61 protein-coding genes (1 of these 61 cut by a window edge) are annotated in these 55,048 nt (G+C 64.1%); 27 read left to right on the top strand and 34 right to left on the bottom strand.

Features of this window, described 5'->3' with window-relative positions:
- Positions 1–30: 30 nt before the first annotated feature.
- From ACZLIB_RS14260 to ppsR, 3 genes are all read right to left on the bottom strand, one after another.
- A complete protein-coding gene (locus ACZLIB_RS14260) occupies positions 31–519 on the bottom strand; it encodes an NUDIX hydrolase (protein ID WP_049462146.1) in 489 nt (162 codons plus the stop codon).
- Positions 520–561: 42 nt separating this feature from the next.
- A complete protein-coding gene (locus ACZLIB_RS14265; RefSeq protein ID WP_032130357.1) occupies positions 562–1,071 on the bottom strand; it encodes a DUF1249 domain-containing protein in 510 nt (169 codons plus the stop codon).
- Positions 1,072–1,219: 148 nt separating this feature from the next.
- Positions 1,220–2,041, bottom strand: a complete 822-nt coding sequence (gene ppsR / locus ACZLIB_RS14270; RefSeq protein WP_006452040.1) for a posphoenolpyruvate synthetase regulatory kinase/phosphorylase PpsR — start codon at positions 2,039–2,041, stop codon at positions 1,220–1,222.
- 145 nt (positions 2,042–2,186) lie between these two features.
- On the opposite strand from ppsR, the gene ppsA reads away from it, so the two are divergent.
- On the top strand, positions 2,187–4,565 hold the full coding sequence (gene ppsA, locus ACZLIB_RS14275; RefSeq protein ID WP_134950668.1) for a phosphoenolpyruvate synthase: 2,379 nt from the start codon (positions 2,187–2,189) through the stop codon (positions 4,563–4,565).
- A 136-nt stretch (positions 4,566–4,701) separates the two neighbouring features.
- Complete coding sequence (locus ACZLIB_RS14280) at positions 4,702–5,595, top strand: mechanosensitive ion channel family protein (protein WP_050509854.1); 894 nt, start codon at positions 4,702–4,704, stop codon at positions 5,593–5,595.
- 132 nt (positions 5,596–5,727) lie between these two features.
- Here the strand turns inward: ACZLIB_RS14280 and ACZLIB_RS14285 are convergent, their stop codons facing one another.
- From ACZLIB_RS14285 to ACZLIB_RS14305, 5 genes are all read right to left on the bottom strand, one after another.
- Positions 5,728–6,843 (bottom strand): alkene reductase, encoded by a 1,116-nt coding sequence (locus tag ACZLIB_RS14285; protein WP_478467965.1) that lies wholly within the window; start codon positions 6,841–6,843, stop codon positions 5,728–5,730.
- A 139-nt stretch (positions 6,844–6,982) separates the two neighbouring features.
- Positions 6,983–7,858, bottom strand: coding sequence for an EcsC family protein (locus ACZLIB_RS14290; RefSeq protein WP_478467966.1), 876 nt, complete (start codon positions 7,856–7,858; stop codon positions 6,983–6,985).
- Between the two features lie 159 nt (positions 7,859–8,017).
- Entirely contained in the window at positions 8,018–8,590 is a 573-nt protein-coding gene (gene orn, locus ACZLIB_RS14295; RefSeq protein WP_121503572.1) for an oligoribonuclease, read from the bottom strand.
- 74 nt (positions 8,591–8,664) lie between these two features.
- On the bottom strand, positions 8,665–9,189 hold the full coding sequence (gene tadA / locus ACZLIB_RS14300) for a tRNA adenosine(34) deaminase TadA (RefSeq protein WP_032129512.1): 525 nt from the start codon (positions 9,187–9,189) through the stop codon (positions 8,665–8,667).
- Between the two features lie 75 nt (positions 9,190–9,264).
- Positions 9,265–9,624, bottom strand: coding sequence for a winged helix-turn-helix transcriptional regulator (locus tag ACZLIB_RS14305; protein WP_032129513.1), 360 nt, complete (start codon positions 9,622–9,624; stop codon positions 9,265–9,267).
- 78 nt (positions 9,625–9,702) lie between these two features.
- On the opposite strand from ACZLIB_RS14305, the gene ACZLIB_RS14310 reads away from it, so the two are divergent.
- The 3 genes from ACZLIB_RS14310 to ACZLIB_RS14320 all read left to right on the top strand — a co-directional run bounded on the left by ACZLIB_RS14310 (position 9,703) and on the right by ACZLIB_RS14320 (position 11,240).
- Positions 9,703–10,470, top strand: coding sequence for an NAD(P)H-dependent oxidoreductase (locus tag ACZLIB_RS14310; RefSeq protein ID WP_154263896.1), 768 nt, complete (start codon positions 9,703–9,705; stop codon positions 10,468–10,470).
- Between the two features lie 67 nt (positions 10,471–10,537).
- Positions 10,538–10,975: an acetyltransferase gene (locus tag ACZLIB_RS14315; protein ID WP_154263898.1), complete on the top strand. Its 438-nt coding sequence runs from the start codon at positions 10,538–10,540 to the stop codon at positions 10,973–10,975.
- Positions 10,976–11,033: 58 nt separating this feature from the next.
- Positions 11,034–11,240, top strand: a complete 207-nt coding sequence (locus tag ACZLIB_RS14320; protein ID WP_154264969.1) for a hypothetical protein — start codon at positions 11,034–11,036, stop codon at positions 11,238–11,240.
- A gap of 18 nt (positions 11,241–11,258) precedes the next feature.
- Here ACZLIB_RS14320 and ACZLIB_RS14325 read toward each other — a convergent pair whose 3' ends face one another.
- On the bottom strand, positions 11,259–11,765 hold the full coding sequence (locus ACZLIB_RS14325; RefSeq protein ID WP_478467968.1) for a GNAT family N-acetyltransferase: 507 nt from the start codon (positions 11,763–11,765) through the stop codon (positions 11,259–11,261).
- Between the two features lie 243 nt (positions 11,766–12,008).
- Between ACZLIB_RS14325 and ACZLIB_RS14330 the strand changes: the two genes are divergently transcribed.
- Genes ACZLIB_RS14330 through ACZLIB_RS14340 form a run of 3 tightly spaced genes read left to right on the top strand, consistent with a single transcriptional unit; the run spans position 12,009 to position 14,699 of the window.
- Complete coding sequence (locus tag ACZLIB_RS14330) at positions 12,009–12,680, top strand: hypothetical protein (RefSeq protein ID WP_478467970.1); 672 nt, start codon at positions 12,009–12,011, stop codon at positions 12,678–12,680.
- A 40-nt stretch (positions 12,681–12,720) separates the two neighbouring features.
- The gene (locus tag ACZLIB_RS14335) at positions 12,721–13,374 is read left to right on the top strand and encodes a hypothetical protein (protein ID WP_182266329.1); all 654 of its coding nucleotides are present in this window, start codon (positions 12,721–12,723) and stop codon (positions 13,372–13,374) included.
- The gene (locus tag ACZLIB_RS14340) at positions 13,371–14,699 is read left to right on the top strand and encodes an XVIPCD domain-containing protein (RefSeq protein ID WP_478467972.1); all 1,329 of its coding nucleotides are present in this window, start codon (positions 13,371–13,373) and stop codon (positions 14,697–14,699) included. Before ACZLIB_RS14335 ends, ACZLIB_RS14340 begins: the two co-directional genes overlap by 4 nt.
- A 54-nt stretch (positions 14,700–14,753) precedes the next feature.
- Here ACZLIB_RS14340 and ACZLIB_RS14345 read toward each other — a convergent pair whose 3' ends face one another.
- The 20 genes from ACZLIB_RS14345 to ACZLIB_RS14440 all read right to left on the bottom strand — a co-directional run bounded on the left by ACZLIB_RS14345 (position 14,754) and on the right by ACZLIB_RS14440 (position 34,335).
- Positions 14,754–15,608, bottom strand: a complete 855-nt coding sequence (locus ACZLIB_RS14345) for a hypothetical protein (protein ID WP_478467973.1) — start codon at positions 15,606–15,608, stop codon at positions 14,754–14,756.
- Between the two features lie 441 nt (positions 15,609–16,049).
- The gene (locus ACZLIB_RS14350; RefSeq protein ID WP_478467974.1) at positions 16,050–17,054 is read right to left on the bottom strand and encodes an XVIPCD domain-containing protein; all 1,005 of its coding nucleotides are present in this window, start codon (positions 17,052–17,054) and stop codon (positions 16,050–16,052) included.
- A 57-nt stretch (positions 17,055–17,111) separates the two neighbouring features.
- A complete protein-coding gene (locus tag ACZLIB_RS14355; RefSeq protein ID WP_478467975.1) occupies positions 17,112–17,648 on the bottom strand; it encodes a hypothetical protein in 537 nt (178 codons plus the stop codon).
- Between the two features lie 607 nt (positions 17,649–18,255).
- On the bottom strand, positions 18,256–18,930 hold the full coding sequence (locus ACZLIB_RS14360; protein WP_478467977.1) for a DUF4189 domain-containing protein: 675 nt from the start codon (positions 18,928–18,930) through the stop codon (positions 18,256–18,258).
- Between the two features lie 318 nt (positions 18,931–19,248).
- Positions 19,249–19,410, bottom strand: coding sequence for a hypothetical protein (locus ACZLIB_RS14365; protein WP_010484874.1), 162 nt, complete (start codon positions 19,408–19,410; stop codon positions 19,249–19,251).
- Positions 19,411–19,452: 42 nt separating this feature from the next.
- Complete coding sequence (locus ACZLIB_RS14370) at positions 19,453–20,001, bottom strand: DUF4189 domain-containing protein (RefSeq protein WP_478467979.1); 549 nt, start codon at positions 19,999–20,001, stop codon at positions 19,453–19,455.
- Between the two features lie 322 nt (positions 20,002–20,323).
- Positions 20,324–20,863 (bottom strand): DUF4189 domain-containing protein, encoded by a 540-nt coding sequence (locus tag ACZLIB_RS14375; RefSeq protein ID WP_080356581.1) that lies wholly within the window; start codon positions 20,861–20,863, stop codon positions 20,324–20,326.
- Between the two features lie 39 nt (positions 20,864–20,902).
- Entirely contained in the window at positions 20,903–22,048 is a 1,146-nt protein-coding gene (locus ACZLIB_RS14380; RefSeq protein WP_010484868.1) for a TrbL/VirB6 family protein, read from the bottom strand.
- A gap of 61 nt (positions 22,049–22,109) precedes the next feature.
- Complete coding sequence (locus ACZLIB_RS14385) at positions 22,110–22,961, bottom strand: hypothetical protein (protein ID WP_248853659.1); 852 nt, start codon at positions 22,959–22,961, stop codon at positions 22,110–22,112.
- Positions 22,958–25,405: a VirB4 family type IV secretion/conjugal transfer ATPase gene (locus tag ACZLIB_RS14390; protein ID WP_478467980.1), complete on the bottom strand. Its 2,448-nt coding sequence runs from the start codon at positions 25,403–25,405 to the stop codon at positions 22,958–22,960. Before ACZLIB_RS14390 ends, ACZLIB_RS14385 begins: the two co-directional genes overlap by 4 nt.
- A gap of 81 nt (positions 25,406–25,486) precedes the next feature.
- Entirely contained in the window at positions 25,487–25,795 is a 309-nt protein-coding gene (locus tag ACZLIB_RS14395) for a VirB3 family type IV secretion system protein (protein ID WP_080347493.1), read from the bottom strand.
- The gene (locus tag ACZLIB_RS14400; protein ID WP_010484857.1) at positions 25,788–26,198 is read right to left on the bottom strand and encodes a TrbC/VirB2 family protein; all 411 of its coding nucleotides are present in this window, start codon (positions 26,196–26,198) and stop codon (positions 25,788–25,790) included. The genes ACZLIB_RS14395 and ACZLIB_RS14400 overlap by 8 nt, the downstream gene beginning before the upstream one ends.
- Positions 26,199–26,271: 73 nt before the next feature.
- Positions 26,272–27,255: a lytic transglycosylase domain-containing protein gene (locus tag ACZLIB_RS14405; RefSeq protein ID WP_049463037.1), complete on the bottom strand. Its 984-nt coding sequence runs from the start codon at positions 27,253–27,255 to the stop codon at positions 26,272–26,274.
- Positions 27,256–27,258: 3 nt separating this feature from the next.
- Positions 27,259–28,302, bottom strand: coding sequence for a P-type DNA transfer ATPase VirB11 (gene virB11 / locus ACZLIB_RS14410; RefSeq protein ID WP_032976212.1), 1,044 nt, complete (start codon positions 28,300–28,302; stop codon positions 27,259–27,261).
- Between the two features lie 14 nt (positions 28,303–28,316).
- The gene (locus ACZLIB_RS14415) at positions 28,317–29,570 is read right to left on the bottom strand and encodes a TrbI/VirB10 family protein (RefSeq protein WP_049463035.1); all 1,254 of its coding nucleotides are present in this window, start codon (positions 29,568–29,570) and stop codon (positions 28,317–28,319) included.
- Entirely contained in the window at positions 29,567–30,346 is a 780-nt protein-coding gene (locus ACZLIB_RS14420; protein WP_014037652.1) for a TrbG/VirB9 family P-type conjugative transfer protein, read from the bottom strand. Before ACZLIB_RS14420 ends, ACZLIB_RS14415 begins: the two co-directional genes overlap by 4 nt.
- Complete coding sequence (locus ACZLIB_RS14425) at positions 30,343–31,398, bottom strand: type IV secretion system protein (RefSeq protein WP_121503588.1); 1,056 nt, start codon at positions 31,396–31,398, stop codon at positions 30,343–30,345. Before ACZLIB_RS14425 ends, ACZLIB_RS14420 begins: the two co-directional genes overlap by 4 nt.
- 89 nt (positions 31,399–31,487) lie before the next feature.
- Positions 31,488–31,934 carry a hypothetical protein gene (locus tag ACZLIB_RS14430; RefSeq protein ID WP_478469935.1) on the bottom strand — a complete coding sequence of 149 codons (447 nt, stop codon included), beginning with the start codon at positions 31,932–31,934 and terminating at the stop codon, positions 31,488–31,490.
- 427 nt (positions 31,935–32,361) lie between these two features.
- The gene (locus ACZLIB_RS14435; RefSeq protein ID WP_369352822.1) at positions 32,362–34,041 is read right to left on the bottom strand and encodes a type IV secretory system conjugative DNA transfer family protein; all 1,680 of its coding nucleotides are present in this window, start codon (positions 34,039–34,041) and stop codon (positions 32,362–32,364) included.
- A 36-nt stretch (positions 34,042–34,077) separates the two neighbouring features.
- Entirely contained in the window at positions 34,078–34,335 is a 258-nt protein-coding gene (locus ACZLIB_RS14440; protein WP_478068510.1) for a hypothetical protein, read from the bottom strand.
- 122 nt (positions 34,336–34,457) lie between these two features.
- Here ACZLIB_RS14440 and ACZLIB_RS14445 point away from each other — a divergent pair, with 122 nt between their 5' ends.
- Positions 34,458–35,291, top strand: coding sequence for a hypothetical protein (locus tag ACZLIB_RS14445; RefSeq protein ID WP_478467981.1), 834 nt, complete (start codon positions 34,458–34,460; stop codon positions 35,289–35,291).
- 107 nt (positions 35,292–35,398) lie between these two features.
- Positions 35,399–36,610 carry an MFS transporter gene (locus ACZLIB_RS14450; protein WP_478467982.1) on the top strand — a complete coding sequence of 404 codons (1,212 nt, stop codon included), beginning with the start codon at positions 35,399–35,401 and terminating at the stop codon, positions 36,608–36,610.
- A 16-nt stretch (positions 36,611–36,626) separates the two neighbouring features.
- On the opposite strand, the gene ACZLIB_RS14455 is transcribed toward ACZLIB_RS14450, so the two are convergent.
- Complete coding sequence (locus tag ACZLIB_RS14455; protein ID WP_478467983.1) at positions 36,627–37,106, bottom strand: MerR family transcriptional regulator; 480 nt, start codon at positions 37,104–37,106, stop codon at positions 36,627–36,629.
- 89 nt (positions 37,107–37,195) lie between these two features.
- Here ACZLIB_RS14455 and ACZLIB_RS14460 point away from each other — a divergent pair, with 89 nt between their 5' ends.
- The 4 genes from ACZLIB_RS14460 (at position 37,196) to ACZLIB_RS14475 (ending at position 39,748) form a co-directional block, all read left to right on the top strand.
- Positions 37,196–38,434, top strand: coding sequence for an NADH:flavin oxidoreductase/NADH oxidase family protein (locus tag ACZLIB_RS14460; RefSeq protein ID WP_032128599.1), 1,239 nt, complete (start codon positions 37,196–37,198; stop codon positions 38,432–38,434).
- Positions 38,435–38,527: 93 nt separating this feature from the next.
- Positions 38,528–39,004, top strand: a complete 477-nt coding sequence (locus ACZLIB_RS14465; RefSeq protein WP_049398236.1) for a hypothetical protein — start codon at positions 38,528–38,530, stop codon at positions 39,002–39,004.
- A 103-nt stretch (positions 39,005–39,107) separates the two neighbouring features.
- The gene (locus ACZLIB_RS14470) at positions 39,108–39,377 is read left to right on the top strand and encodes a hypothetical protein (RefSeq protein ID WP_032128601.1); all 270 of its coding nucleotides are present in this window, start codon (positions 39,108–39,110) and stop codon (positions 39,375–39,377) included.
- A gap of 125 nt (positions 39,378–39,502) precedes the next feature.
- The gene (locus ACZLIB_RS14475) at positions 39,503–39,748 is read left to right on the top strand and encodes a hypothetical protein (protein ID WP_336683864.1); all 246 of its coding nucleotides are present in this window, start codon (positions 39,503–39,505) and stop codon (positions 39,746–39,748) included.
- A gap of 45 nt (positions 39,749–39,793) precedes the next feature.
- Here the strand turns inward: ACZLIB_RS14475 and ACZLIB_RS14480 are convergent, their stop codons facing one another.
- On the bottom strand, positions 39,794–41,323 hold the full coding sequence (locus ACZLIB_RS14480; RefSeq protein WP_478467985.1) for an FAD-dependent monooxygenase: 1,530 nt from the start codon (positions 41,321–41,323) through the stop codon (positions 39,794–39,796).
- Between the two features lie 82 nt (positions 41,324–41,405).
- Between ACZLIB_RS14480 and ACZLIB_RS14485 the strand changes: the two genes are divergently transcribed.
- Positions 41,406–42,050, top strand: a complete 645-nt coding sequence (locus tag ACZLIB_RS14485) for a TetR/AcrR family transcriptional regulator (RefSeq protein WP_478467986.1) — start codon at positions 41,406–41,408, stop codon at positions 42,048–42,050.
- Between the two features lie 73 nt (positions 42,051–42,123).
- Positions 42,124–44,265: a TonB-dependent siderophore receptor gene (locus ACZLIB_RS14490; RefSeq protein ID WP_478467987.1), complete on the top strand. Its 2,142-nt coding sequence runs from the start codon at positions 42,124–42,126 to the stop codon at positions 44,263–44,265.
- A 56-nt stretch (positions 44,266–44,321) separates the two neighbouring features.
- Here ACZLIB_RS14490 and ACZLIB_RS14495 read toward each other — a convergent pair whose 3' ends face one another.
- Positions 44,322–44,603, bottom strand: a complete 282-nt coding sequence (locus tag ACZLIB_RS14495) for a hypothetical protein (RefSeq protein ID WP_012511452.1) — start codon at positions 44,601–44,603, stop codon at positions 44,322–44,324.
- Between the two features lie 209 nt (positions 44,604–44,812).
- Here ACZLIB_RS14495 and ACZLIB_RS14500 point away from each other — a divergent pair, with 209 nt between their 5' ends.
- The 8 genes from ACZLIB_RS14500 (at position 44,813) to ACZLIB_RS14535 (ending at position 52,066) form a co-directional block, all read left to right on the top strand.
- Positions 44,813–45,487: a response regulator transcription factor gene (locus tag ACZLIB_RS14500; protein WP_032128606.1), complete on the top strand. Its 675-nt coding sequence runs from the start codon at positions 44,813–44,815 to the stop codon at positions 45,485–45,487.
- Entirely contained in the window at positions 45,487–46,836 is a 1,350-nt protein-coding gene (locus ACZLIB_RS14505) for a sensor histidine kinase (RefSeq protein WP_032128607.1), read from the top strand. The genes ACZLIB_RS14500 and ACZLIB_RS14505 overlap by 1 nt, the downstream gene beginning before the upstream one ends.
- A 323-nt stretch (positions 46,837–47,159) precedes the next feature.
- Positions 47,160–47,576 carry a hypothetical protein gene (locus tag ACZLIB_RS14510; protein ID WP_049398289.1) on the top strand — a complete coding sequence of 139 codons (417 nt, stop codon included), beginning with the start codon at positions 47,160–47,162 and terminating at the stop codon, positions 47,574–47,576.
- 135 nt (positions 47,577–47,711) lie between these two features.
- Positions 47,712–48,902, top strand: a complete 1,191-nt coding sequence (locus tag ACZLIB_RS14515) for an efflux RND transporter periplasmic adaptor subunit (protein WP_049398242.1) — start codon at positions 47,712–47,714, stop codon at positions 48,900–48,902.
- Positions 48,899–50,863, top strand: a complete 1,965-nt coding sequence (locus ACZLIB_RS14520) for a MacB family efflux pump subunit (RefSeq protein ID WP_478467988.1) — start codon at positions 48,899–48,901, stop codon at positions 50,861–50,863. The genes ACZLIB_RS14515 and ACZLIB_RS14520 overlap by 4 nt, the downstream gene beginning before the upstream one ends.
- Before the next feature lie 90 nt (positions 50,864–50,953).
- Positions 50,954–51,349 carry a hypothetical protein gene (locus tag ACZLIB_RS14525; protein ID WP_049398244.1) on the top strand — a complete coding sequence of 132 codons (396 nt, stop codon included), beginning with the start codon at positions 50,954–50,956 and terminating at the stop codon, positions 51,347–51,349.
- Between the two features lie 26 nt (positions 51,350–51,375).
- The gene (locus tag ACZLIB_RS14530) at positions 51,376–51,753 is read left to right on the top strand and encodes an EF-hand domain-containing protein (protein ID WP_049463021.1); all 378 of its coding nucleotides are present in this window, start codon (positions 51,376–51,378) and stop codon (positions 51,751–51,753) included.
- A gap of 115 nt (positions 51,754–51,868) precedes the next feature.
- Positions 51,869–52,066 (top strand): hypothetical protein, encoded by a 198-nt coding sequence (locus ACZLIB_RS14535; protein ID WP_032128612.1) that lies wholly within the window; start codon positions 51,869–51,871, stop codon positions 52,064–52,066.
- A gap of 298 nt (positions 52,067–52,364) precedes the next feature.
- Here the strand turns inward: ACZLIB_RS14535 and ACZLIB_RS14540 are convergent, their stop codons facing one another.
- Positions 52,365–52,712 (bottom strand): winged helix-turn-helix transcriptional regulator, encoded by a 348-nt coding sequence (locus tag ACZLIB_RS14540; RefSeq protein WP_107431662.1) that lies wholly within the window; start codon positions 52,710–52,712, stop codon positions 52,365–52,367.
- A gap of 101 nt (positions 52,713–52,813) precedes the next feature.
- Here ACZLIB_RS14540 and acuI point away from each other — a divergent pair, with 101 nt between their 5' ends.
- Together acuI and ACZLIB_RS14550 are read left to right on the top strand one after the other, a co-directional pair.
- Positions 52,814–53,803, top strand: coding sequence for an acrylyl-CoA reductase (NADPH) (gene acuI, locus ACZLIB_RS14545; RefSeq protein WP_107431663.1), 990 nt, complete (start codon positions 52,814–52,816; stop codon positions 53,801–53,803).
- 128 nt (positions 53,804–53,931) lie between these two features.
- Complete coding sequence (locus tag ACZLIB_RS14550) at positions 53,932–54,252, top strand: hypothetical protein (RefSeq protein ID WP_049463018.1); 321 nt, start codon at positions 53,932–53,934, stop codon at positions 54,250–54,252.
- Between the two features lie 69 nt (positions 54,253–54,321).
- Here ACZLIB_RS14550 and ACZLIB_RS14555 read toward each other — a convergent pair whose 3' ends face one another.
- The gene (locus ACZLIB_RS14555; protein ID WP_049463017.1) at positions 54,322–54,546 is read right to left on the bottom strand and encodes a hypothetical protein; all 225 of its coding nucleotides are present in this window, start codon (positions 54,544–54,546) and stop codon (positions 54,322–54,324) included.
- Between the two features lie 163 nt (positions 54,547–54,709).
- On the opposite strand from ACZLIB_RS14555, the gene ACZLIB_RS14560 reads away from it, so the two are divergent.
- Positions 54,710–55,048: the 5' end (the start) of a UvrD-helicase domain-containing protein gene (locus tag ACZLIB_RS14560; protein WP_478467990.1), read on the top strand. The gene runs 2,415 nt beyond the window's last position; the window shows 339 of its 2,754 coding nt (coding positions 1–339); its start codon is at positions 54,710–54,712; the stop codon falls past the right edge of the window.

Here is a 55,048-nt window from a genome sequence, read left to right on the forward strand (position 1 = left end):
CAAAGATTGGCAGCTACCCGATTTCCCGGCTCACAGGCGGCTGAAGGACCAGCTCACCATGCGCCCGTCCTTGTACGGCATCACGCCGTGGAACGGGCGCGGGTCGGCGTCGAACACCAGCGGCAGGAAGTTGCGGTCGCCCTCCCACATCGGCAGGGTGTCCAGCTTGTCCAGGTCCACCCACTCCAGCGTGCCTTCGTGGTTGCCGCCGTGCGGGGTGCCCTCGAATCCATCGATGACGAACACGAAGCCCAGCCAATCCTCGCCGTGCTTGCCGAAGCCTGGCCAGCTGATGGTGCCGCGCAGGCGCATGCCGGTGCAGTCGATGCCGGCTTCCTCGGCGATCTCGCGGCGCATGCTGGCCGCCACATCCTCGTCCGCTTCGATCTTGCCGCCCAGGCCGTTGTACTTGCCCAGGTGGTGGTCACCGGGACGGGTATTGCGATGGATCATCAGCACCTGGCGACGATCCGGCGACAGCACATAGCCCAGGGTGGCGACGATCGGGGTGTACGGCATGGGGCAGCATCCAGCGGCAGGTCAGCCGTGGATTATGGCCGATCAGCGCACCAGCGACAGGCGACGCTCGGCAGGCGCACTGGCGCCGTCGGGATCGCGGCGCAGGGTGGCGACACCGTGGCCACGCTCGGCCAGGTATTCCAGCCACTTGCCGAGGAAGGTGTTCATCCGCATGCGGTGGCTGATCAGCTCCGCCGGCGGCGGGTACAGGCCCATCGTGTCCTGCCAGCGACGGCCGACGTAGCAGTGGGTGGTCTCGGCCTGGCGCGCGTCACGGTACAGACGCACATAAGCCGACGGATCCGGCTCACCGGTAACCGGGTCGGCCAGGTCGTAGGTCAGGCGCAGTTCCACCGTGTAGCGGTGGCACTCGATCACGTCCAGGCGCACGTCCAGGCCGTCGCCGATCGAGGAAATGTAGCTGCCCGCCACCAGTCCGGCCGGTTCGAACAGACGCACCAGATGGCGGTAGTTTTCCGCGTACAGGCCCATGAGCCAGCTCAGCCGGCTCAGGCGGGGAATGCGTTCGGTGCGGGGCAAGGCTCGGGCCATGGGTCGATCCTACACGTTGGTGCTTCAACGTGGGGGCGCGCACGTGCAAGCCAACCCCTGGGTAGTGCCGGCCGCTGGCCGGCAGCCCTGCATCGCGGCCGAGGGTTCATCCACCAGCCGGCCAGCGGCCGGCTCTACCAGATGAGGATCAATACAGCTCGCGCTGCAGCCCCAGCGTGGCCAGCACCTTGCTGGAAATCTCCTCGATCGAGGTATGGGTGGTGCTCAGCGTCGGGATCCGCTCCATCTGGAACATCACCTCAGCCGCAGCCACCTCGCGCTTGCAGGTGTCCAGGTTTGCGTAGCGCGAGTTCGGGCGGCGCTCCTGGCGGATCTGCTGCAGCCGGTCCGGGTCGATGGTCAGGCCGAACAGCTTGCGCCGGTAGTTGCGCAGGCGCGGCGGCAGGCGGTCGCTTTCCAGGTCTTCGTCGGTCAGCGGGTAATTGGCCGCGCGCACCCCGTAATGCAGGGCCAGGTAGATGCAGGTGGGCGTCTTGCCGGCGCGTGACACCGCCACCAGGATCACGTCGGCATCGTCGTAGTTCACCGCGATGCCGTCGTCATGGGTCAGGGCGAAGTTCATCGCGTTGATGCGGCGGTGGTAGGTGTCGAAATCGACCATGCCGTGGGCCTGGCCGACCCGGGCCAGGCGCGGACTGGCCAGTTCACGCTCCAGCGGCTCGATGAACGGCGCGAACACATCCAGCATCAGCGCGCCGCTGTCGGCCAGGATCAGGCTCAGGCTCTGGTCCACGCAGGAGTTCACCACGATCGGCCGGACCTGGTACCGCTCCCCTGCCGCCTGGATCCGGGCGCAGGCTTCACGCGCTTTTTCGGGGTCGTCGACAAACGACATGCGATCGGTAATGAAGCTGAACCCGGAGAACTGGGTGAGCAGGCTATGCCCAATGGTTTCAGCGGTGATACCGGTTCCATCGGAAACGTAGAACACCGGACGGATGGTCGACATGCGCGCTTTTACCCCCTACGAAGCCTAAAAAGGCCGCCAGCACAAGCTTGTGCCGACGGTACTCTGCCCGGCATCATATCGGCTTCTTCCTACGGACGCGGCCATTCCAGCCCGCCTCGGGCGATGGCCAAACGGAGCATCGCGCTTGAACGAGAACATCCTGTGGTTGCACGAACTGCGTCTGGCCGACTTGGCCCGCGTAGGCGGCAAGAATTCGTCGCTGGGCGAGATGATCGGCAACCTGGCCGGTCTGGGCGTTTCGGTGCCGGGCGGTTATGCCACCACCGCTGAAGCCTTCAAGGACTTCATCGCGCACAACGATCTGTCCAAGCGCATCTTCGACAAGCTGGCCACGCTGGACGTCGAGGACGTCAACGCGCTGACCGCAGCGGGCAAGGAAATCCGCACCTGGGTGATCGACGCCCCGCTGCAGCCGCAGCTGGACCAGGACATCCGCACCGCCTACGCCCAGCTGAGCGCCGACAACGGCGGCGGCGACGTGGCCGTGGCCGTGCGTTCGTCGGCCACCGCCGAGGATCTGCCGGATGCCTCCTTCGCCGGCCAGCAGGAAACCTTCCTCAACGTCACCGGTGCCGACGATGTCGTGCGCAAGGTCAAGGAAGTGTTCGCCTCGCTGTACAACGACCGTGCCATCGCCTACCGCGTGCACCACGGCTTCAAGCATGAAGACGTGTTCCTGTCGGCGGGCGTGCAGCTGATGGTGCGTTCGGGCGTCGGTTCCTCCGGCGTGCTGTTCACACTGGACACCGAGTCCGGCTTCCGCGATGTGGTGTTCGTCACTTCGTCCTTCGGCCTCGGCGAAATGGTCGTGCAGGGCGCGGTCAACCCGGACGAGTACTACGTCTACAAGCCCACCCTGCAGGCCGGCAAGCCGGCGATCCTGCGCCGCTCGCTCGGCAGCAAGGCCATCCGCATGGTGTATTCGGATGTTCCGGGTGAGCGCGTCAGGATCGAGGACACCCCGGTCGAACTGCGCAACACCTTCTCGATCAGCGACGAGGACGTGCAGGAACTGTCCAAGCAGGCGCTGGTCATCGAAAAGCACTACGGCCGCCCGATGGACATCGAGTGGGCCAAGGACGGTGTCAGCGGCAAGCTGTTCATCGTGCAGGCGCGCCCGGAAACGGTGAAGTCGCGCAGCCATGCCACCCAGATCGAGCGCTTCGCGCTGACTGAAAAGGGCGGCAACGTGCTGGCCGAGGGCCGCGCCGTCGGTGCCAAGATCGGTTCGGGCGTGGCCCGCGTGGTGAAGACGCTGGACGACATGAACCGCGTGCAGCCGGGCGACGTGCTGATCGCCGACATGACCGATCCCGATTGGGAACCGGTGATGAAGCGCGCTTCGGCCATCGTCACCAACCGGGGTGGCCGTACCTGCCACGCCGCGATCATCGCGCGCGAACTGGGCGTGCCGGCCGTGGTCGGTTCGGGCAACGCCACCAAGGTCATCGAAGATGGCCAGCTGGTCACCGTCAGCTGCGCTGAAGGCGATACCGGTTTCATCTACGAAGGCAAGCTGGGCTTCGAGCGCACCACCACCGATCTGGGCAACATGCCGCCGGCACCGTTGAAGATCATGATGAACGTGGCCAACCCGGAACGTGCCTTCGACTTCGGCCAGCTGCCGAACGCCGGCATTGGCCTGGCCCGTCTGGAAATGATCATCGCCAGCCACATCGGCATCCACCCGAACGCGCTGCTGGAATACGACCGCCAGGATGCGGCAACCAAGAAGAAGATCGACGAGAAGATCGCCGGTTACGGTGATCCGGTCAGCTTCTACGTGGATCGCCTGGCCGAAGGCATCGCCACCCTCACCGCCTCGGTCGCACCGAACGCCGTGATCGTGCGCCTGTCGGACTTCAAGTCCAACGAGTACGCCAACCTGATCGGCGGCAGCAACTACGAGCCGCACGAAGAGAACCCGATGATCGGCTTCCGCGGCGCCAGCCGTTACGTCGATCCGAGCTTCTCGGCCGCCTTCGCGCTGGAGTGCAAGGCCGTGCTGCGCGTGCGCAACGAAATGGGCCTGGACAACCTGTGGGTCATGATTCCGTTCGTGCGCACCCTGGAAGAAGGCCGCAAGGTCATCGAGGTGCTGGAACAGAACGGCCTGAAGCAGGGCGAGAACGGCCTGAAGATCATCATGATGTGCGAAGTGCCGTCCAACGCGCTGCTCGCCGATGAGTTCCTGGAGATCTTCGACGGCTTCTCGATCGGCTCCAACGACCTGACCCAGCTCAGCCTGGGCCTGGACCGCGACTCGTCGATCGTCGCGCACCTGTTCGACGAACGTAACCCGGCAGTGAAGAAGCTGCTGTCGATGGCGATCAAGTCGGCGCGTGCCAAGGGCAAGTACGTCGGCATCTGCGGCCAGGGCCCGTCCGATCATCCGGATCTGGCCGAATGGCTGATGCAGGAAGGCATCGAGTCGGTGTCGCTGAACCCGGACACCGTGGTCGATACCTGGCTGCGCCTGGCCAAGCTGAAGGCCAACGGCTGAGACCGTGATTGCTGAGGGCTGACGTCGCTTTCATCGGCGCCGGCCCATACTTCAGCTGCATGCAAGCCCCGCCTCTGCGGGGCTTGTTGTTTCTGGCGTCTGCGCGCGCCACCTCCCCCGCTGCAAAGGAGCCCGCATGCTCGCCACTGCCCCACCCGCCCCCGCCGCAACACCCTGGTTCCACTCGCTCGATTGGGAACGCCTGCTGGAGACCTACGGCGTGCCATTGCTGGCCGCGATCGTGGTGCTGCTGGTCGGCATGTGGGTGGCGCGACGCCTGTCCAACGCGATGCCACGCGCCACCGCGCGCATGGGCGTGGACCCGATGCTGGGCAACTTCCTGCGCAACGTGGTGTACGCCGCGTCGCTGGTGATCGTGGTGGTGCTGGCGATCGGCACGCTGGGCGTGCAGATCACCCCGCTGCTGGCCGTGCTTGGCACCGCCGGCCTGGCGGTAGGCCTGGCGCTGAAGGATTCGCTGTCCAACATCGCCTCGGGCGTGATGCTGGTGACGCTGCGCCCGTTCCGCGTCGGTGATGTAGTGACGGTGGCCGGACAGACCGGCACGGTGCGCGAAGTGCGCATCTTCCAGACCGTCATCACCGGTGCCGACAATCAGCACACCACCATTCCGAACACGCTGATCACCGCTGCGCCGATCATCAACCTGACCGCCGAGCCGACCCGCCGCGTCGAACTGGTGGTGGGCATCGGCTATGAAGACAACATCCAGCTGGCGCGCGACACCGCGCTGGCGCTGATGAAGGCCGACCCGCGCGTGTTGCAGACGCCGGCACCGGACGTGGTGGTGTACGAACTGGGCGCGCACGCGATCAATCTTGGCATCCGCTGCTACGTGAAGTCGGCCGACTGGTTCGGTACCAAGGTCACGCTGCTGGAACAGCTCAAGCTGGGCTTCGACAAGGCCGGCATCAACATCCCGTATCCGCAGCAGGACATGCACCTGTACCTGCATGGCAAGGATGGCGGCGTGGTCGAGGCCGACGCACTGGTGCGCGACAAGCCTTGATCCGACACAGAAATGCCGGCCAGCGGCCGGCACTACCCTGCCCCGCACATCCTGGTAGTGCCGGCCGCTGGCCGGCACCCACCCCATCTCCATACATCGGTAGTGCCGGCCGCTGGCCGGCAACCTCCAGGATCAGGCGGCGACGCTTTCTTCCAGCGTCGCGTAATCGGTGAACCCGACCGCACCACCGCCGAAGAACGTTGCGCGATCCGGCGGGTTCAGCTCCGCCCCCAGACGCAGGCGCTCGGGCAGGTCCGGGTTGGCGATGAACGGGCGACCGAAGCCGATCAGGTCGGCCCAGCCTTCCGCCAGTGCCTGCTCGGCGCGCTCGGCGGTGTACTTGCCGGCGTAGATCAGGGTGCCCGGGTAGATCAAGCGCAGCGCCTGCTTGAACGCCACCGGCATCAGCGGTGCATCGTCCCAGTCGGCTTCGGCGATGTGCAGGTAGCCCACGCCCAGCGCACCCAGCAGGTGCGCCGCGGCCAGGTAGGTAGCCTGCGGCGTATCGTCCACCGCGCCCTGCAGCGTCGTCAGCGGCGCCAGACGAACACCGACGCGGTCACCACCGGCTACTGCAGTCACCGCCTGCACGACCTCGCGCAGGAAACGCAGCCGGTTCTGCAGCGAGCCGCCATAACCGTCGCTGCGCTGGTTGGCCTGCGAGTCGATGAACTGGTTGATCAGGTAGCCATTGGCTCCGTGCAGCTCAACGCCATCGAAGCCGGCGGCCAGCGCATTGCGGGTGGCCTGCGCGTAGTCGGCGATGATGCCCGGAATCTCGGCCTCGGCCAGCGCGCGCGGCATCGAGTGCTGGATCATCTCGCCCACGCCCGCTTCCGGGCCGGCGCCGGTGGGGTCGACAAACACCTTCACGCCCTCGGCCAGCAGCGCCGACGACGACACTGGCGCGGCACCGCCGGGCTGCAGGGCCACGTGCGAGACCCGACCCACGTGCCACAGCTGGGCGTAGATGCGGCCACCAGCGGCGTGCACGGCGTCGGTCACCTGGCGCCAGCCCTGCACCTGCTCGCCACTGTGGATGCCCGGGGTCCAGGCGTAACCCTGGCCCTGCGGGCTGATCTGGGTACCTTCGCTGACGATCAGGCCCGCGCTGGCCCGCTGCGCGTAGTAGGCGGCCATTTCCGCGGTGGCAACGTTGCCGTCGGCAGCGCGCGAGCGGGTCATCGGCGGCATGACGATTCGGTTGGGCAGGGTCAAGGCGCCCAGGCGGTGGGAGGTGAACAACATGGCGGACATCTCTTGCGGGGGGAGTGCCAGCAAGAATGGGGACCGCCTGCGAAGGGCAACAGGCGTGTTGTGGCAAAACAGTTGTGCCCGGCAGGCAAGGATGGCCATGCATGAAGGCTCATCCATGCATGGCGTGGATCTACTCCAGGCGGGGTTCTATCCTGATCGTGCCATGCGCCACGCGGTCATAGCAGGTGCGCACCACGTCTTCGCCGTACTTGAGCTCCAACCGGCGCACGATGAAGTGGCCGCGCGCCATGTCCTGGTAGTAATCGGTGAACATCGTATTGAGCGTCGCACCGGCAGCGGCACCCACGATCGGCACCGCCTGTGCGGCGAATTTCTCGGTAACCACCACGCCGAAGCGCGCGGCCACCTTCTCCACCATCTTCGCCAGCAGCTTGCCAGCCTCCTTCGGTGCTACGCCCAGGGTCAAGTCGCGGCCGGTCACCACGCGTCCGGCCAGCTCGGCCGACAGATGGCGCATCACATCGGTGGTGAAGCCCCGGGCTAGGTAATAACCAGTTTCGCTGGCGTCATCGCGCGGCGAGTTGCCGCCCAGCGCGAACACCTCCAGGCAGGCCTGGCGGGTACTGAACTCGGACAGGTCGAAGCCCTCGCTGCGGGCCACGTCGGCCACCGCGCGCATCATGATGGTGGTCGACACCGGCAGCTCGATGAACAGCGCGGCAAAGCCAAAGGCGCCGCCCACCGCACCGGAGGTCGCTGCGGCCAGCTTGTGCCAGCGGGTGGACGCCCCCTTGCCGGGGGTGTTGTCCATGCTCCACAGCGCCGCCTGCGCCGACTTGGTCAGCGCCGCCTGCACGGCGCCATGGATGCGGTTGGAGACCGAGTTGGGCAGCGCCTTCACCGCGAACTCCAGCGGCGTGCCGACCAGATTGGCCATGCGCGCGGTCAGGGTCGGCGCTTCCAGCAGGGCCACCGCCCGCTGCAGGTCAGACCAGTCGCGGGCGTCGTGGGCAATGTCGCGGGGAAGCAGGATGGGCTCGTTCATGGCGCTGATCTTAGCGCCAGGGAGTTGAACGGAGGGTGGTGCCGGCCGCTGGCCGGCAACCTGATACACGTCACGAAGGCCGCTGAATTGCCGGCCAGCGGCCGGCACTACCAGTTCGCGTGTCACCCGGTAGCGCCGGGCCATGCCCGGCGTCGTTGTTCAGGCAACCGGCAGCCCCGACAGCGCGCCCATGAACTGGCGGTAGTGACGCAGCTCGGCGATGGAGTCATGCACATCGCTCAGCGCGGTGTGGTTGCTGTTCTTGCCGACGCCAGCGGCCACGGTCGGCGCCCAGCGCTTGGCCAGTTCCTTCACCGTGGACACGTCCAGGTTGCGGTAGTGGAAGTACTTCTCCAGGCGCGGCATCTGGCGGTGCAGGAAGCGGCGGTCCTGGCAGATGGAGTTGCCGCACATCGGCGACAGGCCAGCCGGAATCCACTGCGCCAGGAAGTTCACGGTCTGCGCCTCGGCCTGGGCCAGAGTGGTGGTGCTGTCCACCACGCGCTGCCACAGGCCCGAACGGCGGTGCTGGTTGCGGTTCCACTCGTCCATCGCTTCCAGCGTTTCCAGCGGATGGTGGATGGCGAATTCCGGACCTTCGGCCAGCACGTTGAGCTGGGCGTCAGTGACTACGGTGGCGATCTCGATGATCGAATCGTTGTCGGTATCCAACCCGGTCATTTCCAGGTCGATCCAGATCAGTCGTTCGTTGGCCGCGCCGTTGTCCGCCATGTGTCGCCTCGTTGCTGGGCAGGCGCGCGGCCTACCGGTGATGGAAAGAGGCGCCCATCATACCCGTTCGCCCCTCAGCCCTCGCTGGCGTGGTCTTCCAGCAACAGCGGCGGCTTGCCACGCTTGGCGCGGAAGTAGTTGGTCAGGCGCATGCTGGCTTCCTTGGCCAGTACCCCACCGTGGATCTCCACCCGGTGGTTGTGGCGGGCATCGCCAATGAGGTCGAACACGCTGCCGCAGGCACCGGTCTTGGGGTCGCTGGCACCGTAGACCAACCGTGCAACGCGCGCGTGCACGATCGCCATTGCGCACATCGCACACGGCTCCAGGGTCACATACAGCGTGCTGCCAAGCAGGCGATGGTTCGCCAGCAGTTTTCCGCCCGCCCGCATGGCCACGATCTCGGCGTGTGCGCTGGGGTCATGCGAGGCGATGTTGAGGTTCCAGCCCTCGCCCAGCAGTTGGCCGTCGGCACCGACCAGCACTGCACCCACCGGGATCTCGTCGAACTCGCGTTGTGCGCGCTCAGCCAGCGCCAGCGCGTGGCGCATCCAGTGTTCGTCGGTGTCGTGCACCGGCACACCCAGGGCGTCGGTCATGGCGGTTCTCGCGTGTCTGCAGGGCCAGGATGGCCGCCGGGGCCGCATTGTACGCCCGCAGCCGTGCAGGCGCCGCTAGCGCGCGTCGAAGCGCTCGCGGGCAGCGTCCAGGGCCGGGAAATTGTGCTCGGCCCAACGGTCCAACGCGGTCAGGGTGTCTACCAGACTGCGCGCAACCTCGGTCAACCGGTACTCCACGTGCAGTGGCTTGCCGCCCAGATCGCAGCGCTCGATCAGGCCGTTGCGCTCCAGCTGTCGCAGGGTCTGGGTCAGCACCTTCTGCGAGATGCCTTCGATCTTCCGCAGCAGCGCACCATTGCGTTGCGGGCCCTCGGCCAATGCCGGCAGCAGCAGCATCACCCACTTGCCGGAGATCAGTGCCAGAGCATCGCGCGCCGAGCAGTCGGCGGCATAGACATCACCGGGAAAGGCCATGGTTACCTCAAAGTGCGTAATTGCCGGGGCATGCCGGCATCGCGAGGATGGTCGCACATCCCAATACGCCCCTCCCTCATGCGCGCCCTGATCCTGCTGGCCCATCCCGAACCCCGTTCCTTCAATGCCCACCTGGCCGTGCAGGCGGCCGAGCAGCTGCGGCACGACCACCTGCAGGTGGAGGTGGTCGACCTGTATGCAGAAGGCTTCGATCCGCTGGAAGCGGCCTGGCACCATCCACGGCGCCTGCAGCCCGAGCGCTTCGATGCCCAGCGCGAACAACGCTACAGCGCCGAACACGACCAGTTGCCCGCCGATGTGCGGCATCACCTGCAGCTGCTGCAGGCCGCGGACCTGGTGATCCTGCAGTTCCCACTGTGGTGGTTTGCGGCGCCGGCCATCCTCAAGGGCTGGCTGGACCGCGTGCTGGTCTACGGGCCGATGTACAACAGCCGGCAACGCCACGAGCGCGGCGTGATGCAGGGCAAGCGTGCGTTGCTGAGCGTCACCACCGGCTCTTCGGCGCGGGCGTGCGCGGTCGATGGCCGCGAAGGCGATACCCGGCTGTTGCTGTGGCCGTTGATGTACAGCCTGCGCTACGTCGGCTTCGAGGTGATGGAGCCGTATATGGTGCACGGCGTGCGTTCAGGGCTTGCAGCGGAACGCATTCAGGCCCACGACGAAGCATTGGTTGCAGCCACCCTTTCCTACCGCGAGCGACTGTCGCGATGGCGGCAGTGGCCGACCGTGCCCTTCAACAACAGTGAGGACTTCGAGGATGGTGTGGCGCTGTGCGCGGAAGCGACTGCCTACAGTCCCTTCATCCGCCATCGCGATGCCGGATGAATCCGTACCTGCAGGCACAACCGGAAAGCTTCATACTTCGCATTCCTGCAAGCACCTTGGTGAACATATGACCACCCTCCGTCCCTCTCGCGCTGACGATGGCGCCGCCCTTGTCGACCTCTGGCGCCGCGCCGTCGACGCCACCCACGACTTCCTCAGTACCGAAGACCGCCAGGCCATCGACGCCGAAGTGGCCGCTTTCCTGCCGCAGGCGCCGATGACCGTCGCCGTCGATGCACAGGACCAGCCGCAGGGATTCATGCTGATCGATGGCACCCACATGGAAGCGCTGTTCATCGATCCGGGCGTGCGCGGTACCGGTATCGGCCGTCAACTGCTGCAGCACGCACTGGCCCAGCATCCGCAGCTGACCACCGACGTCAACGCACAGAACGCGCAGGCCGTAGGTTTCTACCTGCGCATGGGCTTTGTCGAAACCGGTCGTTCGCCGCTGGATTCGCAGGGCCGCCCGTATCCGCTGATCCACCTTCGGCATAAGGCCTGACATCCGTTGGCAGCAGCTGCGTGCTAGCGTGGCTGCTTTCGATCAAGGAATGCCGTACATGGATGGTGCAAAAGCCCTGTTGACCCTGTTTGCGCTGGGCATCAGCCTGGTCTGGATCCTGGTGCCGTTCGCCATCTTCGCCGTGCGCAACCTGCTACGTGAGGTACTGCTCGAGCAGCGCCGTACCAATGAACTTCTCGAGCATATCGGCGGCTACCGCATTCCGAAGCCGCAACCCGAACCGACCGTCTGGCGCGCGCCCTGAACGGGCGCCCGCCGTGGCTCAGGCTGTCGCCTCGAAGGCCGGTGAGTACTGCACCTCGCCCTGAGCCAGCGGAGGCTGCAGGCAAAGCACCTGGAAGTACTCCGCCGGCACGCCCGGCAGCGCCAGGCCCGGCTCGGCACGGAAGCCGAAGCGCCCGTAATAGGCCGGCTCGCCCAGCAATACACAGCCATGTGCACCCTGCTGACGCAGTGCTTCAAGTGCGGCGCGCATCAGGGCCGCACCGATGCCCTGCCCCTGCCACGCGGGCACTACCGAGATCGGGCCCAGACCAAACCAGCCCGTGCTGCCATCGCTGACCGTCACCGGCGACAGGGCAATGTGGCCGACCACCTGGCCCTGAGTTTCGGCGACCAGCGAAATGCTCAACTCCCCGCGGGCGCGCAGGGCGTCGACGATGAACTGCTCGGTGTGGCTGCTGTGCGGGGCTTCGCGGAAGGCGGCCTCGGTGAGTGCATGGATGGCGGCGTGGTCGGCCGTGGTTTCGGTGCGGATCATGCAGTTCAAGAGAACGCCTTTGATAACGTGATGAATGCGTGAATTATTGATTTACGTCGCAGATTCAACCGCGAACAGGCCCTGCCAGCAAGGCCAACGCGACACCCGAATCCCCTGTGCTGCAGTCGATTCGCCGGAATACACCGCATCGGGCGCGTCAAAAAGCCGTCGCGACGGTAGCACATCGTTCCCGACACGCTCCATAATCGAGAAACCTGTCACCCAGGAAGGATATATGGACATGGACGCACGATGCAGGATCAGGCCATGGGAGTAGCGCTCCCTGAAAGGAAAAGGCAGCCGCTGCTGGCGTTGCTCGCCCTTATCCCACTGGCCGCATGCTCACCCTATGCTGATGCCGAGCGCGACGTCCCTGCTGGTGGACGCGGCTTGGCCAAACTCAACCCTGCACCAAAGCAGGGCTACGAGCTGGTACTGACACTTAAGGATGCCCCTGGTCCCTTCGCGGTGGTCGAGGGCGTTGCCCAGTACGACGTCAGCAACCACAAGGACTGCGGCCGGGTCCTGAGGGCGACCGGTACCGCCAGCCGTATTACCAGCCAGGAGCTCGTCACGCTGCGCAAGGTCGGTGAGAACGAGTACCGCGGTACGTTCTACCTCGACCGCATGCAGGACCAAGACTATTACGATCGCGGCGTCTGTCATTGGACACTGACCGGAGTCGGTGCGATGTTGCGCGCCACGACCGGCGAGGCGGATACGCGATTCCTGACGTTCATCGACAAGGAGCGCATGGACGCGGGGAGCCGGGTGACGCGGCACTACCCACGCGCCGACTACCCCCGAATCGAAGAGATCACCGGATACGGAGCGAGCGGCGAGGAAGATCCTTCCAGCTATCGTGCCGATCTGCGCGACGCGCTGTTCTCGACCACCACCACTGTGCAGAAACTCGCGCCATGAGCTGCCAGTTCAACCATTCCTACCCCCAAGGAGGCCGACATTGCGCCACAAGATGATCCCGTGCCTTGCTCTGCTTCTGTTGACCGCCTGCAACCCGGAGACCGCCATGAACCAGGAACGTGCCGCTGCTGAAGCCGATGTCGCCCAGGGTGGGCGTGGCCTCGCCAAGCTCAACCCCAGCCCGCGCAAGGCCTATGAACTGGTACTGCGCCTGAAGGATGCACCCGGCGATTTCGCACTGGTCAAGGGCGTAGCGCAGTACGACGTCACCAACGAAGACCAGTGCGGCCACATCGAGCCGGCCACCGGCACAGCTGCACGTATCACCAGCCAGGAACCGGTGGAGCTGCGCAAGGTCGCTGAGGGCGAGTACCGCGGCATGCTGTATGTGGACCGCATGCTGGATGAGGACTACTACGGTCGTGGCGTCTGCAAGTGGGAGTTCACCGGTGCCGGGGCAATGCTGAAGGCGACGGGTGCCGAAGAAGAGACCCGCTTCCTCACTTTCGTCGACGCCAAGCCGCTGACCGAAGGTGGCGCCCATACGCTCTACTATCCGGATCTGGTCTATCCGAAGGCAGATCGCGTTCCCAACTTCCCAGCCAGTGGCGAGCCCGATCGCAGCAACTACGCCCCTGATCTGCAGGACAAGCTGTTTACGATCACCCTCTCCGCAAGTGAGGTGGCGCCGTGACCATCACCTCTCAGGACTACGCCGCGTTATCCAATGACGCCTACAAGGATCGGGCCGTCGGCCGACGTGAACCCGGCCAAGAAGAAAAAGTCACGTTAAACGGCCATGAGTACAAGATACTTGAGCATGTCAACAATCGTCTCAACGGCTATCAGGGCACCGTCTATCAGCGCGTAGACACCAAAGAGATCGTCATTGCGCATCGTGGCACCGAGCAGATCGCTCGCGATGCGATTCTGACCGACGGCGGCATGGTGGTTGCGCGCACCAACGTGCAGGCGCCTGACGCGATTGCTTTGACACAGAGGACGCTCGAAGGCGCCGCGCTTCAATCCCGCTTGAACGGTGTGCCCGCGCCCCAGGTCACCGTCACAGGCCACTCCCTCGGCGGCGCCCTGGCCCAGATCACCTCGCACCACTTCAACGTCAAGGGCGAGACCTTCAATGCCTACGGCGCGGTCAGCCTCAGCTACCGCATTCCGGAAGGCGGCAACACCATGATCAACCACGTCATGGCTTCCGATCCGGTCAGCGCCGCCTCGCCGCACTTCGGCCAAGTCCGCATCTACGCCAAGCCCGATGAGATCAAGACGCTCGCGGCAAATGGCTTCAGCAATCACGCCCTGCGTGATCTGATTCCAGACCGTCCGATCATCGCGGCCACCAGTTCATTCGGCGCGCACAAACTGGGCAACTTCCTCAACGAAGGCTCGGTGCTGAAGCACCCGGAAACGCAGAAACTGGCGAAAGACAACGCCAAGATGATCGAGGAGTACCGCGACGACGTCGAATCACTGCGCCGCGGTGTTACCCGTGCAGCACGCGGCATCCCGGGCGGCGCCATCGATCTGTACGACCACATCCGTGGCCCCCTGCAACCCGGTGAGCCGGCCCGTCGCGAGGCGGAGAAGAACGGCCATCACACCAGCATGCTGCGCATGGACGATGCCAATCACCTGGGCAACCCGCTGTTCAACGACGCGATCCGTGGCGTGCATGCGCAGGACGTTCGTGTCGGCCGCGTGCCGGATGTGATGAGTACGCAGTTGGCCGGCAGCCTGGCGGCGGAGATGCACGCTGCAGGCGGCAAGCGCATCGACGAAGTGGTGATGAGTGCCGATGCCTCGCGCAGCTTCGCGGTGCAGGGCCTGGGCGGCGACCCGGCGCATCTGCGCGTGTCGGTGGACACGGCCGTGGCGATGAACACCCCGCTGGAGCAGAGCAGCCAGCGCATTGATCAGCAAGCTGCGGGACAGCGCCTGGCACAGGACCGCGATCAACAACTGGAACAACAGCAGAACCAGACCCGCAGCATGCAGGCCTGATGAACAGCGCGGGAGCCGGTCAATCCGGCTCCCGCGTCACTTCGGCCCTCTGCCTCAGGGGCTGGAGGCCGCGACCGGCGCGGACGCACTGGCGATCACGAACAGATCCGGCCCGGAATCCGGGAAGCCACCACAGGCGCGATCGCCCGGTGCTACCGGATCACAGGGCCACTGCGCCCGCGCGACCTTCTCACGCAGCTCGAAGCGATCACCAGTCCAGACCACGAAGGCCAGGTGCTCGCGGTTCCAGTCACTGTAGGCACGCGGACCGCCCTTCTGCGCCGTCTCCGGGTACTGCACGAACCAGCGCATGGCCGGGCCATACTGCAACTTGCTGTGGTCCAGGCTGATCCGGCCCTCGCGCGACAGCTGCCGCGCACGATCGGCCTCCGTCACCTGGGGCATGGCCGGCATGGCATCGGCGGTCACATCCCTCGGCGCGGCGTCCCCGCGAACCTGGTACACACGCTGGGCCACATAGGCCTCGCGGCAGTCACCCGCTGGCACACGTACCGGCTCCGCGCCGTACTCATCGCGGTTGGCGACCCGGTCGCTGCAGGTGAACGGTGCCGACACCAGGTAGAACGTGCTGTCGGCGTCGCGTCCCTCCAGCGAGCGCACCCAGATGTCGCCCATCCGCGCGATGAAGTCCGGGCGCTGGCCGTAGCCCGGCACCGCCTTGAACCAAACCTTCTGTTGCACCTCACGCTCGCGCCAGCTGCGCGGCAGGTGGATGTCCTGCTGGGGCAGCGCGACCAGCAGCGCGGCCAGATGCGCCGGCATCGTGCCCTGGCAGGCGCCGATCAGCAGCTCGCCCTGGGCCGCCAGCCGCCCAGCCAGATCCACCGGGCAGCGGGCGCCAAGCGCACGCTCGGTCGCCTGCTCGGGCGGCAACGGCGCGATGACCAAGGCGGGTGGCGCGGGAGCTACCGCCGGGACGGCTGGCTCGACGACAGCAGGCGGTGCAACGACAGGCGCCGCCGCGGGTGCAACGGGCACAGGCGTCGGGTCTGCAACCGGCGCCGCGGCAACGGCTTCAGACGGCATGGGTGCTGCAACAGACGCCGTCCCTGCAGGCACGTCAACGGTCGGCTCGGCAGCCGGGGGCGTCTCCACGACGGGTGCCGCGGCCTCCTGAGCCTGTGCCGACGCTACGGCAAGTCCAAGTGACAGCAGCCAGAGCGGCGGCAGGCGGCGCACGGATGCATTGCAGCGGGCAGCGGCGTGCCGGGCATTCGAGGGAACGATTCGCATGTGGTGTCCTTCCGAGTGGGTTTCCATGTCGGCGCCACAGGGCGCCACGCGTCGTACGTAAAGCGCCGGCGGGTCCCCTGCCGCCGGCATCAGGTGTTACAGGGATCGAGAACGCTGCTCCTGCTCGCGCGCGAGCGTGGCCGCCGGGTCCTGCTGGGCGCCGCTGGCAGCCAACTGCTGGCTGCTCTGCGCCAGCGGCTGCTGCGCCGCCTGTTCGCGATCGACCGATGCGCGCAGCATGGCTGGATCGCCCAGCGCACCCTGTACCGCAAACAGCGTGCGACCGTCGTTGCCGGCCAGGAGATGATCGATGCGCGACAGGCCGGCCTTATGCGCCCCCAGCGCCAATGAGCCAGCGGCATTGTCGAGCTCCTGTACGCTGCGCAGTCCACTCTGTGCTCCCATCTGCTGCAGGTGCCGGCGTGCATCCTCGAACAACGCGTTGCCGGGCTCACCGGTCTGCGACATGTCTCGGGCAACACTCTGCGCTGGCGCACCGACTTCGCCTCGATCCAGTCGCGCCATCACGTCCGGCGTCAACTTATGTTGCCAGACCTCGAAGCGTTGCCGGCGTGCCTCGATGCCATTGAGCGCGCCATTGAGCGCATGCGTTGCTTCGCGCACATCCTCGCGCGCCGCCTCCGGCACTCGCGTCTGCCACTGCCAGACGGCAATACGGCCTGCGTGCTCGGGCTGCGCGGCCAGCTCCGGCTGATTCACCAGGTCCAGATCCAGCGCCTTGCCGGCACGCTCATAGTTTTCCTTGCCGACCAGCGGCAGATAGCCGCGGCCGTGGTACTTCAATGCGTCGCCGGGCGCATCGTTGCCCATGCGCCCGCCGTACATCAGCTCGGCAAGATTCTCCGGGCTGCCACGCAGCGCTTCCTGGCGGGCGCTCTCCAGCGCAGCGTTGCCATTGCGCCACGCAGCTTCCACCGGGATCTGCGAGATTCCCCGGGTGAAGTTGAAACTTTCATTGAGCCGGCTCAAGCCGCGCGACTCGTGCCCTGCCTGGGCCATGAAATTGGCCAGTTCAAGCGGGGAGTCGATGCCGGCTTTGGTCGCCTGCCGCAACAGCTGCGACTCTCTATCGGTCGACACAGTGCAACTCCTGAATCTTCATCAGCGCGGATTCCCTTCCGCCGGTTGGAGCTTGGCTCATGGAAGCGACACCTCGGCGACACTGGACGGATCGAAGTCCTCGAACCGCACCCTGCCCAGCTCCGCCACCGAGTAATCCCGGATGTTGGTCGCTTCGGTCTCGATATCCACGACCTTGCGTCTCACCCCGTCCACCCAGCAGGCCTTGTCCGCGGGCGCATAGCGGAACCGGTAGGTGCTGCTCCAGCGCTCGCGGCTACCGCCGTTGGTGATCACGCTGAAGGTGCCCTCCTCGACCATTGCATACGCAAAAGGGTCGCCGGCCAAGCCACCTCGGGTGGAACACGGCACCAGCTTGTCGTTGCGCGCGGCCAGCTGCCAGCGCCCGCGCCCGTCACCGCGCAGCAACAGCAGCACCCGGTTTGGTCCGTGCTGTCCGGGCACCAGCCCTTCCGGTGTCGGCTGGTCGATGACCAGCAGCTGATACTCGATGCCATCGCCGTTGGGCTCGCCCCTGACGGCTTCCAGCAGGTTCGCACCGGACGGAACAAATGCCAGGGCATCGTCCATGTGTGCGCCAACCCTGTCTTCCATCCCCTCCCACTCCTTCAATATCGTCCCGCCGATGCTCGCGTCGTAGGCGGGCGTAGTGGCGTTGCCCAGTCGCGCCAGTCACCCTGCAGGTGCGGATGATAGCTCCGGGAGCACCATGGCAGCGTCGGTGGCATGCGTCACCCGTTGAGCGGAGGGACAGGGTCCTCATGGACGGGAAGGCTCCTGCAATCGGTAGCGCCGAAGCGCCATTTTTCCGGCGCCAGGAGAGCTTAGCGCGAGGAGGTCGCTTGCGTCGAAGAGCGAAAGCTTGAAATGGCGCTACCAGTCACAGAATCGGGGACCGCATCCACGAAGCAAGACGGGCGCAGGCGGCGCAACACCCCCAAATCGCCTGTAGCTTCACATGCAGTTGTTGAATGCCAGAGGACAGGCTTTCGCATCGGCGTCGATACATTCTCCCACTGCCTTTTCCTCCGCCTCGGGCAGCGTCCGGCCGCGTACGCCTGATATCTCTTGAAAAGTGGAATAGCACACGCGACGTAGACGGATCTGCATTGTGCTCCCGCCGCAGCTCTGCAGTCCCGCAAGGCAGTCTAAGTTGCCCAGCTTACCGTACTAGCATTAACGTATTTCGTCCCAGTGAACATCAGCGCAGTAGAAGAGACTGATGAGACACATTCAGCCGGAAGTAGGCGCGCAGCATTTTATGCAGCGGCTCTCCAACGACAACACTCTTCGAGAATATACCAGCGTGCCCGCCGACACATTTACATGAAAATTCTTCAAAAATAGGTTTGGTACAGTTTTCATACAGCACCGCGCACTTCCCGCTCACATCATTCTTGCACTTGGAGTGCGCCATTATCAGCGCCATTTCCGGCGTAGCACCACGCCCCAGCGCCGACATTCCACGACCCGTCTTCCCACTTGGAATGACCCAAGCCACACACTGATTTCGATACGCCAAACTGACGGAGCAATCGGCGGCACCCGTTGAACTGCACTTCCGCAACGCCTCTTGCTCTGCCGCTAGCTGTGATCGAAGGCCGGTCGATGCTCCTGCGTCCTGAGTAGACCGGGACTCGGCGATTGCCCCCCAAGTCTTTATCCACCGCCCAGTCGGAGAGTTTGCGGGCAATTCGGAAATCCCGCCACTCGATGTGCTACTCGGTGCGCCACTTGGAATGGGGGCACAACCTCGGGCGCCCTGACCTCCAATCGGGTAGTACCCTGGCGGACAATTGCCTTCAGCAAAGGATTGATGCGCCACGCCCAAGATCAAAGTACTGGCGAGAATCGCTTGCGATACAAGAATTTTCATCGCCCGCCACCTCCACCTTTATCGTGCATATCGAACTCGCTATGCAACGCTGCCATTCGCATTTCCTCTAACCCCAGACGATGGTGGCGGAGAGTCAAGGCACCCTGCAATCTCGGAGTGACTGCAGAACCTACACCCATCGGTTGAGATTCGTGAGTCGCCGGTGCGTTCGGCTTGTATTGCCCCCCCGCCCGTCGAACCCGGCGGCTGACCATTCGGGCCCGGCGATGCCGGTACTGCACTACCGCCAATCTGCGAATATGCCATGAAGCTGCCCAATGTTCCCTGGAAGAACATCGCCGCCATCGGGCGGCGCAGTCAGAGAATCAGCATGGTCAGGATCAGGCCCATGCCGCCTTGCTGCAGTGCCATGCTCGACATACCTTCGCTGAAATTCTCACCCATCAGCGTACCCGTCAACGTGCTTCCCCAAAAGGCGAACGCAACCTTGGACACCATCTTCATCGCGATGCCGGTCACATCAATGGACCGGAATATCAGGGCGCGACATAAGCCTGCAACTTAGAACTCATCAAATATCGGTTTACTGCAGTCCGAATAGATCTCTTCGCAATATCCCGGCTGATCATTCTTGCACATGGCTTGCGAGTTGAATTTTGCCCTTTCGGGCGTGGGACCAGATCCAATCCCGGCACGACCTGCGCCAGAACGCCCCCTTGGAATGACCCACGAGACACACTGATTTTGATACGTGAAGCTAACCGAACAATCAGCGGCACCAGCTGATCCGCATTTTGAAATTGCCTCACGAGAAGCCTCCTCCTTGGATCGCTTACCGACAGAGGTGCCCGCGTCCTGAGTCGTTTTCGATTCAGCAATCGCCCCCCATGTCTTGGTCCATCGCCCAGTAGGAGAGTTTGCGGGCAATTCGGAAATCCCGCCACTCGATGTGCTACTCGGTGCGCCACTTGGAATGGGGGCGCAACCTCGGGCGCCCTGACCTCCAATTGGATAATACCCTGGCGGACAATTGCCTTCAGCGAACGCAACTTCGGTCAATGAGACGAGAAGAAAGAAGAAAAGAATCACCCATTGCTTTGCTCCATTCATGAAACTGTCCTCACCCCCTTCTCATTGGACCAGCTAGACGGCACCGCGATTGACATTTCCTTCGTCTCATAGATCGACTCAGAACAAGCGGAACAGGCCGCTTTACATTGCACTCCATCAGAGCACATACCGCGCGAAGCCGGCAGCTCCAGTCGCTCGATGAAACACACACGGCGCTGCCGCTTGAGTCGTAACGCGGTACAGCACCACACGTGGCGCCCCTCACGCCCTATCGCTCGTAGAAGGCGAATCGCCAATAGCGCCCACCAGCGGCTATTTGGCATGGCAATTTCCGAGGCCATCAATTAACTATTTAAGAGAACTAGAACTCCTCAAAAATCGGTTTCGTGCAGTTGGCATAGAACTCCACACATTTTCCTGGCTGATCATTCCTGCACATTAACTGGGCCACAAATAGCGCTCGCTCCGGCGTGGGCCCACCACCCACTCCCGACTGCCCGCCCCCAGAACGCCCACTTGGAACGACCCAAGAAGCGCACTGATTAAAGTAGGCCAAATCGACCTTGCAGTCACGCGCTCCTCCCGATGCACACTTGGAAAGAGCCTCTTGCTCTGCCAGCTCTTTGGCTCTCTTTCCCGTCGACACTCCTGCGTCTTGAGTGTTCTTGGAAGACGCTATCGCCCCCCAGGTTCGCACCCACTTGCCAGTAGGACTGGCAAGCTGAATCTCCGCTGTGGTACCACCTCCACTAGCGGCCCCGGGTATAGGCGCACACCCCCGTGCCCCTTGCCCCCCAATCGGGTAGTAACCAGGAGGGCAATTACCTTCGGCAAAGGATTGATATGCCACGCCCAAGATCAAAGAACTGGCGAGAATCGCTTGCGATACAAGAATTTTCATCGCCCGCCAACTCCACCTTTATCATGCATATCGAACTCGCTATGCAACGCTGCCATTCGCATTTCCTCTAAGCCCAGACGATGGTGGCGGAGAGTCAAAGGCACCCTGCAATCTCGGAGTGACTGCAGAGCCTACACCCATCGGTTGAGATTCGTGAGTCGCCGGTGCGTTCGGCTTGTATTGTCCGCCTCCCGTCGAACCCGGCGGCTGACCATTCGGGCCCGGCGATGCCGGTACTGCACTACCGCCTATCTGCGAATATGCCATGAAGCTGCCCAATGTTCCCTGGAAGAACATCGCCGCCATTGGGGGCGCAGTCAGAATCAGCGTGGTCAGGATCAGGCCCATGCCGCCTTGCTGCAGCGCCATGCTCGACATACCTTCACTGAAATTCTGACCCATCAGCGTGCCCGTCAACGTGCTTCCCCAGAAGGCGAACGCAACCTTGGACACCATCTTCATCGCGATGCCGGTCATCGCTGCCAGAACCGCCATGGAGAACATCGTGCCTATGCCGTAGAGCAGCCACTTCTGGAACAGCTGCTTGGTCTGGTCAAACAGCAAGCACAGGATGAACAATGGCCCCAGGCCGATGAACAACGCCAGCGCGACCTCATACAGCAAAAGCATTGAGCCAGCTGTGACTGCCGGACCACCAGTGCCCATACCAATGAACCACATGGCACGGGTCTTCGCGTTGTCCAGCGTCACGTCGCTCATCACGTCCAGCGCGTCAACGCTGGATAGCGCCAGCTGCATGTAGCCCAGGTTCTCATCGATCAGATCCTCCGGTGAGTCCTTCTTCCCGGTCACGACGTAAGTGATCTCGTTCTTCACGTCATTGATGAGAAAGCCATGCATCTCGCGACCGAACATACCCATGGTCGTGGCAACCGACACGATCAGCGCGGCCTTGGCCATGTTGGTCACGAGCACCATCATCGAATCGCGGCTGCGACCGGTGGCGATCCGGAAACCCTGAATCAGCACCCAGAGCGTCATGAGAGTCAGTGCAATGCCACCGACCCACGCCATCATGCGTCCAAGCAGCTTGACGCCGTACTCCGCGATTTCCTTATGCAGGTAATCGAGGATCAGCCGGAAGAACACAAAGTCACCAATTGAGGATGACGCGTGCAGATTCTGCAGCATGTGCAGGGGGCCTTGCCCCAACATGCCATCCATCAGCCCAAGATCCATAACTTCACCTAGAATGTGATTGCAGCTCGACCGGAGCAGCGTCTAATCAGTTGGAGAGCGCTGCCTTCAGTGCCGCGGCCTTCACTACGGTACCGAGAGGTGACTGACCGGTACCCTTCAATGCGCGCTGCGCAAGAATCTGCTGCATCTTGGTCAGCGCCTGAATCTGCTTGTCATACCCTTCAGTCTTCTTTTCCCAGGTCGCAAAATCCGCCTGCATATAGGCGTCAGAAACGACTGCATTCGCGGAGGCCTCTGCCATCGCACCCTCGCCGCTCCACAGATCGCGGATATCCTTGATCCTGTCCAGCACCTTGCGCATGTCGGGCATCGTCTTCTGCACAACTTCCACGGTCTCGTTGTACTTCTGATTCTCCATGACCTGGATTGCAGCGCAGATGTTGCGCTGCTGGGCGATGATGTCCCCACCCGGGCTCAAGTCCAACGCAGTGAGGATACCGCTCAGGCTCATGATATTGCCGGCGCCGCAGCGCTCGGCGACATTCCACTCAAGCGGAACCGGCTCCAGCTTCACGCCTTGAGGCATCAGTGGCGAGGCGATGATCTGATTGAACTTCGCCAGCTTCTGCGCCCAGTTCTGAGTTGTTTCCAGAAACCGTTGCGCCTGGGTACTGTACTCGAGCAAGGCTTCCCCCTGAGCGGCAAGCGTATGGACCTCAGTCAGCGTGCTGTTGAAGGTATTCAAGCCAACCTCAACCACCGGGATGGTGTATCCCTTCACGGGGAAGCTGAGCAATGCGGCGACGGAAATCGCCATGGCGGTGGAACGGAGCCGGGAGACTGCACTCGGCGTCTTGGCAGTACGGGCAGTGGTTTCCATGTTCTTCTCCATCGAATTCAAGGGGCTTGCTGCGTTCACGTCCATTGCGACAGTCATGCTGCAACCTCCTTACTGTTGGATGCGGGCTTTCCGGAGCCCTTGCGGTTCTTGTAGAAATCTTCCAGCCACTGTTCCGGCGTCAGCTCATCCACCGTCACGCGTGCACGCACGGCGGCGGTCTGCAGGACGCGATGCATGATGTCGATGTTATCGGTCGACGCCGAGATCACCGACAGGATGTCGTCCATGCCGCGCAGGTTGAGCTGGCAGACACTGGACGCATGACCCTGCTTGACCAGGAAGCAACGCGAGCGCTCGTCCAAGGCGGTAACCACATTGAACTCGGCCTCGGTCAACTTCAGGCCATCCATGTAGTCGCTCTTGCTGGCATTCGGGTTCGGCAGCAGGATCAGGGTAGCGGTCTGCTCGATCAGGGCGGCGGAGATATCACTCTTCAGCGCGTCCTCCGGGCTCTGCGTGGCAAAGATGCCGAGACCGTTCTGCTTACGGATGGTCTTCTGCTTGTTCTTCGCGAACTCCTTCAGGCCACCTTCGCCGTCCAGGATCTTCCAGAATTCGTCCATCACATAGATCAGCGGACGACCGTCGATCAGCGACTCCAGGCGGTGCAGCAGGTAATTGATCACCGGCACGCGCACTTCAGGATTGTCGATGATGTCGGTGTAGTCGAAGCCGATGATGTTGGCCTTGCTCAGGTCAACGGTATCGATCGGATTATCGAACACCCAGCCCAGCGAGTTGCCCGAGGTCCAGCGGCGCATGCGCGCGTAGAGGCCATCGTCGCCCATATTGGGCAGGCTCTTCTGGAAGTTGGTCATGCTGCGCAGGTGCATCGGCGTATCGAGCATGCTCTCCACCGCGCGGTAGATATCCTCTTCCTCACGGGCGCTGTACTCGCGCTTGCCGGCCAGCACCTTGATCAGGTCAGCCAGGAACTGCAGGTTGGCTTCGTTGTTCTCGCACTGGAACGGGTTGAAGCCGGTCGGTGCGCCGTTCTCCAGGGCCAGATAGTTGCCACCGCAGGCGCGCACGAAGATCTCCGCGCCGCGGTCCTTGTCGAAGAAGAAGATGGTCGGCGACGGCTCGTACTTCTGCACCTGGCTGAGCAGGAAGTTGATCAGCGCGGTTTTACCGGTACCGGACTTGCCGATCACCATGGTATTGGCGATCGCCTTCTCACCCAGCGAATTCTCCGAGGGATGGGTCGCATGGAAATTGAAGTAGTACGGCTGGCCATTGGTGGTCTGCAGCGTGGTAACGCAGTCGCCCCACGGGTTGTTGTGCTGCTTGCCGGTGGCGAAGTTGTGCAGCGGCGACAGGCCCAGGAAGTTCAGCGAGCTGACATTGGCCAGGCGTGTGCGATAGCGCCAGTTGCCCGGCAGCTGCGAATAGAACGACGAGGTAACCGCCAGGTCTTCCTTGGTCGATACGAACCCGGCGTTGGACAGCTCGGCGCGGGTCGACGCGACGTTCTGCGAAAGCTTGGCCTGCGTGTCGCCGTAGACCGCCATGATGAAGTGGTATTCACCCAGCACGAAGTTGCCCGACGACAGCTGATCCATGGCCTGGTCCAGCTCGACGATCTGGCTGACCGCCTTGTCGCCGGAGGAGATCATCATGCCCTTGGTGCGGTCGAGCACCTTCAGCGCGTCCTGGCGCCCCATCGGGCTGAACGAATGGGTGATGACGTATTCGTAGTCGAGGTACTTCAGGCCGTTGAGGATGCCCGGGTAAGTCCCCTCGGCATACTCCTTGATGTTCAGAATGGCGCCGTAGTGATTGGCACCGTTGGGAGTATTGATCGCAAAATCGCCGGTCTTGGCCGAGAACATGTGGCGACTGACCGGCAGGTAATCCTTGATCGGTGCCGACAGCACCGGCACCGGCTCGTCGATGCGATTGATCAGGTAACCGAACAACTCCAGCGTTTCCGAGAACACCACGCCATTCTTGGCTTCGTACATACCCAGGCGATACGGCGCGTAGTCGCGGATCACGGCCTCGACGTTGCCGGCCAGTTCCATCAACTTTTCTACCGCCTGCTCCTGCTCTGCGCGCAGCTTCTCCACGTTCGCCGACTTTTCGACGAAGCGTTTGCCCGCCACCACCGGGCGATAGATCATGGTCAGGTACAGCTCGTTCTGCATGATGCGCTGCGAGGACAGCATGCCCATGTATTGGTCGGACACGTCCTGGTTGAAGCGCTGCTTGTAGCTGCTCTTGCCCTTCAGCGTGCGGCGGCGACGGATGTCGTGCACCCAGAAAGCCACGTTGACAAAGTCCGGTGCGCGCAGGGTCTGCAGCAGGCGGTTGAACGTGTTGTGGCGATGCTCGAGCTCCCACTCCTCTCGGCCGACGAACGGCAGCCCTTCCAGATGCCAGGTCAGCAGGTAGTCGCCGCCCGTGGTCTTGACCACGTTCGGGGCGACATGCGACGACAACGGGATGAACTCACTGATGGAGGTGTCAGGACTGAACATACGACTGCTTCCAAAGAGGTACTGCCAAGGAGTTTCAAGAGACCTGGCGAGCGCGGACGCCCGCCAGGCCGGATCCGGACCTCAATCCATTCGGGCCGGCTTGTTGCGGTAGTGATTGGGGTTGAACACCCACATGCCATCGTGTTCCGGCACGTTGCGCACCTTCAGCTTGAACATCAGTCGCAGGCCCAGCAGGCGGAAGATCATTTCGTCACGCTTGGCCATGTGCCGCATGATGAAGATCGCCACCGGGATGGTGAGCAGGAACCAGAAGTTCGTGTACACACTGAGCAGCAACAGCCCGCCTGCCACCATGAAAAATGGCAGATAAGGCACGCCCAGGAACATCGCTGGGCGCGTGCAACCGCGGAACAGGACGTTCTTATGCACTGTAGTACTGAATCGCGTTGTTGATCAGGTAGTAGGTCGTGCTGGTGCCAGCACCGCACTTGCCGTCGCTGCCTTCACCCAGCAGCATGCGCGCGATCTGGCCGGCGGCACCGATCAGCACGCCACCGATCAGGATCGGCGCGACGTCGCTGATGCGCTTGTGAGCAAAAGCGATCTGGTAGCCGGCGAAGATCACCGCAATGGTCACCACGGCGATCGAGGCCATGTTCAGCAGGCCGTTGATGTTGGAGAAGAAACCGCAGACCTTCTTGTCGGTGCCGCCGAAGTCGGTGTTGGTGGCGAACACCTGCGGGGCGAACAGTGCGCCAACGAAGATCGTGGCCATCAGCAGGGTCTTCAGCGTGCGCTGGGCCTGGACGAGGTCGAGATTGGATCGCTTCATGGATTGATTTCCTTGTTGATGGACTAACACAACTGAATCGACCAGCCGGGGGACTGGCCGCACCACGACTTCGTCAGAACACGAAGGCCGCATCCCCTGCGGGAATCTGCTGCAACGGCGCAGCCTGCACCGGTGCATTGAATGAATTTTCGCCACCGGCCACAGGCTGGTTGCGCTCGCTCCAGGGCCGCAGCATCACGGGCCCCTCGCTGCCGGCGCTGGCAGCGCCCGGCAACTGCTGCGGCATGGCCATTGTCTGCGCCGGACCCTGCTGAGGCAGCTGCTGAGGCAGGCCACCGGCCTGTTGCTGCGGATAGGCGGCCCCTTGGGTGGGCTGCGCCTGCGGCTGCATCATCCGATCCACCGAGCCCAGTACCACTTTGGAAAGCGCCTGGTCGGCGATGTTCAGCAGGCTGCCCCGCGCCATTGCACCGGTGGACGGATACACGACATACGCACGTGCCGGATCTTCCGACGGCACGTACACCGGGCCACTCGCCTGCGCAACGATGCGCGCCTGCGCCGGCGAAGCGAGCTGCGGGTGATGCTCGACCTTCACGCTGCGGCGTTCGCCGCGACTCACCACGTCGATCGGTGCAACACCATTGCTGGCAAGCTGCTGCCCACGGCGCATCGAGTCATAGACCTTCTGCACATAACCATGACGGAAGCCGGTCTCGAAATTGCCCGAGTAGTAGCAGCTGAACGACTTGCCCCAGTCACCACCGGAGCGCTTGTAGCACTCGGCGAGGATGCGCGAACCGGCCTGCAGGTTCGGGCACTGCTGGAAGGCCTTCTCGTAGGAATCCAGACCGTACTTGCCGAGGTTGTAGCGATTGACCTGGGCCAGGCCAATGGAGAAGTTGTAGCCCTTCTCCTCCAGCATGCGAACGGTGGCCAGCGCCTCGTCCAGGGCCTTGGGCTGGCGCACCAAGGCACCGCCGACCACGCCGATGGCGTAAGGGTTGCGCGACGATTCCACGTTGATGACGTGCTGCATCACGTCCATCGAGACGGCCATTTCCGGGCACGCCATCATTTCCAGTCCTGGCAGCATTGGTCAGCCCTCCTGCCCCTGGGCACGCCCAGGATTGAAATCAATACCGGTGATATAGCGCGAGCCTGCGTGCGCCTTGATATGCACGACGATGTCGATGGTCATCATCAGCAGTCGCTTGATCACGTTGAATTCCAGGCCCGAACCTTCGGTCGAGGCCTTGACCATCAGCGCCAGCTGATCCCAGGTCTGCTCCGGGCTGCCGGCATGGCAACTGGTGATCGAGCCCGGATGGCCCGATGCGCAGTTGCGGATGAAGTAGAACGCCTCGTCACCGCGCAGCTCGGCGAGGATGATGCGCTCGGGTTTCATGCGCAGACAGGCTTCCATGCAGCTCTTTGCGCTGACATTGCTGGTGCTCTGCCCCCCCTTGGAGTACAGCAGGTGCACCACATTGGGTTGGGTCAGAAACAGCTCGCGCGCATCCTCGATCGTGACCAGGCGCTCGCTGTCCGGGATATGATTGACCAGCGCTTTCATGAAGGTGGTCTTGCCGCTACCGGTCGCACCGGATACGACGATGTTCTTGCGGTACATGACCGCACGCCGGAAGAACTCGGCGTACTCGCGCTGCTGGCGCAGCTCCAGCAGCTCGCGATCCTGCTCGCTCAGACTGCCATCCTGTTCCAGAATCTGGTTGAAGAAACCATCCTCGTGGTACTGGGTGAGCGACTTGGTGTGCTTGGACGGCAGGCGGATAGTGATCGAAACCTTGCCGGCATCGCAGGCAGGCGGAATTACGAACTGCGCACGCTGCCCGGTCGGGAAGGTCAGCGAGACGACCGGATCAGCATCGGTGATGCGCTGGCCGGTATTGCTCTCATTGACGACGGCCGTGCAGAACTGCCGGGCCCGCTCGAAGGTCAGGCTCGGCACGTCTACCCGCTGCCACCCCGCCCGGGTTTCCAGGTACAGCTCACCGGGACGGTTGATGCAGATTTCCGTCACTTCCGGGGAAGTCATGTACTCGGCGATGCCCAGCACTTCGTACTGATAGCGCAGGAAATCGCTGGAGACGAGGGCGAGGGGTGACACTTCGGCGTCCATGATCGTTCGTTGGGTTACCGGCGGGGGTGGAGCACGTTGGTGAAGTCGACGTCCTTGGCGACGTAGACGTTCACGATCGTGCCCTGGTTGATGGTGACTGTCGGCGGACGACGGTTGCTGCTGAGTGCCTCGTTGGCCAGGCGCTCCATCGTGCGTGCGGTAGCACTCTCATAGGGCGACTGCACCGTCATGCCGTTGTTGGCGATGGTGGTCGTCTCCGGACCGTGTTCGGCAGCCGCGTACTTGAAGGCATCGGAAATCAGGCTGATCATCAGCGCCGAGGCGATACGGCTGCCCCAGTGCGCGCTGTACTGGCCCGGATGACCGGCGCCGCCCAGCTGATCCACGCCCGGGCTGGACATCGCAACATCGATGCCATTGGGGGTGGTGATGCGATCCCAGATCACTTCCACGCGCTTGCCGATCGGACCACCGCCGTAGGCGCCATAGATCTTGGAGCCCTTGGGCAGCAGCAGGTTGCGACCGTTGATCGAGTACACCGGCTCGGTCAGCAGGCACGACGTGTAGCCGGCCAGATCGGTGATGATGCGGGTTTCCAGCACGCACCGCAGGTAGGTGCCGCGCACCAGCAGCGCATCGGGGCTCTGGATGTAGGTGGCACTGGAAACGTCTTCCACATCCGGCCCACGGCGGATCTTCTGCTGCCCCTGCTGGTTGGGCATCATGTTCGCAAGCAGCGCCTGGCGGGTCTGTTCGTCGAGCGCACTGCGCTGCGGTTGCGCGCGATTGCCTGCCGCAAGCGCGGCATCATCCACGCCAGCCATCCGGCGCTCGACCAGCGTCGGCTCACGGGGTCCCATGGCTTCCGGCCGGGATGCGATGGGCACCAGCTTCGGACCTTCGTCCTGTGGCATCGGCGGAAGCATGGGAATCGGTTCGGCGGCAGTCGGCGGCGCCTGCGGAGGCGGCGCAACGTCCGGCAATGTCGGCGTGCTGGCACGTGCGACATCCGGCACCTTCTGCACGGCGTCATCACTATCCTGGCCCTTGCGGAACAGCAGGAAGCCCATTGCCATCAGCAGCAGCACGATGCCGCCGAGGAACAGCAGGGCCTTGCGATTCAACCGCTGCTCTTCGGCCGAGCGCAGCTGCGGCGCGGCCGCATCAAGGTCCGGCGCTGGCTCGGCCTGGGCCGTGCCGAAGTAGGGATTCGACGGCGCGTCCGGGGCACCCTGTGCGCCATACGGGCTCTGGCTCTCGTCGCGTCCGTTGTTCGGGTCGTTTCCGGGAGTGTTCTGCTGGCTCATTTCTTCACGTTCCTTCGCAGGCCGACGACGAAGTCGCCGTGGCGGATGACCAGGTACGGGTGCGTCCCGTGCACGATCAGCGTATTGCCTTCAACCGTGGTGTTGACCACGAAGTCTTCACCGTATTCCGTTTCGCGACCGAAAACCGCCGGGAAGATGCCGGTCTTGTACTCCGGCGAATTCGGCAGTTTCAGATAGGTGAAACGACCATCGTCATAGGCGTTGACCGGGATCAGCCATCCCATCTTCTTCGCCTTGCTGGTCGAATAGGAGTAGTTGAAGTTGTACTGGCGGTCCTTGGCCAGTTCAGAGCTCAACAATGGCTTGGCCTCTTCTTCGACCGCTTCCTGGGCGACGCCGAACACGGTGTCGTTCGGATAGACGAAGGCGATCTTGTACTGCACGCCTGCACGACGGGCCTGTTCCAGCTGGCGCCAGTCAGTGGCTACCACCTTCAGCTCGAAGATGTAGGAGTGGGTCTCGGTGCGCACCATCATGTTGGTGTCCACGTCGACGTTCTTCGGCTTGAGGTAGAACACGTTCTCGCGGCGGGTCAGCTCCCAGCCGCTGCTGAAGCCGGTGCTGTAGTCGAGGATCTTCTCGTTCGGGCTCAACTCGATCTGGGTGGTCAGGCCCAGGCCGGTGCGAACCGGATAGATGCGGTCCTTCTCGTACTCGTAGTGGTCCACCGCCTGCGCCATCGCTGCTGCTGAAAACAACAGCGACAACATCGACAGCAGCGCCAGCGCGCTTCCCCTGATATTTCGACTACTCATCGGTTGCTTGCTCCATCAGCAGTTCCGGTGGAATTGTTCTGCGCCGGCCTCATGGCCGGCTGTCCGGGCATGGCCTGCCCCGGCATTGCTTGCCCCTGCACCGGCTGACCCGGCATGGGCTGCCCCTGTACGGGCTGGCCCGGCATCGGCTGGCCCGGCGTCGGGCCATTGGCCGGGACGGCGACCGGCTGGCCGGTGGCCGGATCGATCATCGTGGCCGCGGCCGGGTTGTTGGGATCGTAGACACCCTGGGCCTGCTGCGCGGCCTGTGCAGCCTGCTGCGCCTGCGCCTGCATGGCGCCGTCATCCGGCACCGGGACGCCACGGGAATAGTCGTTGTCGACGCGATACTCGGTGACCTGGAAGGCCAGCGGATTGAGGATGCGATCCTGCTCGGACAGCGCGAGGTTCTGGTTGTAGCCGAAGCGCATCGTCACCAGCTGGTTGTCCAGGTAGGTGGCAACGCCAGTGCGCTTGTCCAGCAGGCTGCGCTGGATGCGCACCGAAGCGCCGCGGAAGCTGCCGTTCGCTTCGGCGCCCAGCGGCGTGATGCTGAGGATCTTGACCCGGATGGCACGCTCGCGGCCATACATCACGAACGGGTTCTGCGGGTTGTTGCCGGCATAGCGCACGCGCATGGACTGCGCCACCGGATCGGTGGACATCACGAACACCAGTTCCCAGTCGCGCAGGCCCATCACCGCCGAGTCGTACGATTCGCGCGCGAGCACGTACTGGGCGACGTTGCTGCGATTGATCGCTTCGTTGGTGGTGATCGTCTCGCCCTGGAAGGTGCCACTCAGGCGCGCAACGGTCGCGGTGCCGGTGTAGGCATCGGCCATCACCAGGAACGGCACCTTCTCCTTCAGCGGCAGCATGTAGTAGTAGCCACCCGCGAGCGCGAGCGACATCAGCAATGAGCCTGTGGCCACCCACCACGCACGGCGCTCGCTGCGACGCGCCATGTCGGCCACGGTGATCTCGTAGCTGACCGCCTTGGCGACCGACTGCTCGACCTTGGGACTGTTGCCGGGATCCTTCTTGCGGAACATGGATTCTTCCGTACTGCTGAAACATCAATGGGCATGGAGCCCCTGCGACAGGCGCGGGGAGCGGCACGTTCGATGGTTTCGAGGTGGACTCAGGTGCCGCTGCTGGAATCAGCGCCCTGCGCCGACGCGGTGGGCGTCGAGCCAGCGCTCTGCACAACGATCTGGTTGCCAACAATGGAGACGGAGATGCCTTGCGCCGAATACGCCGAAGTCAGATCGATCACGGCCTGCTGCGCATTGGTGGTGTCGATCTTCGAGACCGCGCCATACAGCGTGAAGTCCGAGCTGAGGCGGTAGTCCAGTGTTCGTCCGGAATCCTTGGCCCAGCGCTCGAGCATGGCTTTGAGCGTGCCATCCATCGGCGAGGCCTGGTAGACGTAGCTGGAGTACAGCGGGATCTCGGTTGTGGCCGCGGCGAAGCGGTTGACCGGCTTCCAGCGGCCGCCGAAATCGGGGGCCGGCTTGGTGGCACACCCTGCCACCATCAGCGCCGCGACTGCGGCGATGGAGATTTTCGCGATAAACGCCTGATTCATACGGGCTTCACTTTGACGTACGAAAAAGCAGTCCCGAGCGTTGGTTCCCTGGCCGTCCGGCGCTGCATGGCGCACGCCGGAATCGGGGAGACGCGCTGGCATGCAGCACACCTGCCCCGGCTCCCCTGCAGCCCGAAAGCTGCCAACCAGGTCGCGGGGCCGCCAGACGTTGCCGGCAACACACCCGCACACCCTCACCAACGTCGAAACCATCCTTGTTTCCATGGCACAAACTCCTGGCCACCCTGCGCTACAACTTTTGCCATCCAGCACACGCTTCTGGATGACGCACACAGAGTTACACAACCACGCGTCAATTCCATGTCAGACAAGTCTGAAAATCTATGAACAGATGCCGAATTTTTGACTCAGCTCACGGTTTCACGTCGGTGAATATGAATCTACGTCACAAATTTAGCGACGTGAATTAGACGTTAAGCATCGGAACGTCGACCTTCGGCAGCAGCCGCGATGTGAAATAGCGATCCTTGTAATAGCGGATCTTGTCGCACTTCACCGGATGCGGTATGCCCTCGTAGAGGAATACTTCCTTGTCCGGCCCCATCGCCTTCAGCTCCTGCGGCAGCATCAGTGCACGCCGCTCTTCGGTGAAGTTGTGGGTCTTCTCACGGGCATGGGTGACGTTCTTCTTGCGGACGGTGGTGTAGCCCAGCATGTCCGAGTAGTCGTTGGCGTCCTGCTGCTCGCGCGGCGCGTACAGGATCTGCAGTGCGTGGTTGGTGATGATCGTGCGTGACACTTCCCGGCCGTAGGTGGCATCAAGCTGGGACATGCTCTGGATGATCGGCAGCAGGCGGATGTTGTAACCGGCCATGTAGGACACCGCCGAGGCGATGATCTCGACCTTGCCGATCGAGGTGAATTCGTCCATCAACAGCAGGCACTGGTATTTCAGGTCCGGGTTGGACTTGGGCAGTTCCTTGGTGTTGAGGTTGATCAACTGGCTGAAGAACAGGTTGATGATCAGCCGGCTCTCGGCCAGCTTGTTCGGCTGGATGCCGATGTAGATGGTCATCTTCTTCTTGCGGACATCGGTCAGCAGGAAGTCGTTGCTGCTGGTGGCCTTGTCCAGCACCGGATTGATCCAGGGATTGAGCGGCTCCTTGAAGGTGCCCAGGATCGAGGCGAAGGTCTCATCGGCCTGGGACAGCATGTTGGCGAATGCCGAACGTGCGTTGCCACTGAGGAATGACCGCTCCGACAAGGCCTTGAGGTACTTCTTCAGGTCTGTGCCGTCGCCCGATGACAACCGGTAGACAGCGCCCAGCGTCGGCGTGCCCGAGCCGCCCGGGAATCCGCTGCTGCGCTCGTCATCCCAGTTCTCGAACAGATACAGGGTGAAGGCCATGAACGCATTGCGCGCCTGGCTGACCCAGAATTTCTGGTCCTCGGCCCCGTCCGGATACAACATCGCGGCGATGCTCATCAGGTCCGAGACACGGAACGCCGGGTCATCGGAAACATAGCTGAGCGGGTTCCAGCGGTGCGTGCGCCGATCTTCGGCGAAAGGATTGAACAGGTAGATCTCCTGCCCTTGACTGGCACGCCAGCCACTGGTCAGGTCGAAGTTCTCCTGCTTGATGTCCAGCACCACCAGCGATTCGCCGTACTCCAGCAGGTTCGGGATGACGACGCCCACGCCCTTGCCTGAACGGGTGGGCGCTGCAAGGATCACGAACTGCTGGCCGTCCAGCCGCACCAGCTTGCCGCCATGGCTGCCAACCACGATGCTCTGGCCGGTCTTCTTGAACATGCCGTGCTTGGACAGGTCGGCGCCGGTGGCAAAGCGCGCGTCGCCGTGCAACGAGCGCTTGTCCTTCTTCAGCAGCAGCACCAGGCCGGTCACCAGCAGCACCAGCAGCGGCAGGCCGAAACCGAGATAACCGGCCCACTTGATCTTGCCCACGAAGGGCGCGACCTGTGGCTGGCCCAGCGCGTTGAAGTACTGGTAGTAGGTGTTCCAGGTGAACAGCTTGGTGTCCAGCCCCAGCAACAGCAGGGTCAGGTAACCGGAAAACACGAAACCAAGCAGCAGGGTCGCCAGCGTGATGGTGGCGATGAGCAGATACTTCTTACTGGGCAACACCCGGATCCTCCATGATGCGCACAAGGGCGCGACGGCCTAGCGGCGGCGCCAGCGCGACGCCTTCTTCCGCAGGTGGTTTTCATCTTCCAGCCCGGGCTCGATGCCCTCTTCCCGCAGCAACCCTTCCAGGTACTGCCGCGCTTCGGCCAGCGACATCAGATCGGACAGGCGTTCCCCGTCATCGGCGATGACCGCATGCCCGATCACATCGCCGGGAGCGTACACCGGCGCGTGGGTCACCGCTACCAATCGGTAGCGCCCACGTAGTTCAAGTTGATGGGTGTATTCCTGCATGGCTTCACTCCGCGACGGCGTTCACATGTCGTTCCTGCGACGGCCCCGTTCGCCGCGCCCAGTGGGGTGGCAACGCGCAGGTGTCAGCACCGACAATACACGCCTGCGCCCCGGAGATTGTCATGGAATGGATTGCTCGCGCCCGCACGTTGGCCACCCAGGCCCACGCCGGGCAGTTCGACAAGGCCGGCCAGCCTTACATCGGCCATGTCGGCCGCGTGGCGGCACGGGTCAGCGGGGACGACGATGCCGAAGTGGTGGCCTGGCTGCATGATGTGGTGGAGGACTGCCCTGGCTCTGCCGCGCAGGTGCAGGACTTTCCCGCGCACATACAGCGCGCCGTGCACCTGCTGAGCCGCAACCGCAGCGCCGATACGGACCTGTACTACGCAGGCATCGCGGGCAACCCGCTGGCGCTGAAAGTGAAGCTGGCCGACATTGCCGACAATGCCGATGAGCAACGGCTGGCCGCACTGGACAGCGCCACCGCCGAACGCCTGCGCGGCAAGTACCGGCACGCACTGTCGGCCCTGGGCGCACGCCGCACACCACTGCAACCGCCCCGCTACAGCCCGTCCAGCGAGCGCGAAGAGCCGGCACCACGCCAGCGCCTGGCAGCGCTGATGCACGCCGGTGAGCAACTGGACGCAGTGGTGTGCGGCTTGGATCGCATCAACGCCGGCTTCCGCGAGGAAACTGAACAGGCCGCTGCGCTTCTGCTGTTCATGCACGACCAGAAGGTGCTGCACAGCCTGGCCCGCGTCCGCCGCATTGTCCTGCTGGAGCTGGAGGCGCAGATGGAACTGGAGGCCTACGACACCTGGATGGACACGGGGACGCCGGACTGGACGCCGCCCTATGGGGAAAGCGCCGAAGGCATACTGCAGCGCTTCATCGATACCTGTGGACCGCTGCCGCGCTGGCAAGGCGTGCCTGCCGACCCGCCCGGTGACTGAGCCCGGCCGCTGGGCACGGATCGAACGCTGTTTTACCGCCAGCATGGCTGCTGCTGTTGCGGTGCAGCAGTACAATGCACGGCTCCCCGCCCCCATCGCGCCCCCGCATGAGCCCCAACTCTTCCCTGGCTGCGCGGCTGACGCCCCGTCAGCGCACCCTGATCATCCTTGCCCTGTCACTGGGCGGCTTCGCCATCGGCACCAGTGAATTCGCCAGCATGGGCCTGATGCTGGAGATCAGCCGTGGCCTGTCGATCAGCGAAACCCAGGTCGGCCACCTGATCAGCGCCTACGCCATCGGCGTGGTCGTCGGCGCGCCGATCCTGGCCTTCGTCGGCGCCAGTTTCCCGCGCCGCAAGCTGCTGCTGGCGCTGATGGGCTTCTACGCCGTCGGCAACCTGGCCAGCGCCCTGGCCCCGAACTACGGCACGATGCTGATCGCACGTTTCGTTGCCGGCCTGCCGCATGGCGCCTACTTCGGCGTGGCGATGCTGGTGGCCGCCGCGATCAGCCCGGCCGGCCAGCGCGGCCAGGCGATGTCGCGCGTACTGCTGGGCCTGTCGATCGCGATCCTGGTCGGCAATCCGCTGACCACCTGGCTGGGCCAGCAGTTGAGCTGGCGCACCGCCTTTGCCCTGGTCAGCGTGCTGGCCATCGCCACCGTGGCAATGATCGCGCGCTTCCTGCTGCCCGATCCGGACGAGGTGCGCACCTCGCCGATGCGCGAACTGCGTGCCTTCAACACCACCCAGGTGTGGCTGGCACTGGCGATCGGCGCGGTCGGTTTTGCCGGCATGTTCTGCGTGTTCACCTACCTGGCGCCGACCCTGGTGCAGGTCACCGGCGTGGCCGAATCGTGGATGCCGCTGGCCGTGGGCGTGTTCGGCATCGGCGCGATCATCGGCAACATCGCCGGTGGCTGGCTGGTCGACAAGTTCCACTTCAAGGCCGCTGCGGTGGTGCTGCTGTGGTCGATCGTGATGCTGCTGCTGTATCCGCTGGCCGCGCAATCGGTGTGGACCATCGGCCCGATGATCATCACCGTCGGCACCATGGGTGCGTTGGCTGCGGTGCTGCAGACGCGCCTGATGGACGTGGCCGGCGAAGCACAGACCCTGGCTGCCGCCTCCAACCATGCCGCCTTCAATACCGCCAACGCGCTCGGCCCGTGGCTGGGTGGCATGGCGATCAGCGCCGGCTTCAGCCCGGCCAGCACCGGCTACGTCGGTGCGGCCACCGCCATCGGCGGCCTGCTGCTGTGGTGCGTGGCGGTGATGCTGGACAAGAAGCGCAAGATCACCGTCACAGGCAGCCACTGAACACCGCACCGGGTCGTCAGCCGTTGCCCATGCGGCGGCGGCGATCCGGTCGCAGCATCGCCACGTCGCCGGCCGCCAGCGTCGGCCGCGCCAGCTCACCGCGCTGCACGCGGTCCAGCACCCGCCGGGAATTGGCCGCGCAATCGATGCCCTCCGGCCGCGCCTGGATATCTTCGATCAGGGCCAGCAGGTGCGCACGGCTCTCTGCCAGCCGCAACTGCAGCGCTTCGATGTCGGCCACCTTCTGCTGCAGCATCGTGATCAGTGCCTCGTGCTGCCATTGGCCCATGTCCGGCGGCAACAGCGCGCGGATTTCTTCCAGGCTGAAACCGGCGCGCTGCGCACCGGTGATCAGTTCCAGCAGCAGCACCGCCTGCTCCGGATAATCGCGGTAGCCGTTGGCCTGGCGCTGGACCACCAACAACCCGGCCTCTTCGTAGAAGCGGATGCGCGACGCTGCCAGGCCCGTGCGGCGGGCCAGCTCACCGATCTTCATCTGCCTGAACCCTCGACATGGAAGCCTGTTGACCTTCAATCAAACTTGAAGGTTAGCGTAGCCCCATTCCCCTGTCCTGGAGCTGTCCGATGTCGCTGTTCTCGCCCCTGGCACTGCCCTCCGGTGCCGTCATCCGCAACCGCATCGCCAAGGCGGCGATGGAGGAAAACATGGCCGACGCTGACCACGCTCCGTCCGAAGCGCTACTGCAGTTGTACCAGCGCTGGGCCGACGGCGGCGCCGGACTGATCATCACCGGCAACGTGATGGTCGATGGGCGCGCCATGACTGGGCCCGGCGGAGTGGTACTGGAAGACGATCGCCACCTCGACCGCTTCACTGCCTGGGCGGACACTGCCCGCTCGCGGGGTGCGCAGATGTGGATGCAGATCAATCACCCGGGGCGGCAGATGCCGGCCGCACTCGGTCAACCCGCGCTCGCGCCGTCGGCCGTTGCATTGCAGATGGGCGCGCTGTCCAAGCAGTTCGCACCGCCGAAGGCGATGACCGAGGACGACATCGACTCGGTGATCGCGCGCTTCATCCGCAGTGCCGAACTGGCCGAGCGCGCCGGTTTCAGTGGCGTGGAGATCCATGCCGCGCACGGCTACCTGCTCAGCCAGTTCCTGTCACCGCTGTCGAACCGGCGGGAGGACCAGTGGGGCGGCAGCCTGGAAAACCGTGCGCGCCTGCTGCTGGAGATCGTGCAGGGTGTACGCGCGGCGGTGGCGCCCACATTCGTGGTGGCGGTGAAGCTCAACTCCGCCGATTTCCAGCGCGGCGGTTTCTCGCCCGAGGATGCGCGCGCCGTGGTGGAGATGCTGGCCCCCCTCGGCGTGGATCTGGTCGAACTGTCCGGCGGCAGCTATGAAGCACCGGCCATGACCGGCGCCGCACGCGACGATCGCAGCGTGGCCCGCGAAGCGTACTTCCTCGAATTCGCACGCGAGATCGCCACGGTGGCAACGATGCCGTTGATGGTCACCGGCGGCATCCGCCGCCGCGAGGTGGCAGAACAAGTACTGGCCAGCGGCGTAGCCATGGTCGGCATCGCCACCGCACTGGCGATCGAGCCGGATCTGCCACAGCACTGGCAGCAGGGCCGCGACCCGGTGCCGACGCTGCGCAACATCAACTGGCGCAGCAAGCCGCTGGCGGCCAGCGCGCACATGGCGGCAGTGAAGTATCAGCTGGGCCGGTTGAGCCGGCGCCGCCCCACCGCACCCACGGTTTCACCGGCGTGGGCACTGCTGCTGGCACAGGCGGCCGCAAAGTGTCGGACCCGCCGCTACCGGCGCTGGATCAGCGCCCGCGCCATCGCACATTGAGCCGCGCGGTCTTCTCATCGCCGCAGCGATGCTCCACCATCTGCAGGGCCGGCGGCAGTCCGCCGCCGGTCGCAGCACGCAGAAGGAACCACCGTGGCAGCAGGATCAACCAGGAACCGCGAAAAGCTGCTCGATGACCTGCTCTCGCTGGGCCGCAACTGGGCACTTGCCATCGCCATCGCCGGTGCCGGGGCTGCCGTCCACTACAACGAATCGGTCTACGAGGCCGGGCTCTGGCGCGGCCTGTTGCCCACGCTCTGCTTCCTGGTCGCGATCATCTGGATCGTGCTCAGCATCATCCGCTTCGACCTGACCATCCAGCAGCACTTCGAGCGCAAGCTGTCACGCTGGCTCAGCCGCCTGCTCTACGTGGTGCTGCTCGGCACCGGCATCACCGCCGTGTTCTTCGTCACCGAGCTGGCAGAGAACAATCATATTGCGCGGATGTGCGACTCGGTCGCCAACGAACCCGGCAGCCGCATCCACAGGTCGGCCGAATGCCAGCGCCTGTATCAGCACCGCGCTGCCTACCGGCAACGGCTGGAATCGGCCGAGGGTGAGTTCGACTGAGGCCTGCGTAGGCCCTGCATCGCGTGCGCAAAAAACACATGGCGTGGATATGTGATCGGGCACAGTGGCTGCGCCTCCCTTGCAGCAAACGAACGCCGCCGACATGCGCCACCCGCCCGCCCCTGCCCGTCACGATGCCATCGCTCTGCAGGCTGGCGTGCTCGGCAGTGTGCTGGGCGTGACGCTGTTCAAGGCGATCGCACTGTCAGCGCTGGCGAGTGGCTCTTTGATGGTGATCGGGCTGTGGCTGCTGGCCTGCGCGCTGCTGGCTGCCTGGGCACTGGCCGCCTGCCTGGCCTGCCTTGCGCTCAGCCGGCGCGTATTCGTGCTGATGCTGGCGCTGAGCATGATGCTGATGATCTGCGTCGCCTGACAGCAGCAGGCGCCGGACTATCGCGCATCTGTTACAGAATAACAAGTGTGATTGGACGGATTGCGCGCGCCTGGGGTCACAGATTTGAATTCCATGGCCAGCCCGGCACCACCCGAGACCTCCCCATGCACCTGCCGCCCCTGCTTCGCGCCTCCCTCACCGCCGTTGCCCTGGCCTCGCTCAGCGCCTGTGCCACCTATGACGACAGCAACATGCATCAGGCCTGCCAGGAGTCGCCGCATCTGAAGGACCTGCCGCGCGAAGTGGCTGCCCGCGAGAGCCGCTGCAACAAGAGCATGGAAGTGTGGTCGAGCGAGCGCAAGGGCAGTGACAGGCCGATCGACCTGAGCGGCAAGAAGAAGGATCTGTAACCGCACCCGGCGCAGCCCACATCGGCTGCGCCTCCGCCCTGTACGTCAGTCAGCCTCCGGCAGTCCGAACCCGCGCTGCAACGCTTGGCGCAACCCTGCCTGATCACCTCCCGCATCGCAGGCCCACGCGACAATTCCATCGGGCCTCACCAGTACCGCCCCCAGGCCGAGCGCATCGTCCACCACCGAGGCAATGCAGGTGAACGGCTGTCGCCAACGGGCGACGGGGTTGTACGAAGCGCCGCTCTCATCGAGCACAAGCAACACCCCCTGCCCCGTCCTCAGCACCTCTCCCATGCGGCGGCCATTGGCCAGCAGGAAATCCGGCACGCTGCGACCGGCCAATGGATGGCCATCGCCCAGATCGAGCTGTTGCGACACGCCCCAGACCCGTTCGGCCAGATAGGTGGCGCCATCGCGGGTGCCGGCCAGATCGGCCATGACCGCCGCCAACGCGCGCGAACCGGCTCCAGGACGCATCAGCGCAACCTGCGCGCGCGACCAGTCCAGTACGTTGGCGCCAATTGGATGCCGTTCCGCGTGATAGCTGTCCAGCAGCGCCACGTCAGCGTCACCGCGTATCACGCTGGCCAGTTTCCAGCCCAGGTTCATCGCATCGCCGATGCCCAGATTCAGGCCCTGCCCTCCCAACGGGGAATGCACGTGTGCAGCGTCGCCTGCCAGCAGCACGCGGCCGTTGCGATAGGCGCTGGCCTGGCGCGCACCATCGGTCCAGGTGCTGTGCAGATGCAGCGCGGTGATGGTCACGTCGCGGGCAGACACACGTCGCAGCAGCGATTGCGCTTCATCCAGCGCGAGAGGTTTTCGATGCCCGGCACCTCCATCGAAATCGGCAAGCGCGAGCACACCGGGGGGATTGAAATTGCACATGCCCTGCGCGGTGTACTGACGGCCCGGGGTCAGCACGCCGGGATCTTCCAGATCGACCTGCAGCGAATGACCGGTGAATTCGGGATCCGTGCCGATGAAACTGAAACCGCATTGCTTGCGCACTGTGCTGCGGCCTCCATCGCAACCTACCAGCCAGCGACCACGTACCGCCCCGTCAGCGGTCTCGATCTCCACTTCGGTGGCACCGGCGCGCACCGCCTGTACCGCACGCCCGCGTTCGATGCGCACGCCCAGCGTGGTCGCACGTTCGGCCAACACCGTTTCCAGGGCCTGCAGCTCCACCGCCATCTGGGTGCCCACCGGCGACGGCAGGCGCCAGGTCCAGCGCGTGCGGTCGACGTCGTCCAAGACAAACGGTATTCCGGCGAAGTGGCCGCCCAGCGCCCGCGGCTGCGCGAGCCAATGGGCGGTGCCGGGCGGCGGCGCCCCCTTCTCGGGCTTGAGCACCTGTGTCGCGGCGACCGCGTCCAACAGGCCGCGCCGATCCAATGCCTCCAGCGTAGGGGCGTTCAAGCCGCGCAGCCCGAATGGCAAGCGCTTCAACGGCGAGCCGGCGGACCTGGCCTGTTCCAGCACCAGCACTGAACACCCGGCCTGGGCCAGTTCACTGGACAGGAACAGGCCGACCGGGCCGGCACCGGCAATGACGACGTCGTACAGCATGGGAAATCCTTGTGAGCACCGGGTCGGCGCTCTGGCGGGTCAAATGTTACACTCGGTGTACGTTTCCACAAGTGAACCGCCCATGACCCCGCCTCCAGGTCGTCGCGAACAACGCAAGGCCGAGACCCGACAAGCGATTTCGGACGTCGCCACCGAGCTGATCATCCGGCGTGGCTTCGAGGCCGTCTCCATGTCCGAAATCGCCGAAGCCGCGGGCGTCTCACGCAAGACGGTCTTCAACTACTTCGCCAGCAAGGAAGACCTGGTGTTCGATCGCGATGAGGAGGCGCGCATGCTGCTGCGCGAGGGCATGATGGCGCGCAGCGGCATGACCCCGCTGGCGGCCTTCCAGTCGCTGGTGCGCGAGTTGCTGGAGGCTGGCCATCCGCTGCTGCGCATCAATGCCGGCGCTGCCGCCTTCTGGGGCACCGTGGCGGAGAGCCCGGTACTGGTCGCGCACGCGCGACGGCTGCAGGCGCAGTTGACTGACGACCTGGCGCGATTGATGGCCGACGCTGCCGGCCGGCCAGAACATGACGCCGAAGCGCGATTGGGCGCGGCCATGCTGCTGGCGTCGATGGTGGCGGCCTATGAGAAGGGATTGGCAAGCCAACTGCAGGGCGAGGACCCGCGTGAGGCCATACTGCAGCTGATCGTGCGCGGCGCCACCGGGGTACTGGTAGCCTTGGCGGGCACCCCGTATACGGACCCCGGCGCGCGTCCATAACGCATTCGGGGGATAGGTCACGAAGTGTTGCAAATGCTAATCTTTCTCATTTGCAGACACACGCCCTCTCCCGATGCCTTTTCCAATACCCCTGCAACGCGCCCTGTGCCTGGCACTGACCCTGCCCCTGGCAACCCTTGCCCATGCTGTCGAGCCCTCCACTGCCGCGCCAAAGGACCTGGACAAGGTCGAAGTTCGCGGACGTGCACAGACCCTGTACCGGGTGGACGATGCTGCGGTCGGCACCCGCACGGATACACCGCTGGAGCTGGTCCCACAATCGATCCAGGTCATCCCGCGTGAACTGATCGACGATCAGGCCGCGCGTCAGGTGACCGACCTCTATCGCAGCATCAGCGGCATCAGCTACTTCAGCTATGCCGGGGTGACCCTGCGCGGCTTCCGCCAGGAGAACGTGCTGTATGACGGCCTGCGCGGCGACCCGTATGCAGGTTTCTCGGTCCCGCAGTTGTTCAACATCGAGCGCGTGGAAGTGCTGAAGGGACCGGCAGGTGCGCTGTATGGCGGTGGTGATGCAGGCGGCGTCATCAACTATGTAACCCGCAAACCGAAAGCCAGTGCCGGACGCAACATCGAGATCCAGCTGGGCGACAAGAACTTCCGTGCCGGATCGATCGAGGGTACCGGGCCGTTGAATGCCTCCGGCAGCGTGCGCTATCGCGCCGGGCTGTATGCCGACAGTGAAAAGGGCGTGCGCTGGAACACCGACAGCGAAAGCGTGATCGGCGACGCCTCGCTGGCCTTCGACATCGGCCAGACCGGCGAGCTGGTGCTGCAGTTCACCGACATCACCCAGAACCTCGGCGGCAACCGCCTGCGCGGCGTGCCGGTGAATGATGCGGGCACCTTCCTGACCGATCGCCGCTGGAACCACAACGAGGCCAGCGACTTCCTCGACATGCGCGCCAAAGTGGCGCTGGCGCAGTACCGCTTCGCACCACGTGACAATCTGGATGTGGATTTTGCCGCTCGCTGGTTCAGCAACAACGAGCACCAGATGTACCACGAGCCGATGGGCCTGATCGATCGTGACCGCGATGGCGTGGCCGAGTGGATGACCCGCCAGCTGCGCAACCAGATCCGCGACAACGAAGCATTCACTGCCAACGGTAATGCAGTCTGGCGGGTGACCACCGGCACCGTCGAGCACAAGGTGTTGTTCGGTGCGGACGTGTATCAGCTGGATGCGGATTTCACTGCACAGACCGCCAACAGCGCCGACCTTGCACGTGGTGCGGGGCCGGTGCGCGGCATCGACCTGTTCAATCCCGTGTACGGCGACAGTACCTGGCACGACTACAACCTGGCGGCCCTGCCCTGGCGCAGCACGTCCACCCGCAGCAAGCGCTATGGCGGCTACCTGCAGGACGAGCTGGCACTGGGCACACGCTGGCATGTGCTGGCCGGGTTGCGCTGGGATGGCTTCAAGGACGACGACCGCATTGCCGGCAGCAGCGTGGATGGCAACGACCTCAGCTGGCGGCTGGGCAGCACGTTCACCGTCCGCGAAGGCCTGAATGTCTACGCCAATGTGGCCAGCGGCTTCGTACCGCAGAGTGCTGCCAACCAGAACCCGGCCGCTGGCGGGCCGTTCAATGCAGAACGCAGCAAGCAGTGGGAAGTGGGCATAAAGTCCCTGCTGGCCGACCGTGTGACCTTGAACATGGCCGCCTACCGGATCGACCGCAGCAATATCGTGCAGGCAACCGGCGAAGTGATCGGTGGCGTGAACCAGTTGGCCGCGCTGGGCCTGGTGCGCAGTACCGGCATGGAGCTGGATCTGCTGGCCGACCTCACCGAGCGCTGGGTGCTAAATCTGACCTACGCCTACAACGATGCGCGGGTGAAGGACGCAGGCCCGAACGGCATCACCAACGCTTCCGGCGACCGATTTGCCAATGCGCCGCGCAACAAGCTGGGTCTGTGGACGCGCTACGACCTGCCGTCGATCAATTCGGCCATCGGCTTTGGTGCTGACCATGTGGGTGAGCGCGTCAGTCTGGACGGGCAGACGGTCAAGGCTTACACCGTGTTCGACATGAGCTGGAAGACCACATGGAAGCAGTGGCAGTTCCAGGCCAACGTCAAGAACCTGTTCGACAAGGTGTACGCGGCCAGTGGCTTCATCGAACGCAACGGGCATTTCCCGGGCGAGCCACGGCGGGTGTATATGCAGGCGGCTTACAGCTTCTGACGCAGGGCTGGGAGCGGTGATGATGGGGAGGTGGCAACCCACCTCCCCTGTGGGTGTCAGTGCGAGCAGGCCACCAGCATCGAGCGGGTGGCCATCTGGGTGGAGGTGAAGCCGTTCTTGTTGCCCACCGCGATGGCGTTGCCGTCGTCGCCATCCTTGCTGAAGACTACATAGCCGCCTGGGCACATCTGTCCGGCCTTTTCGTAGCAGCCACTCCAGGAACTGGAGCCGCTGCAGTCGATGGAGACGCCGCGCCGGCCATCAGGGGTAACGGTCATCTTCGCGGTGGTACAGCCACTCAACGCGGCCACGAGCAACAACGGAACGAACAACTTCATGGGTACTCCAGGGATTGGGGGGCAGCGAGTGGGCGCCAAGGCTGGAGTGCCTGGATTGCGCGAACCTTGCGCCGACAGCGTGTTTCCTGCGTCACCACAGCCGTGCGGAAGATCGGGAAGGCACGCCATGTTCACGCAATGTTCCTGTAATACGGTGCCGGCGCGTGCCGAACCGCCCTGCCACACCCCTTCCTGCCCAAGCCCTGCCGATGCACATCCTGCTGATCGAAGACGAAGCCGAACTGGCCGCCACCCTGAAATCCGCCCTGCAGCGCGAGCGCTACGTGGTGGACCTGGCCAACACGCTGGCACTGGCCCGCGAAGCGGCCCTGTGCGGATCGCACGATCTGGTGCTGCTGGACCGTACCCTGCCCGACGGTGACGGGCTGGGATTGATTTCCCTGCTGCGTGAGCGCAACCCCGGGGTGCCGATCATCGTATTGAGCGCGCTGGGCCAGCTGCCGGACCGCATCGCCGGCCTGGATGAGGGCGCGGACGACTATCTGACCAAGCCCTTCGCACTTGAGGAACTGTTCGCCCGCATCCGTGCTGCAGGGCGCCGGCCGAGCGGCATGCAGGTGGAACTGGTCAGCATCGGCCGGTTGGTGTTCGACCCGGCATCGGGTGAAGCCAGCGTGGGCGGGCAACGGCTTGAGCTGCCGCGCCGCGAGATCCGTGTGCTGACCGCGTTGGCCCGGCGGCTGGGACGCACCGTGCTGCGCGAATCGATTGAGATGGCGGTGTATGGATTCGATGACGGCATCCATTCCAACACGCTCGACTCGCACGTCTCGCGCCTTCGCCGCAAGCTGGCCGATGCCGATGCAGGAGTAGAGATCCACGCCATCCGCGGCGTCGGCTATCTGATGCGGGAAGCCAAGTAATGGCGCGTCGTCCCTCGCTGAAGCGCCCGTTGATCGTCAAAACGCTGATCTATCAGCTGCTGGCGTTGCTGGTGGCGTTCTTCGCGCTGCTGATGGTGCTGATACGTGCCGACAGCGGTGGCTACTACACCATCCAGACCTTCGCGCCGGTGGCGGCCGACGCGGTGCACCGCGACCGCAACGGCGACCTCTACGTGCAGAACACGCCGGAACTGGCCGAACTGCTGAAGGTTGTTCCCGGTGCATGGTTCATCGCCGAGGATGAGCACGGCCACCACGTTACGTTCGGGCCTGTGCCGCCGGCCTATGCCTCGCTGGTTGGCGCACTGGATGGCATCCCCTTTGGCGACCTGCGCGGGCGCGACCGCAGCGATGGCCTGGCCGTCGTGGTCCGCCAGCACAGCGGGCCGGCCGGCAAGCTGACCATCATGGCCCATGGCGAAACCGATACGCTGACCTGGCAGATGGCGTTGGCGGCACACATCATCACCCTGCCGATCTTCCTGCTGCTGGGCCTGGCCACCATCGTCCTGACACCGATCATCGTGAGACGAGCCCTGGCCGGGGTGGAGCGCATCGCCCAGGAAGCCCGCAACATCTCCGCCAGTCGCCGCGGTGTCCGCCTGACAGAAACCGCGGTGCCGGTGGAGATCGCTCCGTTGGTGACGGCGGTGAATGAAGCACTGGAGCGGCTGGACGAGGGGCACGAGCGGCAACGCCGCTTCATCGCCGCCGCCGCGCATGAGCTGCGCACCCCCATTGCGATTCTGAGGGTGAAGGTCGATGCGGCCGACGACGCCACCTCGCGCAACCTGGCCGTGGAAGTGGCACGGTTGGCGACGCTGGCAGAGCAGTTGCTGGATCTGCACCGCATGGACGAAGACGGGCCGAAGGAAACCATCAACCTGGCGCGGGTGGCCAAACGGGTGGCCGCCGATCTGGCGCCGCTGTTGATCCAGTCGGACAAGACCGTAGCCGTGGCGGTGGAATCGCACTTCCCGGTGTTCGGCGAGACCGGCGCAGTGGAGCGGGTAATCTCCAACCTGGTGCTGAATGCTGCCGAACATGGCGGACGCCAGATCATCGTGCGCGTTCAGGGCAGCTGCCTGGAGGTCGAGGACGATGGCCCCGGCATACCGGTCGACCAGCGCGAACGGGTTTTCGAACCCTTCCAGCGGCTGCGGCCACGGCAGACAGGCGCAGGCCTGGGGTTGAACCTGGTGCGCCAGGTGATCGACCGCCACGGCGGCCACGTCACGATTCTGGATGCGCCTGGCGGTGGTGCATTGATCCGTGTTGAGTTTCCACTGCACCCGGGCGTGACCAGCGCGCCACCGCTGGAGCACTGAACACACCGCGTGCACCTGTGTAACTGGCACCTGTCCATGCGATGCCGGTAGCGAGGACAGGCAAGGTTGCGGCAATGTTCGCTGGACAGCATCGGGGTGTGGCACCTGCCGTGCCACCGCGTTCCGATCTGACAGGAAGCCTGCATGTGACCCAGGGAGTTCCGCCACCGTCCTCTTCCACGCGCACTGTACCACCGCGGAATTCGCCGGGCCTTACCGCTGCCGCATGGAATCGCCACCCGCGTACTGGCCGCGCGCTCGGCATGGAACATTGGCCGCATTGGCTGCGGGCAGTTCCCGAAACCGAGCGCGCAGGTGTATTGATGCGGCTGTTCGGCGCCCTGTTCCTGCTGCTGCCCGGCATTGCACTGGCGGCTTCAACGTATAGGCACGCCAGCGCTGCGGCGGCCGCTGCCGTGCTCCTGTTCGTTGCCGTGCATGCCGCGCTGCATGGGTTGGCGGCATGGCGCGCGGCAACCTCGCGCCCGATGTCACCACTGCTGCGCGCTCTGGATGATCATGCCGCTGGGATAATGATTGCCAGCGCGCTGCTGATCGCCATCGGTGCAGGAATGACGAAGCTGCCTGTTCCAACATTCTTCTGGTTGTTGGCCGGCGCGGTGAGTCAACTCTTCGCTGCGCGATTGTCAGGTCACCGGCTGCGCAATGCACTGCTGGTTCTCGGTAGCGCCCTGCAGTTCATCGCCGTAGCATTGCTCGCCCTTCTTGCCGCACGCTGACACAGCGACAGCCCCGCAAGGTTCACGCAATCCAGCGCATCGAGACTCGACGGCCAATCCCGTCTGCCACCCCAGACGTGTGTCTCTTCTGCCGCGAGGACCCGCGATGACCTGTCTCTACTGGATGCTGCGCCGATGAGCGCCGCACCACGCAAGCGCCGCCGGGCGCTCATGATTGCTACCGCCCTGCTGTTCAGCGCACTGATTCTGTTCGCATGGTTGCGGCCCGCACCACCTCCGCAACTGCAGGTTGCGCCGGTCGTTCGCGGCAGCATCGAACAGGTGGTGGAAGCCACTGGCACGCTGAAGCCCTCGCGACTGGTAAGCGTGGGCGCGCAGGTCTCCGGCCGCATCGACACCCTGCATGTGAAACTGGGCGACAAAGTGAAAGCCGGCGATCCCATCGCCGATATCGATTCGCGCACGCAGCGCAATGCATTGCTGAGCGCGCAGGCCGCACAGCGCACCGCGCGCGCCAACCGCGATGCACTGGCGACCGACCTGCGCCAGTTCGAGTTGACACTGCATCGGCAGCAGCAACTGGCTGCCGCGCAGCTGGTGGCCCGCGCCGACTTCGATGCAGCCAAGGCCAAGGTCGACGCCACCCGTGAACAGATCGCCGCGCTGGACGGTGAAGTTGCACGCCGACAGACCGACGTCGATGTCGCGCAGACCAATCTGGAGTACACCCGCATCACCGCCCCCACCGACGGCACCGTACTGGCCGTGGTCGCGCGCCAGGGGCAGACCGTGAATGCGGTGCAGAGCGCACCGACCATCGTGATGCTGGGCAATCAGGACGTGATGACGGTATACGCCGAGATCTCCGAGGCTGACGTCGTACACACCGCTGTTGGGCAGGAGGCGTTCTTCACCATTCTTGGTGATGCCGGTCGCCGCTACAGCAGCAGGCTTCGGGATATAGCACCAGCACCGGAATCGATCACCAACGAAGACAGTTCCAGCCTCGCCGCACCGGCGGTGTCGGGTGGCAGCCGCACGGCCATGTACTACAACGGCCAGTTCGACGTGGACAACGCCGATGGCCGCCTGCGCAGCTACATGACCGCGCAGGTTCGCATCGTGCTGGGCCGCGCCAACGACGTACTGACCATTCCCTCGGCCGCATTGGGGGCGCGCACCGCCGATGGCAGCTACAGCGTGCAGGTCCGTGGTGCCGACGGCCGCGCCAGCACGCGGCGCATCACCACCGGGCTGGATGACCAGATCCAGGTGGAAGTACGCGACGGGCTGAGGGAAGGCGAACAGGTCGTGCTTGCGCAGACCAACGACGAAGCCACAAGCGCACCCGCGCAACCCAAATGAGTACGACCATGACCGAGCCACTGCTGCGCGTTCGCGGCGTACGCCGTGAATTTGCCGCAGGCGAGCAGACACTGGTGGTACTCGACGGCATCGACCTGGATATTCACGCAGGTGAACTGGTGGCCATCGTAGGCCAATCCGGTTCGGGCAAGTCCACGCTGATGAACATCCTGGGTTGCCTGGATCGCCCTTCCGCCGGCGTCTATCAGATCGCCGGGCGCGAGACCGCGCAGATGTCGCCTGATGAACTGGCCGAACTACGCCGCGAGCACTTCGGCTTCATCTTCCAGCGCTACCACCTGCTGACCGATCTGACTGCACTGAGCAATGTGGAGGTGCCTGCGATCTACGCCGGCATGCCTGCCGAAGCACGCCATGCACGGGCAGCCACCTTGCTGTCGCGGCTGGGTCTGGGCGAGCGCATGCAGCATCTCCCTGGCGAGCTCTCGGGCGGCCAGCAGCAACGCGTTTCGATTGCGCGTGCGCTGATGAATGGTGGCGCGGTGATCTTCGCCGACGAACCCACAGGTGCGCTGGATACGCATTCCGGCAAAGAGGTGATGAAGATACTCGGCGAGCTGCACGCCGAGGGCCATACCGTGGTGCTGGTCACGCATGACATGGCCGTGGCCGAGCATGCGCAGCGCATCATCGAAATCCGCGATGGGCGGATCGTGGATGATCGTGCAACCGGTACTGCTCTGGCAGCGGGCGTGGTGAGGCCAGCCGCGCCCCAATCCGTGGGTAGCGGCGGCTGGCAGGTCTGGCGGGACCGGTTCGCTGAAGCCTTCCGCATGGCACTGCGCGCGATGAACGCCCACCGCATGCGCACCTTCCTGACCATGCTCGGAATCATCATCGGCATTGCTTCGGTCGTGGCGGTGGTAGCACTGGGCACCGGTGCACGGCAGGCCATCCTGTCCAACATCTCCTCGTTGGGTACCAACACCATCGAGATCCATCCCGGTTCCGGTTTTGGCGACCTGCACTCGGCGCGGGTGGAAACACTCACCCCCGGCGACAGCGTGGCCCTGGCCCGGCAGCCATTCGTGGACAGCGCCACCCCGGGTGTTGCCACCAGCGGCACCGCCCTGCGCGGCAATCGCTCTGCCAGTGTGCAGGTGCAGGGCGTCAGCGAGCAGTACTTCCGCGTGCATGGCCTGAAGCTCGGCGAGGGCGCCTTCTTCGGTCCACCCGGCGTGGCCGGCTACCAGCAGGTGGTGGTGATCGACGCCAATACCCGCGCACGCTTCTTCGCCGCGACCGACAACCCGATCGGGCAGACCCTGCTGCTGGGCAATGTCCCGGTGCGCGTGGTGGGTGTGGTGAAGAAGGACGCCGGTGCGGCCGGTGATGCATCGCTGCTGCGGGTATGGCTGCCCTACACCACCGCAATGGCGCGCGTACTGGGGCAGAGCCACGTCTCCAGCATCACCGTGCGCGTCTCGGATGCGATCAGCATGGAAGCGGCTGAGCAGGCCATCGCGCGACTGCTGACTCGCCGCCACGGCAGCACCGATTTCTACATGAGCAACAACGCGCAGATCCGTAGATCCATTGAACAGACCACCGGCATCCTGACCATGATGATCAGCTCCATCGCTGCCATCGCACTGGTGGTGGGCGGAATCGGGGTCATGAACATCATGCTGGTGTCGGTGACCGAGCGAACCCGCGAGATCGGCGTGCGCATGGCGGTGGGCGCGCGACGCAGCGACATCCTGCAGCAGTTCCTGATCGAATCGGTGCTGGTCTGCCTGCTCGGTGGCGTGCTCGGCATCGGCGTGGCGCTGGCGCTGGGCGCGGTGATGGAGCTGGCCGATGCGGGCTTCAGCCTGGTGTTCTCTGTCAATTCGATTCTGGCTGCATTCGTGTGTTCCAGCCTGATCGGCGTTGGTTTCGGCTTCCTGCCGGCACGCCGTGCCGCACAGCTGGATCCTGTGGAGGCGCTGGTTCGATAGCCGCTGCAATTGCTCGCCCTGACGGCAGGTTCGCGCAATGTCTGCAGGGTGTACTACGGCTACCAACGATGTCCGCACAGGAGCTGGACGATGTTTCTGAAGACAGGAAGAACCGCGCTGATTCTGGCGGTCGCTGCGCAGCTGGTGTTGATGCCGTACGCCGGCGACGCCCATGCGCAGCGTGGCGACCGCTACAACCCGCAGTGGAACCAGGACTACCGCGATCGGGAGCGCGATGCATGGGAACGGCGCGAACGTGAGCGGAATCATGAGCGCGAACGCGAGCGCCGGCACGATGCCAAGACCGCCGGTGTCGTGGTGGGCGTGGTAGGTGCAGCGGTGGTGGCCGGCGTGATTGCCGCTGCCGCCAAACGCGAGCGCGAGACCCGCGAGCGCGCCGACTACTGCATGAACCGCTACGGCAACTACGACCGCCGCAACGACACCTATCGCGGCGCCGACGGCTACACCTATCCCTGCCGCTGATCTGCAATTTTCAAGGAGAATCACCCATGACCAGGATCACTCTGTTGATCGCCCTGTGCACTGCCCCGTTGCTGGCCCAGGCCTCACCGGCCGACCCGAAGCAGGCCTACATCGACGCCACATTCACCGCCATGGATGCCAACAACGACGGACGCGTCGACAAGACAGAGTACGCGACATTTCAGCAGGAACGTTTCAGCAAGCAGGCCGATTCCATCGACGCCGCGTTTTCCGCGATGGACAGGAACAAAGACGGCAGGATCAGCAAGGAGGAAGCCAACGTGGTGCCGGAGATCGCGAAGTACTTCGCGGGCCTGGACACCGATGGTGATGGCTATCTGTCGCTGAAGGAAATGCAACAGGCCATGGTTGCCGCTCAGACTGCGGACGCACCAACAAAGTAAATCCAGGGCGGGGCGCTGAAGATGGATACCCATCCGGGCTCGGTGCGGGTTGAATACACCCTCTTCCCACGTTAGCCTCCGAGGTGCCCAAGGAGGGCTATCAACGGAGTGAAGCATGAAGATTGGATTCAAGCTGTCTGTTGCTATTGCGGCTGCTGCACTGACCCTGGGAATCGGCAGTGCCTCCGCGCAGTCCCGCTGTACCCCGTGCTACACCGCGTACGAGGCCTGCCTCGCAGCGGGCAATGGCGAGAAGGTGTGCTACCCGGCTTTTGCCCGCTGCCTGCGGAACAGCGGCTGCACCATCCCGTAAGTCACGCACTGCCGTGATGTGTGCCGGCCCCCATTTCGGGGGCTGGCATTGGCTGCCAGGCGCTGCCCCGAGCTACTGAAGAGGTTCCATACGCGTGGGCGGAGTGATTTCATCCCATCCGCATCGCGTTATTTTCGCGCGCCTGCACTTCGATATCCTGCTCGCCGCCCTTCACGAAGCGAGGCAGCGCTCCACATGCGCTGCCTGCAGCAATACCACTACCGCGATTGCTATGGCCTCCGAAACGCTGCGGGGTGCGCGGGCCATGTCGACCACACTCGGCGCTACGCTTCAGACCTCAGCTGTCGCTGTCCGTGCTTCTATGGCCACGATAGGTTTCGCCCCACTCGCGCATGGCCAGCAGCACCGGCACCAGCGTGCGCCCGAATTCGGACAGCTCGTACTCGACCTTCGGTGGCACCTCTGCATAGACATGGCGGATCACCACCCCATCAGCTTCCAGCTCCCGCAGCTGGCTGGTCAGCATGGACTGGGTGGCATTGGGCACCCGCCGCGTCAGCTCCATGAAGCGACGCTTGCCGGTCATCAGGTGAAAGAGGATGACAGGCTTCCACACGCCCCCCATGACCGACAGCGTGACCTCCACGGCGCAACCGCTCTTGCCATCCCAACGCTTGCTACGCATGCATACTCCGGAAAACCATAGTACCTACGGAAAATCATCGTTCTTGTTGCAATAGCAGTGCGAGCCTAGCATGGCCCCATTCCTTGAATGTGAGCCCCTCCATGACGTTCAAAGCACTGCTCGCCCGCAAGACGAACAACCAGGTTTCGACCGATCTGGTCGATTTTGATGAGGCCGATCTGATGGACGGCGACGTCCTGGTGCAGGTCGAGTACTCCACGCTCAACTACAAGGATGCGCTTGCCCTCACCGGCAAGAGCCCGGTCATCCGGACGTTCCCGCTCATTCCCGGCATCGATCTGGCAGGCGTGGTGCTGGAATCCAGCAGGGCCGACTTCAAGCCAGGCGACCGCGTTGTGCTCAATGGCTGGGGCCTGAGCATGAGTCACCACGGCGGCCTGGCACAGCGCGCCCGCGTGCGCGGCGAATGGCTCAACCGGATTCCCGACAACCTGAGCACCCGCGACGCAATGGCCATCGGCACCGCGGGCTATACCGCCATGCTGTGCGTGCTGGCCCTGGAACATGCCGGCGTGACGCCCGACAAGGGCGATGTGCTGGTGACCGGCGCCAACGGCGGTGTCGGCTCGATTGCGGTGGCGATCCTTTCAAAGCTGGGCTATCGCGTGGTGGCCGCCACCGGGCGCCCGGAGCATGCTGAGTATCTGCACAACCTGGGTGCGAGCGAAATCATCGACCGCGCGCAGCTTTCGGAACCACGCGACCGGCCGGTGAGCGCCGAACGCTGGGCCGGTGTGGTGGATGTGGCCGGCGGCCCTACCCTCGTCAACGCCATCGCCGAGACCAAGTACCGCGGTGCCGTGGCCGCGTGCGGCCTGGCGCAGAGCGACGCGCTGCACGGCTCGGTGCTGCCTTTCATCCTGCGCAACGTGACCCTTGCGGGCGTGGATTCGGTGAACGCGCCGCAGGACGTCCGCCAGCGCGCGTGGGACCGGCTTGCCACCGACCTGGATCCGCAGAAGCTTGAAAGCACGGTGCAGCTGATTGGGCTTGCCGACGTGCTTGAGGTTTACGAGCAGATCATTCCGGGCAAGGTGCGTGGGCGGATAGTGGTGGATGTGAATGCCTGAGGAAGCCTCCCCAGCGGATTCCATCCGGCAACGAATGGTGAACACGCCGTGAAACCATGCGTGCGGCAGTGGCCGTTTGCCACTGCTGCTCGCATACGCTCAGGTTTCCGCCGACTGTGGACACCGCCATGTCAATGACTGCACTCGCACTTGCGACCGCTCTTTCCGGCCTGCCCGACATTGCCTGGGAGCGCGAGCGCGGCGAAGACGCACATCAGCTGATGCTCTGCCAGATCCATCGCGATGAGCTGATGCAGGATGACGCGAAGAGCGATGCCTACCAACGCGCCAAGGCTGTCTGCGATCTCCTGGCGCGTGAGTACAGGAACAAATGGGATTTCGATGCGCAGGAGGCATTGGCGGCATCGGCAGTGGATCTGGATGAGCTGATCCGGCGGGGAGACCTGGTTGAGGTGCCTCCAACAAGGCAGGACCGCGTCTACGAGTGATTCCGTGCCGGCAGGTGCTGGCACCTGGAGCTGCCGCAGGGCAACCAGGTCCAGTGCCGATCGGCGAGGCTAGCGGATGCGACTCCGCGCCAGTGCCAGGCGCCTGATCTCGTCTGGCAGAAACACGACGCCGTCCTCCATTTCGATGCGCATCTGCGAGGCATCACCTTCGTGCCCCTGCATTGCAGCGGTCACCAGAATCTTCAGTGCATCCGTGCGGATATCGTAGCCGCCGACGGTGTGCTTCAAGGTACCCACACTGTTCCAGTCGATTTCCATGATCGGCGTCCACATCCACAGGCTTCATGCTGGCAACGGCCTTCGCCCACGTCAATGAAACCGGTCGCACGGCCGACCATGAAGCGAAAGGCCACGCGCGTGGTCAAGGCCCCTTATCATGGAGGGGTAAGGGCTCTGCAAGCCCAGTTGACGTACGCAAGGCAGTATCTGGATGTCTATGGAATGGCGCCCCTCGGGCTGGGGCCTACGTGTGACCCGCTCGCCGAACTGGTGGCTGCGACTTGACGGCGAACATGTTGAGCTTTTGATTGAAGGTCGCCAGTACCGGCAACACGTGGCTGACGACGAGCGCGTGCAGGTCATCCCTGGACTCTTCTGGGCCAAGGTCGTCCTGCAGACCCAGGGCGACGGCGTCCTGACCGTGGATGGACTGTCCAACAGCCAGGCTTCCCGGCTTGCGGCAGCGCTGCAGCAGCTGCGCTTTACGGGTACCACGCGCGGGCGCAAGGCACTGTTCGACACGATTCTGGAGCAGATCCAGTCGTGGCTGGCCGAA

This window comes from Stenotrophomonas sp. 220_Sma (assembly GCF_056487375.1).

Excerpts from the sequence above, each read along its gene's own strand:
- ACZLIB_RS14425 (WP_121503588.1), bottom strand. The coding sequence starts at position 31,398 with ATGTTCCGCAAGAAGGATCCCGGCAACAGTCCCAAGGTCGAGCAGTCG.
- acuI (WP_107431663.1), top strand. The coding sequence starts at position 52,814 with ATGACGTTCAAAGCACTGCTCGCCCGCAAGACGAACAACCAGGTTTCG.
- ACZLIB_RS14370 (WP_478467979.1), bottom strand. The coding sequence starts at position 20,001 with ATGAATGGAGCAAAGCAATGGGTGATTCTTTTCTTCTTTCTTCTCGTC.
- ACZLIB_RS14445 (WP_478467981.1), top strand. The coding sequence starts at position 34,458 with ATGGAATGGATTGCTCGCGCCCGCACGTTGGCCACCCAGGCCCACGCC.
- ACZLIB_RS14320 (WP_154264969.1), top strand. The coding sequence starts at position 11,034 with ATGGATGGTGCAAAAGCCCTGTTGACCCTGTTTGCGCTGGGCATCAGC.
- ACZLIB_RS14485 (WP_478467986.1), top strand. The coding sequence starts at position 41,406 with ATGACCCCGCCTCCAGGTCGTCGCGAACAACGCAAGGCCGAGACCCGA.
- ACZLIB_RS14455 (WP_478467983.1), bottom strand. The coding sequence starts at position 37,106 with ATGAAGATCGGTGAGCTGGCCCGCCGCACGGGCCTGGCAGCGTCGCGC.
- ACZLIB_RS14450 (WP_478467982.1), top strand. The coding sequence starts at position 35,399 with ATGAGCCCCAACTCTTCCCTGGCTGCGCGGCTGACGCCCCGTCAGCGC.
- ACZLIB_RS14530 (WP_049463021.1), top strand. The coding sequence starts at position 51,376 with ATGACCAGGATCACTCTGTTGATCGCCCTGTGCACTGCCCCGTTGCTG.
- ACZLIB_RS14480 (WP_478467985.1), bottom strand. The coding sequence starts at position 41,323 with ATGCTGTACGACGTCGTCATTGCCGGTGCCGGCCCGGTCGGCCTGTTC.
- ACZLIB_RS14400 (WP_010484857.1), bottom strand. The coding sequence starts at position 26,198 with ATGAAGCGATCCAATCTCGACCTCGTCCAGGCCCAGCGCACGCTGAAG.
- ACZLIB_RS14505 (WP_032128607.1), top strand. The coding sequence starts at position 45,487 with ATGGCGCGTCGTCCCTCGCTGAAGCGCCCGTTGATCGTCAAAACGCTG.
- virB11 (WP_032976212.1), bottom strand. The coding sequence starts at position 28,302 with ATGGACGCCGAAGTGTCACCCCTCGCCCTCGTCTCCAGCGATTTCCTG.
- ACZLIB_RS14550 (WP_049463018.1), top strand. The coding sequence starts at position 53,932 with ATGTCAATGACTGCACTCGCACTTGCGACCGCTCTTTCCGGCCTGCCC.
- ACZLIB_RS14515 (WP_049398242.1), top strand. The coding sequence starts at position 47,712 with ATGAGCGCCGCACCACGCAAGCGCCGCCGGGCGCTCATGATTGCTACC.
- ACZLIB_RS14490 (WP_478467987.1), top strand. The coding sequence starts at position 42,124 with ATGCCTTTTCCAATACCCCTGCAACGCGCCCTGTGCCTGGCACTGACC.
- ppsR (WP_006452040.1), bottom strand. The coding sequence starts at position 2,041 with ATGTCGACCATCCGTCCGGTGTTCTACGTTTCCGATGGAACCGGTATC.
- ACZLIB_RS14330 (WP_478467970.1), top strand. The coding sequence starts at position 12,009 with ATGCAGGATCAGGCCATGGGAGTAGCGCTCCCTGAAAGGAAAAGGCAG.
- ACZLIB_RS14500 (WP_032128606.1), top strand. The coding sequence starts at position 44,813 with ATGCACATCCTGCTGATCGAAGACGAAGCCGAACTGGCCGCCACCCTG.
- ACZLIB_RS14390 (WP_478467980.1), bottom strand. The coding sequence starts at position 25,405 with ATGTTCAGTCCTGACACCTCCATCAGTGAGTTCATCCCGTTGTCGTCG.
- orn (WP_121503572.1), bottom strand. The coding sequence starts at position 8,590 with ATGGCGGACAACGGCGCGGCCAACGAACGACTGATCTGGATCGACCTG.
- ACZLIB_RS14375 (WP_080356581.1), bottom strand. The coding sequence starts at position 20,863 with ATGAAAATTCTTGTATCGCAAGCGATTCTCGCCAGTTCTTTGATCTTG.
- ACZLIB_RS14405 (WP_049463037.1), bottom strand. The coding sequence starts at position 27,255 with ATGCTGCCAGGACTGGAAATGATGGCGTGCCCGGAAATGGCCGTCTCG.
- ACZLIB_RS14260 (WP_049462146.1), bottom strand. The coding sequence starts at position 519 with ATGCCGTACACCCCGATCGTCGCCACCCTGGGCTATGTGCTGTCGCCG.
- ACZLIB_RS14460 (WP_032128599.1), top strand. The coding sequence starts at position 37,196 with ATGTCGCTGTTCTCGCCCCTGGCACTGCCCTCCGGTGCCGTCATCCGC.
- ACZLIB_RS14360 (WP_478467977.1), bottom strand. The coding sequence starts at position 18,930 with ATGAAAATTCTTGTATCGCAAGCGATTCTCGCCAGTACTTTGATCTTG.
- ACZLIB_RS14380 (WP_010484868.1), bottom strand. The coding sequence starts at position 22,048 with ATGGATGGCATGTTGGGGCAAGGCCCCCTGCACATGCTGCAGAATCTG.
- ACZLIB_RS14440 (WP_478068510.1), bottom strand. The coding sequence starts at position 34,335 with ATGCAGGAATACACCCATCAACTTGAACTACGTGGGCGCTACCGATTG.
- ACZLIB_RS14535 (WP_032128612.1), top strand. The coding sequence starts at position 51,869 with ATGAAGATTGGATTCAAGCTGTCTGTTGCTATTGCGGCTGCTGCACTG.
- ACZLIB_RS14310 (WP_154263896.1), top strand. The coding sequence starts at position 9,703 with ATGCGCGCCCTGATCCTGCTGGCCCATCCCGAACCCCGTTCCTTCAAT.
- ACZLIB_RS14475 (WP_336683864.1), top strand. The coding sequence starts at position 39,503 with ATGCACCTGCCGCCCCTGCTTCGCGCCTCCCTCACCGCCGTTGCCCTG.
- ACZLIB_RS14265 (WP_032130357.1), bottom strand. The coding sequence starts at position 1,071 with ATGGCCCGAGCCTTGCCCCGCACCGAACGCATTCCCCGCCTGAGCCGG.
- ACZLIB_RS14280 (WP_050509854.1), top strand. The coding sequence starts at position 4,702 with ATGCTCGCCACTGCCCCACCCGCCCCCGCCGCAACACCCTGGTTCCAC.
- ACZLIB_RS14355 (WP_478467975.1), bottom strand. The coding sequence starts at position 17,648 with ATGGAAGACAGGGTTGGCGCACACATGGACGATGCCCTGGCATTTGTT.
- ACZLIB_RS14430 (WP_478469935.1), bottom strand. The coding sequence starts at position 31,934 with ATGAATCAGGCGTTTATCGCGAAAATCTCCATCGCCGCAGTCGCGGCG.
- ACZLIB_RS14415 (WP_049463035.1), bottom strand. The coding sequence starts at position 29,570 with ATGAGCCAGCAGAACACTCCCGGAAACGACCCGAACAACGGACGCGAC.
- ACZLIB_RS14510 (WP_049398289.1), top strand. The coding sequence starts at position 47,160 with ATGCGGCTGTTCGGCGCCCTGTTCCTGCTGCTGCCCGGCATTGCACTG.
- ACZLIB_RS14540 (WP_107431662.1), bottom strand. The coding sequence starts at position 52,712 with ATGCGTAGCAAGCGTTGGGATGGCAAGAGCGGTTGCGCCGTGGAGGTC.
- ACZLIB_RS14385 (WP_248853659.1), bottom strand. The coding sequence starts at position 22,961 with ATGACTGTCGCAATGGACGTGAACGCAGCAAGCCCCTTGAATTCGATG.
- tadA (WP_032129512.1), bottom strand. The coding sequence starts at position 9,189 with ATGACCGACGCCCTGGGTGTGCCGGTGCACGACACCGACGAACACTGG.
- ACZLIB_RS14315 (WP_154263898.1), top strand. The coding sequence starts at position 10,538 with ATGACCACCCTCCGTCCCTCTCGCGCTGACGATGGCGCCGCCCTTGTC.
- ACZLIB_RS14285 (WP_478467965.1), bottom strand. The coding sequence starts at position 6,843 with ATGTTGTTCACCTCCCACCGCCTGGGCGCCTTGACCCTGCCCAACCGA.
- ACZLIB_RS14305 (WP_032129513.1), bottom strand. The coding sequence starts at position 9,624 with ATGGCCTTTCCCGGTGATGTCTATGCCGCCGACTGCTCGGCGCGCGAT.
- ACZLIB_RS14520 (WP_478467988.1), top strand. The coding sequence starts at position 48,899 with ATGAGTACGACCATGACCGAGCCACTGCTGCGCGTTCGCGGCGTACGC.
- ACZLIB_RS14495 (WP_012511452.1), bottom strand. The coding sequence starts at position 44,603 with ATGAAGTTGTTCGTTCCGTTGTTGCTCGTGGCCGCGTTGAGTGGCTGT.
- ACZLIB_RS14290 (WP_478467966.1), bottom strand. The coding sequence starts at position 7,858 with ATGAACGAGCCCATCCTGCTTCCCCGCGACATTGCCCACGACGCCCGC.
- ACZLIB_RS14420 (WP_014037652.1), bottom strand. The coding sequence starts at position 30,346 with ATGAGTAGTCGAAATATCAGGGGAAGCGCGCTGGCGCTGCTGTCGATG.
- ACZLIB_RS14555 (WP_049463017.1), bottom strand. The coding sequence starts at position 54,546 with ATGTGGACGCCGATCATGGAAATCGACTGGAACAGTGTGGGTACCTTG.
- ACZLIB_RS14525 (WP_049398244.1), top strand. The coding sequence starts at position 50,954 with ATGTTTCTGAAGACAGGAAGAACCGCGCTGATTCTGGCGGTCGCTGCG.
- ACZLIB_RS14470 (WP_032128601.1), top strand. The coding sequence starts at position 39,108 with ATGCGCCACCCGCCCGCCCCTGCCCGTCACGATGCCATCGCTCTGCAG.